A 57,671-nucleotide genomic window follows, 5' to 3' on the forward strand; every position below is an offset into this window, starting at 1 on the left:
TTACTGCTTCAATTTTTTCTTCCCTTGAAAATTTAGCCAAAAGAAAAGCACCTCCAAATTTTAGATTTTGTGTCTAAAATTTGGGGTGCAGTTCACAATCGAATGGTTCTTTATGTATGAAATAATCTAATCTCTTCTTCTTTTAAAAATTAATTCGAAAAATGTTGGCGTCCCATAACCTCTTAAACCAGGTGCAAAGATTTGCACAAGCTCCCATCCTTCCCGCTCATGCTCATAAACAATTTGATGATAGTCTTCTTCTGGTTCAAGTTTAAATGTAGATAAACGTACTTTAATAAATTTATGTTCGTACATAATAAATCCTCCATATACTTTTACTTTACATACGAACTTAGACCTGATGAAGTTTCAATTTTTAAAAATTTGTCTTTTTTTTGACCAAAATGTGAATATTTATTGAACATTTTATGTACATTTTGTGATAGAATATGAATTAATAGATAAGTACTCTTTTAGGAGGAATTTACATGTATAACTTTTTTAATTTTCTAAGTTTATTAATTTTAACGGTAGGTCTAGCATTATTTGGGTTAAGCTTTTTCACACAACTTTCACATTGGGTAGGTATTGAAATTGTGAAAGGCAGTGTCTATTTATTTGTTGTAGGTTTATTTTTCCAAATTATGGAGAACGATATTTCAAAAAAAGAACGTGCATAGTTTTGGGCTGTAGAACTCGATTCTACAGTCTTTTATTTTGATTAAAATAAAAAGCACTCTTTTTATGTAAGTGCCTAGGTTAACTGGTTGGATGGAAAACACTAATTAGAAACTGTACTTGACTTGGTTCAAGTGCCAAAGCGCGAACAAAGTTTACATTTTGAGCTGTTAATGCAAGTTCAGAATGGGCTGGGACAATCTCCTCAACAATTGCATCATGATCATCTTCAATACTTACCAACACATCATTGTCGGATTTATTTCGCGCGATTACTGTCATTAATAACGGAGAACGTAATGGGGTAGCAGGTGCGGCATAAATGAGGGTATAGTCCTGGCGAATCGTTGTATTTTCTGCAATTTCAATTTCAGCTTGAAATACTGATGATTCATCATCCGTAATTAATTCATATTCTTCCTCCTCAACAATCGTGACTTCTTCAATGACTAATTTTTGTTCAGCGCCGACAATCGCATTGACTGAAAAGGTTTGAGAAATAATTAGTGAGTTCCGATCTGAAATCACTTCACTTTCGATTGAAATCCGTTTATTTTTTTCACGATTACTCTTTTTTTGTGGTTCACCCATTTGCGCTAGACCCCCTTTCTTCTAGTTAATGATAACTGTAAACAGGATGTGAGGGCTATTTGTAAATCTAGATAAAAATGCGTGCGTTAGGAATGCAGTATTTTACAAATGGTTTGGAAGCATTTCTTTTTTGAAGATGCACAAAATAAAGTCGGAGGTGAACAACATTGAAAAAGGCGCATCGAACAACTTTTAGAAAAATGAAAACACCGAAGAAAAAGAATAGCCGTGAAGAAATTTCACAAGAGATGAATTTTGAAAAAGCGTTAAAAAAGATTGAATACCAAAATAACAAAATTAACGATTAGTTTGTAACCTTTTCATGACAAATGCTTCAACACCTTCAGATGAAGGCATTGGAGCATTTGTTTTAAACTAATATGTTGTTGTTCTTAATTATTGTTATACACCTGATTGAAGCTTATCCTCAAACATATCAATGATTGCTAAGAATCGCTCTGCTTCACGGAAAGTATGATCAGCAAGTAATGGATGAATATTACTTTTAATTTTACATGCCTCAATTAGTTCTCTCGCCGTTTTTTTAAAGTCCCGTAAAGAAACTACCGATACACGGTTTTGATCAAGGAATTGGTCTAAAATTGGTTTTGTCTCAGATTGTGGTCGCATAGAATCTAAGTCGATTGCTTGGAAAACAAGTTGATCAAAATCATGGCTGAATTCTCTCGCCTGGGCTACTAATTTCCTTTCAGATGGGTCAAGTAAATGACCAATAAATTTTGCATGATCCGCCATAATTTTTAGGAAAAAGACGTTTTCTTTAATAATGGCTTCAGGTAAAGGCTTCAACCGGCCTTCATTTAGCTCTTTTAAACGATTCGCAAAATAAGCTGCTTCTCTACTAATGTGATCAACTAATAATGGATAATTATTCGACCGCACTTCACAACGTAAAACTAATCCCAATACTTTACGTTTGTACGCCCAAATGGAAACAGCTGACTGATAAACCTGACTGTTAAAATTCCGAATCACCTGAGGATCAGTGTTAGAAGAATATCGACTTAATTGTTCTTCAACTTTTTCAAATACATCAATATAATGTTGCGCTTCTTGAATTAGTTTCGAATCATTATAACTGAAACCGAGGCTTAAAAATAAAGCATGCTCCTTCATAATCCTTGACCAAAAACGAATTTCATCAAGCGATTGGCTTACAAATTTATTGACCATCTAGTCACCCCTAATTTGTTCTCAAGCATTCTATTCTATTCACCCATAGAATCCCTTATGAACTATTTCAAATGATGGTGAATTAGATATAATTTTTACTAACACAAAAATTATTTTCTAAGAAAAAGGTCTAATTCATTGCATTCAGGTGACAATAATATATGTATCTTCCCGATTAATCGGAAAATTATAACCAGTTATTGCGGGATAAAGGACGTGACTTAATGGAAACGATTATTTACATATTCCTTACCATTTCCTATATTTGTATTTTCATTTGGGATGTCATGATTTCTAGAAAAGATGGGCTGTTCAAGGTAACTAACTTATTATTACTCGTGATCTTTGGCTTAATTTACGACAACTTCATCATTGCATTAGGGAAATACATTGGTGAAGGTCACCTCCTTGAAACTTTAAGCACTTTACGTTATTGGTTTCATGCGCTCTTTACCCCTACCTTGATTCTTTTTGCATGGGCGATTTGCCTTCATCTCGGTTTACGCTGGGCAAAGAAAACCTATTGGAAAATTTTGTTCTTTACCTTAACGATCGGGTTAATTAGTTATGAACTCCTAGCTTCAATAAGAGGGCTACAACTAGAGCCGAAATGGGAACAGGGTGTGTTAACCTATCAAAATGTTCAATCAAGTAATCCCATCATGGTAATAATCATCACCATTGTTCTTGCCTTGATCGGCTTTTTATTACTGCGAAAATTTCACTTTCCATGGCTATTTGTTGGAGTACTTCTCATGGTGGTTGGTAGCTTATTAAATATGTGGATTAAATTTAGCCCTATGATGAATCTTTTCGAATTGCTATTAATTGTATCCTTATTATTAACAAAACGATTTCAGGTCCAATTTAATAATTGATTAAATCTGACTTAACTGAATGCAGGAAAAATAATTTATTTTCTGAAATTATATTGACTAATGAATGTATTTCCCGTATTTTTTTAATATTGAACATTTTCATAAGGTTATGCAATTGTCGTTTTAAAGTCACACTGCATTTAAGGGGAACGCTCTTTCATTGCTGTGACTTTTTTTATTGACTACGTAAAAGTACATAAGTTTTCTGAAATCAATGGTAATCCACACAAAGAATTTGACATCAAGAGGAGGAGTTAATTTTTGGAACAGAATCAACAATGGTCTTCTAAAATAGGGTTTATTTTAGCATCAGCAGGATCCGCTATAGGACTTGGCGCCATTTGGAAACTACCCTATGTGACAGGAACGAGTGGTGGCGGGGCTTTCATTCTTTTATTTGTTTTATTTTCCCTTTTAATCGGATTTCCCCTGTTGCTAGCGGAGTTTGTAATTGGGAGAAAAACACAAAAGGATGCAATTGCCGCATATAAACATTTAGCACCTAATACGAAATGGTACTACATCGGATACTTAGGGGTGTTTACGTGCTTTGTCTTATTATCCTTTTATAGTGTTATTGGTGGATGGATTGTACAGTATATTTTCTATAGTGTGACGGGACAAGTTGGGACAGGAAATGCCGATTACGAAGCGCTTTTCAATCATGCAGTTTCGAATCCTGCATTAGCAATAGGTGGGCAAGCGCTATTCTTAATTGTGACAGCCTTTGTTGTCGGAAAAGGGATTCAAGCGGGGATTGAAAAAGCAAGTAAGTTTATGATGCCTGCCCTATTTGTATTATTTATTGTATTAATTGTCCGTTCCCTTACGCTTGATAATGCGATGGAAGGTGTTAGCTTTTTCCTAATGCCAGATTTTTCTAAGTTAAATTCAGAAAGTATATTATTTGCATTAGGACAATCTTTCTTCCTATTAAGTGTTGGGGTTTCGGTTATGGTAACCTATAGCTCTTATTTGAAACGCGATGATAATATTATTCAACCCTCGATTTCGATTGTTGGGATGAATTTGTTTATCTCCATATTTGCTGGCCTTGCGATTTTCCCAGCCGTATTTTCACTGGGCTTTGAACCAACAGCTGGCCCAGGCTTACTTTTCATTGTGTTGCCATCTGTTTTTGAACAAATGGTCTTTGGTCAATTCTTTTTATTAATGTTCTTAGTATTATTTTTATTTGCAACGCTCACTTCAGCCTTTTCTTTACTTGAAATTGTCGTTGCAGTCGGCTCAAAAAATAACAATAATCGTAATCGTCAAGCATGGATCATGGGGATCTTCGTGTTTATTCTTGGTGTCCCATCTGCCCTTTCCTTTGGGATTTGGTCAGATGTATCGATTTTTGGAAAAAGCATTTTTGATGCAGCGGATTACTTAGTTAGTAATATTTTATTGCCTTTAGGTGCTTTCCTCATCTCGATTTTTGTCTCTTATAAACTTAAAAAAGATATTCTAAAAAGCGAATTGATACGAGGTACTAAGGTTAATTTCCTATTTGAAGCTTGGTATTTTTTACTGCGCTATATTATTCCGCTTGTGATTATCATTGTCTTTTTAGATGTAACGGATATTATTTAAGAAAAGCGGAAGCGCCCTCGCTCAGCCCCGAAAGAAACTGGAGACTTCTGACAAGCATGCTTGCATGCGTAGGAGGAAGTTGAAGTTTCCGAGGGGCTAGGGCGCTGAAGCTAGACACTGTTCTAAGCCCGAAAATTTATACTTTCTTATACTTTTAAAATAAAACGCCTCCCTACAGTTATTTGTAAGGAGGCGTCTGTCGTTATTTAATTACAATAAGTTTTTCTTGAACTGGCACGATCTCTTTATTATTTAATTCTTGGGCTTGTTTTCCAAAAGGCATTTGGGCAATTAGTTTCCAAGAAGTTGGAATATTCCACTCGTCCTTTAACTCTGCTTTCATATGTTGTAAGGATGCAGCATAACCAACTACCTCTAGACCTGTCCAAATGGCATATTGTAACATCCCTTGATTTTGCTGTGCCCACTCATCTAATTCCTGATGCAATTGAGGGAATTTTTCTTGTAATCCTTTTGTAATAGCAGTGTCTTGGAAATATAATACCGTTCCATGCCCATTTCGGAACCCATTAATGCGGGCTTCTGTTCTAGAGAAATCTCCATTCCCATTTTTTTCTCTCGCTGTTTCCTCTATACGATTCCAAAGTTCTTTATGTTCATCTCCAAATACAACAACTGCACGAGTTTCTTGTCCGTTAAATGCTGTCGGTACATGAGTAAGGGCTGTTTCAACAATTTCAACAACTTGTTCATCGGAAACGACAGCTACATCTTCCAATGCATGGATCGAACGGCGATTTTTAATTGCTTCAAAATAATTCATCATACAATAACTCCCTTTCTACTTTTCGGGAATTATCTTAACATAGTTTCCAACATTTTTCATTTTCTTTAGCTTACTAGATTTATTACTTATTTTTGGAAAAAAACAGTCTCTCTACTTGAATAATGATAAATGGGACAAATGCCAAACCATAAACCAATAATAATTGGAAAGTCGTTAACACTGCCGATTCGAATAAGCCAAAAATTAATACAGCATTCAATAAAATAACGCCGATTAAGAAGGCAATCCAGCTTGCTAAATTGGTAAAGATACCAATTTTAAAAATGGATTGTTTCGAGCGACAGTTGAAGCCATGGAACAATCTTGCTAAACACAATGTAGCAAATGCCATCGTACTTGCAACCATTGGATCATTCGATGATAATCCTACTTGGAATGCAATAATCGTCACTGCAGCTATTAGCAAGCCTTCCAATCCAACATATTTGGCAAATTTCCGATTTAATAACGGTTCTTTAATATTTCTTGGTTTTTCATTCATCACATTTTTATTATGTGGCTCCAAACCGATTGCAATCGCAGGTAAACTATCCGTTAATAAGTTGATGAATAATAAATGTACCGGCGCAAATGGAGCTGGTAATGCTAATAGTGTGGCATAAAGGACCACTAAAATGGCGCCCATATTCCCTGATAATAAAAACTGAATGGCATTTTTAATATTGGTGTAAATACTTCGACCATTTGACACTGATTTCACAATCGTTGAAAAATTATCATCCGTTAACACCATGGAGGATGCATCTTTTGCGACTTCTGTACCTGTAATACCCATAGCTACTCCGATGTCTGCTTGTTTTAAAGCAGGACCGTCATTTACCCCATCCCCAGTCATGGCCACGACATTTCCTTTATCCTGCCAAGCTTTTACAATTCGAATTTTATGTTCAGGTGAAACACGAGCATAAACGCTAATATTTTCTACTAGATCACGTAACTCTTTATCTGTCAGGTTTTCAATGTCTTTCCCTTCAATTGCTTCAGAAGGATCTTTTAAAATGCCAATTTCCTTTGCGATCGCTGTAGCTGTAATTTTGTGATCTCCCGTAATCATGACCGGTTTAATCCCGGCTTTAATACAATCTGCTACCGCTTGCTTGGATTCTTCACGAGGTGGATCCATCATGGCAACTAAACCGAGGAATATAAGGTCTTTCTCATCTTTTTTCGTAATTTTACTAGCATCCACTTCTTTATAGCTAAGTGCGAGAACTCGTAATCCTTCCCTAGAAAATTGTTCATTGATTTGATGAATGGATGCAATTTGATTTTTCGAAATGGGTGCAATGCCTTGACCCGTTTCCACCTTAGCAATTTGTGGAAGTAATACATCGACCGCACCCTTCGTAATCATGATTGTTCGATTATCCATTCGGTTGAGCGTACTCATTAATTTTCGTTCTGAGTCAAACGGTACCTCACCAACTCGTTCAAATTGGGCCCGCATATTCAGTTCATGGACATTGTAAGGTTTTGCAAATTTCACAAGGGCAAGTTCAGTAGGATCTCCAATTTCTTTCCCATCAATGATAACCGAATCATTACATAATAAAGCCATTTGAAGGAATTTCTTTTCGAGTCCCCCAATCTGCATCTGATCATGCGTACTAACCTTCCCATTAATAAAAACTTTTTGAACGGCCATTTTATTTTGAGTTAGCGTTCCTGTTTTATCGGAGCAGATGACTGAAATACTTCCTAAACTTTCAACAGCATGGAGCTTCCGAACAATCGCGTTTTCTTTCGCCATTTTTTGTGTTCCAAAGGCTAGCACAATGGTAACAATCGAACTCAATGCTTCTGGAATCGCAGCAACGGCTAAGGATACAGCAAACATAAACGAATTTACTAACTCACGACCACGTAAAATATCGAGTGCAAAAATAATAAAGCATAGAATGATAATTCCAATGGCGAGGCGTTTGCCGAAATCATCGAGGCTTACTTGAAGAGGTGTACGCTTTTCCTTTGCAGTATTTAATAAATGTGCAATTTTGCCAATCTCAGTCTCCATTCCAGTGGATGTGACAATGACTTTCCCACGTCCATTCGTTACAAAACTACCGGCAAATACCATGTTTTTCTTATCCCCTAAAGCGACATCTTCTCTATAAATCGAATTGGCCGTTTTTTCAATGGCAATGGATTCCCCTGTTAATGAACTTTCATTGATGAGTAAACTATGACTTTCCATAATTCGACCATCTGCACTAATAAAGTCCCCTGCATCTACTAACAGGATATCCCCTACGACAATTTCCTTCGAAGGAATTTCAACTACTTGTCCATCACGCAGTACTTTGGCGACAGGTGCTGCCATGGCCTTTAAACTATTTAACGATTTTTCCGCTTTAATATGTTGGACTGTGCCAAGGATTGAATTTAACATGACCACAACAATAATGACAAAGGAGCTTTCTACTTCTCCAAGAAATGCGGAAATCACCGCAGCAATCATTAAAATGATCACTAAAAAATCTTTAAATTGATCGAGAAAGACTTCTCCAGCAGTTTTTCGCTTTTCTTCCTGTAATTCATTCAACCCATATTTTTTCTGTCTTCTTCTAACTTCATAATCTGTTAATCCCTGAGGTGTGCCATCCAAAGCTTTCATCACTTTTTCTACGGACTCTCGATAAAATTCTGTCATATCCATTGGAATAAACCTCCATTATTTTAGTAGAATCTATCCATCTAAATTCTATTTGGGCTCTTGTAGATTCGATTATGAATTCATGCCTTTCCTAAGAAACTAGATTATTAAATAGATACAACCTAATAACACACTATTATGATGAGCAAATTGAGAATATTACAAAATCTGAATCATCTAATAAAGGGAGTAGAAATGTTTACAAGTATTACTAGTTTTGTTAGTCTTAAAAACAATAAAAAGATTGTTATTATTAGAGAGAAGGCATTAGAAAGGAGTTATGGAATTGATTAATTTAGAAAATATTTTACTCTATCGCAATGGAACAACAATTTTACATGATGTGAATTGGACCGTTGAACAAGGACAGCATTGGGCGATTTTAGGTTTAAACGGATCTGGCAAAACAACGATGTTAAAAGTGATAAATGGCTATCTTTGGCCAAATGAAGGTAATGTAACCGTCATGGGTGAGCGTTTCGGCAATACGAATATTCCAGAATTACGGAAACAAATTGCTTGGGTGAGCAATGCCATGATTGAAAACTTTACTTGGGAAGACCCATGTATTGAAATTGTGTTAAGTGGAAAATTTGGGGCATTACCACTTTTTGAAGATGTAACGGATGAAGAAATACAAGAAGCGATCGATATGATGAATACGTTGAACTGTGGACATTTAATTGAGAAGAAGTTTTCGCTATTGTCACAAGGAGAACGTCAGCGTGTGCAGATTGCGCGGGCATTATTGACAAACCCGAAAATTCTGATTCTAGATGAACCTTGCTCAAATTTAGATTTAATTGAACGAGAAAAGCTGTTAAAAACCATTCAAACTATCGCCGAAAGACCCGATGCCCCGACAGTACTATATGTCACACATCATGTAGAAGAAATTTTACCATGCTTTAGCCATACATTATTAATGCGTGAAGGAACGATTTATGACGCTGGTGAAAGTAAACACTTATTAACGACTGAAACTTTATCTGACTTTTTCCGCCACGACATAACAGTGCACAATGAACAAAATCGGACTTGGGTGGCAGTGAAATAATTAATGCATATAAAAAGAAGGGTCTGTCTACTTTGACCAATCCCTTCTTCCTATTATTAACGATTATATCGATTAATCAAATCCACAAAGGCATTCACAAAGGATTGCAGGAATTGTGTTGTGTCTGGGTTTTTGATTTTGCCGTTTTCGTCGAATAAGTCACCAGAATTTCCAATATAGGCTTCTGGTTGTTGAAGAAGAGGCATGTTTAAGAATACTAATGTTTGACGTAGATGATGGTTTGCACCAAATCCACCTAAGTTCCCCATTGATTGACTAATAATTGCAGCTGGTTTCCCTTCTAAAGAAGCTTGACCATAAGGACGAGAACCTACATCCACCGCATTTTTAATTGCCCCTGAAAACGAACGGTTATATTCAGGTGTCACGAATAAAACGGCATCGGATTCCTTAATTGCATTTCGAAAGGCAATATATTCCGCTGGTGGATTATCCGTTTCAAGATCCTCGTTATACATCGGGAGGCTTCCAATATCTACAAATTGCGCTTCATAACCTTCTGGGAAAAGCTCCCCAACAGCTTTCGCAATTTTTGTAGAAATCGATTCTTTTCTTAAACTCCCACTAATTAATGCCACTTTTACCATTGTGTATCATCCTTTATATTCATGATTAGAAACGTAAGTACGACTATAGAAACGCACTCCTATAATAGTGTTTCCTAAATTTTTAGAAACTTTCATCATTCAATGAAAAAACTACTGACCGAATATGATCAGTAGCTTTCATATGTTATATTCCTTTTATTTCAAAATTTGATTTTCTAAATAACATCCAACCACATAGCGAAAGTACTGAACTGATTATTGTAAGAATTCCGAGTCCAGTAACAAAATTGGACCACGGCAATGTTCCGATCACCATGCCAATTGAACCTAGTAAAGTAAAGCCGAAGTTAATCAACGACGCAGCTGAGCCATTGTCTGATTGTTGTTGGCTTAATAATGTATTAATTGATATTGGTCGAATGATACTAGAAATTAATGAAAATGGGATGAATGATAGTAATAATGCAATCGGGGCTAATTTTCCGAATGATACTACAGCTATACCACTAACTAAACATAAACTAAATCCTGTTGTATAAATTTTAGAAATCGGAAATTTATCTCCTAACTTAATAGATAGAATAGGTCCTACTATTAAAACTGCTGCATTGATCGCAAAATACATGCTATATGCAGTTTCTGAGAGATTAAAATAATCGATATAAATATACGAACTGACTGCGATATACGCCATAAACACTGCGGATTGCAATGCAACGATTAGTAACAAGCTTACAAAAACTTTATTTTTCCCTACTTCCAATAGTCTTCCCAAACTTCCAAGAACCTTCCCTTGGTAACGTTCTTCAGGAGGTAATGCTTCTTTCATAAAGAGGGTTGCAATAAAACAGCAAGCCCCTATTGCAGCTAAGATCCAAAATGAAGCACGCCAAGAGGAATATTGAATCACAAAAGCACCAATGATGGGAGCAAGTATTGGGGCCAACATCGAAAGAGATTGAATTGTTGCTAAGATGACTCGGCGGTTTCTCCCCTCGAAAAGGTCCTTTACCAATGCGGTTGATACGGCCACCATACTTCCCGCACCGAGCGCCTCGAGAATGCGAAAAATGATTAACTGCCAAATGGAAATAGAAAGTGCACATAACCCGCTCGAAACTGCATAAATGAAAAGTCCAGTGAGAAGGATCTTTTTCCGACCATACTTATCACTTAATGGCCCAAACAACAGCATGCCAATTCCAAAGAAAAAGAAAAAGCCTACCAAAGTAAAATTCAGAATACTTGCATTCGTATTAAAAACTTCTGTCATCGTAGGTATAGCCGGTAAATACATATCCGTTGAGAGTGGTGCGGCCATACTTAATATCGTAAGTAACATAATTAGACCCGTTTTTTTTACACTCTCTTTTTCTACTACTATAGATGTTGAAACCAAAGAACATCCCCTTCCTTCACAATCCGACTTCCCACTTCTCATTAACCCAAATTATAATGATAAAAATATGCTAAAAGTTAAAGTAAATTTATTTGAGTTTCTACAAAAATGTGTGAAGTTTTTGCAAATAATTATGTAAACGTAATCATTATGAACGATATGTGAAATCATTCACTAGCTATTTCCTTTTCAGGTAATTGGGTGTACAATGAATTCAAATTGATATATAACACAGGTGAAACAACAAGTGATATTAGCCTTTTGTTATATAACAGAAAGAACGTATGTTAAAGGAGAGAATCGAAATGTGGGTAGTAACAATCTTTGAAAATAACACGTGTCGTATGTTTGAATTTGTAAGCAAAAAAGAGGCAAACAAAATGCTCGAAAGTGTTAAAGGTTCTGCCATTCTTTCCTTTACGAAATAGATAGAAAAGCGGAAGCGGCTCGTTCAGCTCTGAAAGAAACTGGAGACTTCTGACAAGCATGCTTGCATGCGTAGGAGGAAGTTGAAGTTTCGAAAAGAGCTTGCCGCTGAAGCTAGACATTATCTTTAACAATTTAAATATAACTTATGTTTTGATGATAAATAATAAAATTACCGGAGGCGACCAAAATGTTTGTACTAACAATATTTGAAAAAGACACTTACCGTATGTTCCAATTTGAAACAAAAGAAGAAGCTGTAAAAGCACTAGAAGCTACTGATCTACCAGGCATCATTTCTTACACGACTTTAGCACTTGCTGCATAATAGATTTAACTGTACTAAATCTGCTCTGACGTTTGAAGAGCAGATTTTTTATTTTTATATTTATTAAATACTTGATTTCTCAACTTATTTAACAACTATTGGGGCTATGAACTCTCCTTTGACCACTTTCTCCTGTCGTTCGGGCTTTCATCACCGCTATGAACACCTCTTTGAACAACTTTTATCCCGATTTGGGTTTTCATCGACGTTATGAACACTTCTTTGAACAATTTTTACCGCGATTTGGGTTTTCATCGGCGCTATGAACACCTCTTTGAACATTTTTTACCGCGGTTTGGGCTTTCATCAGGGCTATGAACCCTCCTTTGACCACTTTCTCCTGTCGTTCGGGCTTTCATCAGGGCTATGAACACCTTTTTGACCACTTTCTCCTGTTGTTCGGGCTTTCATCGGGGCTATGAACACCTCTTTGAACAATTTTTACCGCGATTTGGGTTTTCATCGAGGCTATGAACACCTACCCCCTTACCAATCTAAAACCCCTATAAAATTATAAGTATTCTTCCCATTCCATTACATTCGCTCAAGTCATTCTGAAACTCTCGCATAGTTTAGTGAGAGATTGAGAGAATGGAGGTGAATGGGATGAAGAAATTAGGACAAATAGTACTCGCATTCTTTAGCGTGATGCTCATTACCTTTGCTTATCAAACTGTCGCAGCAGCTGAAACTCATGAATTTCAAGGGATTGATGTAAGTAGATATCAAGAAGATATTGATTTTGAGGCCGTTTCAAATGCGGGCATTGAAGTCGTCTATATTAAGGCGAGTGAAGGTGTTGGCTATGTCGATCCTTACTTTGAGCAAAACTATGAAGGAGCAAAAGCAGCAAATCTTAAAGTGGGATTCTACCATTTCGTCATTGCTCGAACGGTAGAACAGGCCATTGAGGAAGCAAACTGGTTTGTCTCCATTATTCAAGATAAAGACTATGAAGCAAAACCCGTAGTAGACTTTGAAGACTTCGGAAATCTATCAACTGAACAAATTAATGAAATCACCCGCGCTTTTGCAGAAGAAGTCGTAAAACTAACAAATCAGGACGTTATGATCTACAGTAATGCGAGCAATGCGACAAATGTATTTGATGAATCTTTAACGAAGTATTCTTTATGGGTAGCACAATATGGACCAAGCGAACCGTCTAATGACATCATTTGGGACACATGGGCTGGTTGGCAGTATACCGATACGGGAACGATCGACGGTGTTAACGGAAATGTTGATTTAAATGTTTTCAATGATGGAATATTTTTAAACGATTCATCGATTGAGGCACCTACACCTCAAGAATCAACAAACAAGACTACCACCTACACAATTAAAGCTGGCGATACCTTGACAAGTATTGCACGCAACTATCAAGTAACTGTTGCGCATCTAGTAGAACTCAACAATATCAACAACCCAAACCTTATCTTCCCGGGACAGGAATTGCGTATTACAAGTGACGGCACACAAAATTCTACGCCTTCAACATATGTGGTGAAATCCGGTGACACTCTGTATGCAATCGCTAAAAAATATAATACGACCGTTGCTAAACTCGTCTCTGAAAACAACATTAAAAACCCAGATTTAATTTATCCTGGCGATCGTATTATCATATCAAAATAAATGATAGAAGGTATCCCTTTTAAGAGGATGCCTTCTATTATTTTAATAGCAAGCAATTAGTTTTTAATGGAAAATAATCCTCAATAAAAAGCTTATTAATAAAAAATAGCGCCCCATCTAGTAAATAGAGACGGCACCATCCTTTATGCATTATCTAATTAGCGTGATGCTTTTGGTGGCTGGCAAACATCACATTTTCGTTGATTATTGTTTTTAAATTTCGTAAATGTTTTTTCAAAATTGCTGCCACATGCACATTTAAATAATAACTTTTGTGAGAAACCGTGATATTCCGTTGTTAATAATTTACTATCGGAATTTTTTTCAACAAATTCTTTAATTTTATCAATGGTCCATCGTTTATTCATTATCCTATTCCTCCAAAGGCGATCGCTTCATGTTCTAAGTTTCCTATTATAACACGTGTTCGGACAAACCGAAAGTTCACAAGGAGTAATTACAGGTTTTGTTACCAATATTTAAGGTGTTTTTATCATGTATATTCCGTGATAAAGTGAACTCGTAAACAACAAGACACTCACAACTTAGGAGATGATTACTTGAAAAAACAATTATTCACGGTGGCCGCTTCGGTAGGTATTTTATTCTCTGCTTATACAATGCAAGCATCTGCTCATGAAATAAATTATCAAGTACAATCAGGCGACACACTTTGGAAAATTGCCAATTCAAATAATGTATCTGTTGCGGAATTACAATCGTGGAATAATCTGAACTCAAATACAATACATGTCGGGCAACAATTATCATTAATTGCGCCACATACTCATAACGCTACGTATACTGTAAAATCTGGGGATACGCTTTACTCAATCGCAAGAAACTACAATACAACTGTGGCTGAACTAAAATCTATGAATCAGTTAACTTCAGACAATCTTCACATTGGACAAGTTTTAAACGTACCAAATGCTCCGGTCACTGAAAAAGTAGAACAACCTACTACTGCGAAAACATATGTTGTAAAATCGGGTGATTCCTTATGGGGCATTGCGACAAAAAATGGATTAACAGTCGATCAGTTAAAGGCGTTTAATGGTTTAACGAGCAATGTGATTAATGTTGGACAAGTATTAAAACTGACAAACGAAAGCAGCCCTGCACCAGTTGTTGAAAAATCCCTTAATGTCGATGCTTTAATTGCTGAGGGGAAAAAATATATCGGTGTCCCGTATGTTTGGGGAGGAAGCACACCTAAAGGATTTGACTGCTCCGGATTCTTAAACTATACATTTGGGAAAGTGGGCGTTTCCATCCCGCGCACAGTTGAAACAATTTGGAGCGCAACAACAGCTGTTTCTTCACCACAAAAAGGAGATCTGGTTTTCTACACAACATACAAAGCTGGGCCAAGCCATGCTGGAATTTATATTGGCGATAACAAATTCCTTCATGCCGGTTCATCTTCTGGTGTAACGATTACAGATATGAACAATCCATACTGGAAAGCACGTTATCTTGGTGCAAAGAAAGTAAATCTATAAAGTTCCAATTAAGAAGAATCCATTACGGGTTCTTCTTTTTTTATGGTGATAAATGTTGATAATCTAAAATTTCGATTTTGAACCTATGATTACATTTTTCCTGATTGATCTTTTCACTATCACAGGGTGGGAATACCCTTATTTTAACTAAATCTTCTTTAAAATCTTCCATTTTATCAGCCGGGATTTCAATTTTTACCTGTATATCATACGAGTGATTGTCATTATAAGTAATTCCAACGATCCCCTTCCACTGCCAGTCATAAAAAGAGTCCTGTCCATATTCTTTCATTACCCGTTTATCAATGGTTGGAAATAAAATATCTGAAATGATGTCTTCGGTAGTGACATACAAACCTTCTACTTCTTTTATGGATTGTGCGTTCGCAACTTGTCCAGGACTAAAAATCATAAACAATGCAATGAATACAAAGATTGATTTACTCATGAAATCGCTCCTTTTCAACATCATGGTTATCATTCCCTAAACATTTCATTTTATAGATCCTGAACGAAATAATGTAAATGACATATTATAGTTAAAAAGGATGATTCCTAAATGGCATTGGTCATAGAAAGTTTCGTATATCACTATGGGGGCGGGGAAAGCTGGGGCGAGGAACTGTGGGACATCGATCGTTGGGAAAATGATGGGGGTCGAACAGAGAGCAATTGAATATGAATCCAAAGGGAGAAAAGCTTGTCTCCCTTTTTATGTGCCTAACTGAATGATTAAAAATGAAACAAGCCAAACAAAAATCGCCGTGCGCGTTATGTAATAAAGCAACAATTCTGTTTTAGTCAATGTTCTTTCACGCTTAATTTTTTTCAGTTGCCGCGCATGGAAAATAGAAATTAAAAGCAACACAGCAATGGAGAATACATATAAATTTTCTATAATAGCCATCAAATGAACCAACTCCTTCCTATATACTACGAGCAATTCTGATGCACTATTACGGTAAAAAAGGAACCCTAACTAAAACAAACATTTTAGTTAAGATTCCTTTTATTTTTAATTCAAAAACTTTTTATCTGTATACTGATTGTTATTTTTCTTCGTTGCCGCGTCTGCTTTTTTGAACTCTTTTTGGTACAACACTTCTTGCGTTTTTGTCATTTGATTGTCTTGCACCGTCAAATGTTGATGAGGTTCTTTACTCTTCATTCAAAAAACTCCTTTACTGCGATTTATGATGATTGCTGCCGGTAGCGTTTGTGCCTTACTTATTTGCTTGTTTATTGCCTTGTCCATTCGCAGGCAAAATTTCTTTTGCAATTTCCTCTAACTCGTTTCTTTTATTCTTCATAAACTCTACTGTGTCTTGCTTATTGCCCTGTTCATTCGCAGGCGAAATTTCTTTTGCAATTTCTTCTAGCTCGTTTCTTTTATTCTTCATAAACTCTACTGTGTCTTGCTTATTCCCTTGCTTATTGCCTTGTTCATTCGCTGGCAAAATTTCTTTTGCAATTTCCTCTAACTGTTTTGTTTTATTCTTAATAAACGCTACTGTGTCTTTGCCTTTAAACTTATCAAAAATTGACATAGCTTTCTCAACTCCTTTCATTGTTAATGTGAGATAAGTCGGCAGAAATTATGTAAAAAAGACTTGCTATGAATTGAAATTTCATAACAAGTCTAGTGTAAAGTTATTTAGGTCGTTCCAGTGTAATGATCTCACCAATCGTTGCATAGTCCGAGCCAGCTAATCGGCTAATCGCATTTAATTCTCGTACATCAATTTTACCATTGTCATAAATGGCGTCATCAAAGTGGAATAAAACAATTTCGCCAATAAATAAATCGCCAGTCGGATGGTCACCACCTAAAGGGATGGCTTGAACAAGTTTACATTCCATTCGAATTTTCGCTTCCTTTACTCCGGGTACACTAATGTTCACACTCGGTACTGGTGTAAGTTGCGTTAGTTCGATTTCGCTTTTAGATGGTGGTAACGTTGCTGCTGTTTCATTTACTTGCTTCAAGTTTTGATCATCGACAATATGAATGACGTACTGCTCATTTTGATAAATATTTCGAGCTGTATCTTTCAATTCCCCATTCTTTCGCCCAACAGATAAAGAAACCATTGGCGGATTGGAAGAAACGATATTAAAGTAACTGAACGGAGCGCCATTGACCACGCCTTCTTCTGATTGTGTTGTGACAAATGCAATAGGACGCGGAACAATCGAACCTATTAATAATTTATAATTGTCACGCTCACTATTTTGCTTTGGATCTATCGAAATCAACATTTTTCAACCCTTTCCATCTTTTCCTACCTATTGTAACAAAATGATTAAGAGTTGTAGCTATCCTATAGATATTCTTTTTCGAAATGTTTTGTGCTACGGATTGTATCGATTGGTCGAACGAGTGATTCGATGTGTTCACGTTTATCTTCAAAAAATGGTGGTAATGATAATTTTTCACCTAGCGTCTCGTATGGCTCATCTCCCATGAAGCCTGGGCCATCTGTTGCTAGTTCAAATAAAATCGATGGGGCTACATTAGAATATAATGAACCAAAAAAATAACGCTCAACATAGCCGGAGTTTGGCAGTTTGAATGACTGTAATCGTTGTTGCCAAGCTTCTAAATCATTGCGATCATCTACACGGAAAGCTGTGTGATGGACTGTTCCGAAACCTTGACGTGCTTGTGGTAGGACTGTATTGTACTCAACCACCACTTGTGCACCATGACCACCCTCACCCATTTCAAATAAATGATACGCATCTTCTTGTGCAATTTCACGCATGAAAAATACTTTTTCTAATACTTCTTTAAAATAATCAAAGTAGGACGTACGCACATGAACTGGGCCAAGTCCTGTAATCGCAAACTCTAAAGGAATGGGACCATCTTGCCAAGGTGTTCCCGCTGCTACTCCTTCATCAAATTCATCCGAAACAAGTTGATATTGCTGATCATCAAAGTCAACGAACGGTAAAATCTTTGTTCCGAATTGTTCTTGAATGCCTTTATGCTTCACATCGTATTTATCGAAGCGTTTCACCCAATAGTCTAATGCGGCATCACTTAGCACACGGAAGGAAGTTTTAGAAATTTCATTCGTTCCATGGACCCCTCTTGGAATGCCTGGGAAATCGAAAAATGTCATATCTGTACCAGCACTACCCACATCATCCGCGAAAAATAAATGATACGTTTTAATATCATCTTGATTCACTGTTTTTTTCACTAATCGTAATCCTAAAGTATATGTAAAGAAGTCATAAATTTTTTCTGCACTACTTGTAATAGCCGTTACGTGGTGGATCCCTTTTAATTCGTTCATCGTGTTTCCTCCTAATTTATCTCGAATTCGAGATATATGATAAAAATATATAGATAGCGCTGATTTGCTATCTTAGTTTGCCATCTTACTTTCAATATTATGCAAGTTATATATTATCTTTAATTCGAGATAATAATAACATGAGCTCATTTGGTTCGTCAAGGCTATTGGCTAATAAGTGTGGATGTTTGGCTAATATCTGCGTAAGTTTGACTAATAACCTCACAATTTCGTCTAATAAATCCGAAAATGTGTCCAATAAGTTGGCGCAACGCACAAAAAAAGCACCCCTTAAAAGAGTGCTTTGGAAGACCCTTACCTATTAATAAGGATTCGTTGCAATCAGACTTGCTGTTTTCACATAAATACGTGGATTTAACTTTAATTGGTTGACGATAATTTCAGCGATGTCTTCCGCTTGCATTAGTTTTGAATCATCATTTTCTTTAATTAAGCTTAAATCAAATGCTAAATCTGTTGCGACAGTACTTGGAGTTAAGGCTGTTACACGAATATTATTACGACGAACTTCTTGTGCTAATGATTCTGTAAATCCAATCACAGCAAATTTTGATGCACTATATGCACTTGAAGTAGCTGCCCCATTTAACCCACTTGTGGACGAAATATTAATAATGTCGCCCCCGTTTTTTTCGATTAATTGAGGTAGTACTGCATGTGTCACATAATATGTACCCAATAAGTTCACATCAATGATTTTTTTCCATTCTTCTGGATCCATTTCTAATACTTTACCGAATGATGCAATTCCTGCGTTATTAATTAAAATATCCGCAGTGCCCAATGATTCAGTTAACGATGAAACCGCTACATCTACTTGCTCTTTCGATGAGATATCAGCTACCGCATATGCAACCTTTACACCTAATCCTTCTATTTCTGTCGCTACTTCTTTTAAAGCAGACTCCGTTTTTGCGATTAATCCAACATTTACACCCTCTTTTGCTAAATGAAGTGCTGTTGCTTTCCCTATTCCTCGTGCTGCTCCAGTGATAAATGCAACTTTATCTTGTAATGATTGTGCCATTTTCATATGCTCCTTTCGAACTTCTATCGGTTTAAGTATACTATTTTAAGGATAAATTTGCCTCTCATGCGCTCGCACAAAAAAGGACAGGTGCACAGAACCAATCCCCTTTCACCTGTCACTTATTACTCTTCTTTCTTTGAAACCTTCTTATTAATACCACGAGAAATTTGTGTATTCATCGTGCCTTGAACGACATGCTCTAAGAAAAAATCACCAACTAACTTTAAATAGTTGTCATCGTCAAACATCTTTCTATCTTGTAATTCCATTTCCGCTAAACTTTCATAAGTAGCAAGAAGAGCGTAACAATAATCCTGTCCTGTAATCGGAATTAACACTTCAACCGTGTGATCATATTGTTCGTTGCGAAATTTTTTAATCTCTTGTAAATTTTCGATGGCCTCTTTAAATTTTTCTTGTTTTATTTCGAAGGTTTGATAGACATACACTGTCATAGCCTTTACTCCTTAATTGTATTTAACTTGCAACATTCATTTAGTAGTTGTCCTATTATCCGTACAACATGAATAGGATGGTAAAAACCATTTTTTGTGTTACTAAAGGAGTTTACAAAATGAGTGCATTTTTCGGATATGTTTTTTTAGGGATTTCTCTTGCTGCACCAATTGGACCGGTGAACGCAGCACAATTAACAAAAGGTATTTATGGTGGGTTTGGACATGCCTGGTTAGTTGGACTAGGCGCAATGTTAGCAGATGCAGTTTATATGCTCATTGTGTATTTAGGCGTGTTCCATTTTCTTGAAACCCCATTTATGCAAACGTTACTATGGTCATTTGGTTGTTTTGTTCTGATTTATACTGGTGTTGATAGTATTTTAACGGCTGGGAAAGAAGTGAAAATGAAAAATATTAAAAGCAATTCATTTAAAAGCTCTTTCTTTTACGGTTTTCTTCTATCCATTTCTAACCCATTGTCGATGATGTTTTGGTTAGGTATTTTTGGTTCGGTACTAGCCAAAACGGTTTCCACGTATGATCTCGATCATATTATTTTATATAGCTTAGCAATTTTCGTCGGTCTATTTATTTGGGATGTAACAATGGCATTTACCGCAAGCAGTTTTAGAAAAATCCTTACCTCCAAATTACTTGGTGGCATTTCCATCATCTCTGGACTTTCATTAATTGGATTTGGTGTGTATTTTGGTGTACAAGCCATCCGATTACTATTTTTCTAACTCGTTAAATACCTTTTGGATACGCGTTTTTCTTCTTGGACTTCCGTTTTCGCATAATTAGGACCACAATAATAATGAGCGCTATAAATACGATACTGACGAAAAGTCCCATTCGATTATTTTTATCGAGAACAGTGCCACTAACTGCTAAAAAAATTAAAAGCATTGCAATATAGCGTTTCACATGGTCAAACTTTGTAGCTTTCATCAGTTTTGGGAATGAAATCAGTATGAAAAACCAATTGTAAATGAGCATTAAACCTGCTGCGGTTGTAATATACTCATACACTCGATCTGGCATTAGTCTTGCAATCACAATCGAAATGACTAATACGGAAATTGTTAATACTAAGGCAAATGGCGGTACTTTTAATTTACCTTTCTTTGCAAATAGTTTTGGTGCATCGCCATCTTCAGCCATTGTAACAAGCATACTTGTGACCGCAAAAAGTGACGCCGCCATCGTTGAAAAACCTGCAATAATGATCCCTGCATTAAAAACATGGGGGAAAAAAGCTAAATTATAATCAGCAAGAGCGAGCGCAAATGGACTTTCCTTTGCATTAAACTTATTGTAAGCCACAAAACCGGATGCTAAGAAAATGGAAATTAAGTAAATGGACGTTAAGATGATTAACATGACCGTCGTGGACTTTACGACTTCTTTTTTTTGCTGGAGCCTTACAGATAAAATACCCATTATTTCAATGCCACCAAACGCATAAAAGCCAAAAATAAGCGAGGACCATAAGCCAATGAAGCCCTTTGCAAAAATTTCATCGGTCGTGTTTGGTACATTAAAGTCATTTTTATCGCCACCAAAAAATCCAAATAACACGAGTATTGCTAAAATAATAAACATAAAAATAGCAGCCACTTTAATCACTGCAAATAAGTTTTCTGTTCGTTCAAACCCTTTTGTACCAATTAAAACAACAATGATGCCGAGAATCGCGTAGATCGAAGCTAATATCCAAAGTGGAATATTGGGAAACCAGAATCGGGTAAGAATCGAAAGTGCTGTTAGCTGACTCCCAGAAATCAACATTTCAGAAAACCAATAAACCCACCCACTACTAAACCCTGCCCAACGACCATACGCTTTTTTAGCATACGATCGAAATGAGCCTTTTTGAGGATCTTGTATAAACATTTTTCCGAGTAGTTCGGATACGATCATCGCAGTTAATCCGGCTAGAATAAAGGATATAACAATCGATGGTCCTGTTTTGGAAATCCCGATACCAGATCCGAGAAAGTATCCTGTTCCAATGGTACAACCAACACCGATAAGGGAAAGCTGCCACCATTTTAATTTGCTTTCACCGTTTTTGTCACTTTTCCCTCCTGCACGTGCTGGAAGTTCCATTCAAAACACCCTCCCCTAAATTCCTAATTATTATGAGCGGCGAAAAGAAGTTTATGTATATGAAAAACCCCGGATAAGCTCACTTAGGAAGTGATCCTATTCGGGGCCTTAGCATTTATAAATGTTTAGCAATCTTCACAATCATTATTATTTTGTTGACGATCGCGGTTAAAGTTTAAATCTTCAGCAAACTCTTCACGCGTATTTTGGTTTTGATTGTGATTACGATTAAAGTTTAGATCTTCTGAAAATTCTTCGCGTGTATTTTGGTTTTGATTGCGATTGCGGTTGAAGTTTAAGTCTTCAGCAAATTCTTCTAGGTTGTTTTCATTGCGTCGTCGGTTGTTATTGTTTTCCATTACCGATTCACCTCCACTTTTATTATTGTGGATGATAAATGACTTTCTATACGAACAAAAAAGCACCCCTTAAAAGAGTGCTTGGAAGCTCACTATTTAACACGAACTAGTTTTCATCGTGGTTATGAAAAACAATTTCACCGACTTCTCCCCTACTTGTTTCGTCCTTCATCACCTTACAAATAAAAAAAGCACAATTCAATTTCCACCGAATCGTACATTTTCAAAACCTCTTATTTCATTTGTACTGTACTCACTCGTTTAATAAAGAACGATATAATAAACGCGAGTACGGCTAACACTAAACCGAATATGATGGAGTTTTGTACACCATCGACTAAACCAAGATAGGGATCCGGATTTTTTGCTGCTGTAATTGACATAATCGTTACGGCCACTGCAGTACCGATTGCTCCCGCCACTTGTTGTAGAGTATTCATAATCGCCGTACCATCCATGTATAACTCACGTGGTAACTCGTTTAAACCATTCGTTTGCGCAGGCATCATAATAAATGAAATACCGATCAACAGTAGAATATGCATGATGATAATGAAAATACTTGATGTTTCCGTATCGATAGTAGTTAAGAAAAATAGACTAATGATTGCAAGGCCTAATCCAGTTGGCACCATTGCTCTTGGACCAAACTTATCAAATAAATTCCCTGCCACTACCGACATAAGCGCATTGATTACACCACCAGGCAACATTAGTAACCCCGCAATCATTGGTACCATTAGCAATACCCTTTGCATATAAATCGGTAATAAAACCATGACAGAAAGTAGCATCATCATCGCTGCTAAAACAATAAATAATGCTAATGTAAACATTGGATATTTAAAAACTTTCAAATTAAGCATTGGTGTTTCCATTTTCAATTGGCGGATTGTGAATAAAACTAATGATACAAGTCCCAAACCTACCGCTATGTATACTTCCTTCGCTAAAAATGTACCTAAATCTCCAGAAATACTAAATCCATATACTACGCCACCAAACCCAATTGTTGATAAAATAAATGATACAACATCTAATTTCGTTGGCTGTACTTCACTGACATTTTCAATAAATCGAATGCCGACGAATATTGCAATTAGTAGAAATGGAATCGTCACCCAGAAAATAAAATGCCACGTAAATTCTTGTAAAATGACCCCTGCAAAAGTTGGACCAATTGCAGGTGCGAATACAATAACAAGTCCAATTTTCCCCATAGCTGCACCACGTTTTTCAATTGGGTACACCATTAAAATAACGGTTGTCATTAATGGAATGATAATGGCTGTCCCAAGTGCTTGAACAATTCGTGCAATCAGTAGAACGGAAAAGGTTGGGGCAAGTGCTGCGATCAATGTACCAAGAATCGAAAAACTTAACGCAGCAGTAAAAAGTTGCCTCGTTGTAAACCGCTGCATTAAAAAGGCCGATACAGGAACAAATATCCCCAATACTAATAAATAGCCTGTTGTTAACCATTGAACAGTAGATGGTTCAATGCCAAAATCTCGACCAATCTCAACAAAGGCCATATTTAAAGCCGTCTCGTTGAAAAGACCGATAAACGCCGCAATCAAAAAGGGAATTACGATTTGATTACGCTTTTCATATAAATTACTCATAAATCCTCCATATTCAATTTTAATAATTTGAAAGTCACCTTTTGTATAATAAATGAAATGATTGCAATTTGGAAATTATAAGATTGGTTAATTTAAGGCTTCCAACTAAGGTTACGCTATTTTCAGGGAGGATTTATGACTACTTTCAAATTAATCTTTCATTCCGGTAACATAACCCGCTTAAATTCTTTTAAAAATAAATCATAATGAAGTTTCATAGCTATTCGGGTTTTCCCCTTTTTACTAGTAGGACGATAATCAATATAGGACATTCCTTTTGCTTCTGTCCCCTCAATAACATTTGCATCATAGTGAATGTAATCCACAATGGAGGGATGTTGAATAACCATGATAGTAAGAAGATCATGAATGGGTGCACCGGGTATACCTGGCATTTTTTCTTTGTAAAATTCGTAGTAATATTTAAAAATTGGGTCCATCATGAAGGCAAAGGGATTTTTCATATTTTTAGATATAACATCTACAATATCTTGAGTAATAATTGCATGTTGCGTAACGTTTAATGGGGTAATAGTCAAGTTATGTGCTGTTTCCAATATGAAATTAGAAGCAGTCGGATCACCATAAAAATTTGCTTCCGCCAAGGCTGTAATGTTACCAGGAATAAAAAATGCCCCTCCCATCACATAAAAGGCTTGAACGTTTTTCATTAGTTCTGGATATAAGGTAAATACCATACACAGTGTAGTTGATCTACCTGTATCCACAATAATAAGTTCATTTTTATTTTTTTCTAAGATAAAACGAAGAGTATCAAAAGTATAAATATCGTATTGAACGTTTTTCGGAATCTTAATTGGTCCAATCCCATCTTTCCCATGAATTTCTGGATAAACCGCAATATTCTCCGGTTTAAAAGGCTTGGTAGCACCCGGAATAATAGGTATGTCGTTTCGTCCAGCTAAATGGAGCAAATAAGCAGCATTTGCTGTAGCCTCTTCTTTTGACACATTCCCATAACTCGTTACAATTCCAACTAGTTCAATATCAGGATTCAATAATGAATAGATAATAGCTAAAGAATCATCAATGCCTGGATCACAAAATAAAAGAATTTTTTTCGTAATTGTGGCACCCCTTTCCTTTCTATATATATTCCATTAAATTACCATTTATTTTCCATAATACAAAATTTTAATAAAAATCGGTCTCATCTAATAAAAAAGGAGCCATCCAAAAAGTCATTTTGGATGGCTCCTTTGCGACGAGGATAGTGACAATTTATTGTTACTACCGCAGGAGCACAGCTTTTTAGCGATATTTTATTATTAGAAGCGTAGATGTCCAGAAAGTGTAGTGCTTTCTGGATATCCCCTTTACTTCTATATAAGAGGTAATTGTTCAAAAACTTTAGCATTTCACATAATTGGGAGCAGGTTTCTTCAATTTGCTATATCCGCCCTCAAATGATTGCCAAGTGCCCTCAATTTGCTGCATCCGCCCTCAAATGATCGCTAAGTACCCTCAATTCGATTTATCCGCCCTCAACCGGTAGCTTGTTGCCTACTCATCATCAATCTCGCCATCACCAATTTCATCTTCTTCCTCAATTTCTTCAATATGTTCGCCTTCCTCAAGCGATTCATCGTCTCCACAACCAACTAATGAAAATGTAGAAGCTGTAAGGAATAATGATAACAATAACTTCTTCATAAAAAAACCTCCCTCCTCATGTAAATACCATCAATTACGGTTCCTTCTATAATATCGTTTACATAATCGCGACTAAAAATACGCATATTAGTCGTGAAGGGAGATGGACAACTTGACAAGCACAAATCAATCACATGGAAACATGAATCAGAAAAACAAACTGGATCTCTCAAATGAGGTTCGTTTGAAAAAAAATGAAGAATATGGATTGATTACAGTTTCGCACCCAAACAAAACGAATTCGAAAAAGTTATCGATGAAGGACGTCTTAAAGAAAATGTACGATGAAGGCGGATTCTAACCGATCAAAAACCCCGGATAGTATTTTAGTACCATTCGGGGTTTTCTTATATTAAATTTAGTCAATTAGCGGTTTTGACGATTGTTTTTGTTGTTAAAATCCACTTCTCCAGCGAATTCTTCACGGTTACGGCTTCGTGTAAAGTTGATTTCCTCCCCGAACTCCTCACGATTACGGTTGTGATTATGTTCATGTAGCTGTTCGTTCTCAAGATGTGTATTGTGTTGTTGATTCATTCGCTTTCGTTCCATGTCCATCACCTCCACGCCAATTATTGTGTGTCATGTCCTTTTTTTTATTCCAAACGACATTTACAAGATGGACTTTCCTAAAACAAGTTCTGCCGCTTTCATTCCTGAAATAACAGCACCCTCCATCGTTGCAAAAAAGGGTTGTCGAGTATAATCGCCAGCAAGGACCAAACGTTTAATCGGCGTTTGTTGATCCGGTCGTAAATGATCATGATTCGGTTCTAAACTATGAAATTCTTCAGGATGGCTAACGACACGGTAATTGGTTAACCCCGATTCTAAATCTAACCCTAACTCCCTGCCATCTTGTTGGACTATTTTTAATATTTCTTCTGGTTGCATAGGAAGAAATTTCTCTGGTGGCGTTAGAATAAGTGATAAGCGCCCAGGAACATGTGTAAAGGTAGAGCGAGATTGCTCTGCTAAACTGGCAATCGACGTTAATGGGGTGAAAGTTGTTCGATCATATGGCAAAATTGGTTCAGAAAACTCCATTTGAATCGTTACAGCCGGCATGGTTGGTAACTGAAACATGTCACTAAAGGCTGGATGGGTACTAAAATCATCCTTTAAAATTGCCTTAGCTCCAGCTAAATTCGCAGCGACAACAACATAATCTGCATAAATTTTCGTCTGCTCTTCCAATAAAACGCCCTTCACTTCCCCTTCCTCTACTAATAATCGATTCACTTTTGTATTTACTCGAATGATCCCATCTCTCATTTTGATGGCATTTGCAATGGGAGTGGCTAGTATGTCCGTCATTCCACCTAAATAGCCACCAATACGCATTTTATAAAATCGGGGTATCCCCGGTAAAAACAGACCAAAAAATACTTTTGCCGAATATCTTTCAGGGGGTAAAAAGAAAATGCCTGCACTAAGCGGAATAATGGCATAATGTAACGCATTTTCACTAAGCTCAAATTTTTTTGCATAGTCCCGCACACTTAATTGATCCAATTCATCGGGATTTTTTATATAATGTAAAAAGCCATTCGTAAAAAACGCAATGAGGGATAATTTATCGTTAAGGGAAAGGATGTCATTGTTCCCTAGTGCACCTTTTATCGTTGCAATGGGTCCAAAAATCGGTGAAATTCCAAATACCGCATTTTCGTTTTTTCCTTTAATCCGGATATCTACCTTTTCTTCCCATTGCACAATATCGTCAACATCCACGCCCACTTTTTGTAAAACTTCCGACATCTTTTTATAATACCCAATATGTCGATGAAAGCCCGATTCCACGATCATTCCATCCTCATTCCAGGAAGATGTTCGACCACCGAGTACTTTGTTTTTTTCGATTACTAATACGGATTTTCCCTCTTCACTTATTTCCAAGCCCGCTGTTAATCCAGCTAAACCAGAACCAACGACAATCACATCAAATTTTTCCAATTGCGTTCACCCTTAATCATTTCATTTGAAGTAAAGTTTTCTCATTAAAAATGACTTTTAAGCGCAAACTTGTCCTTGTAATTAAAAAAAGAAGGGGTCACTAAAAATAGCAATCACTTCTTCTTGTTAACAAGTATTCAATTCACCATATTATCGTCCTTATTGTCTATATAAAGACTTCCATCAGGCTGAACCTCTGCAAAAAACACCTCTGATACAGAGTTTACACCTGCATTTTTCAATTGTTGTTCTAGCCACTCATTATCAAGATTTAAGCGAGTTAGATTATTTGTATTAATGACACCATCAGAAACGACTTCTGTTGCTGTTGGATAAATCTTACTTTGCTTGGGTATGTGTAGATCCCCTTTCGTAACAGGTTGTTTATTTTCTTTTTTCATAACAGAAAGATTCCCACTTGTTTCAAAAAAAGCGTAATCTACATCATTTAAGGAGAACACATCCTTTTGGCGTAACATAGAGTTTAGTGAATCCATATCTAATTGGGTCTTACGGAGTGCATCTTCCATAATCTTACCTTCTTTTATAACAATAATTGGTTCACCGGTTGTTACCTTTCTAGCATTTTTCGATTTAATATCAATAAACCCCATAATTAATGTAAAAACTGCCCATCCGACTAAAGCAATAACACCGTTCCGAATGCTTACATTACTACCTATAGCTAAGCTTGCTGCAATAGAACCAATAGCAATGGCAGATACAAAATTAAAAAAGGTCATTTGGCTTATTTCTTTACGCCCCATAATTCGTGTTACCACAAATAAAACGATAAAAGCTATTAAGAGTCTTATGATTAGTTCAGATAACGTCAACCTACTAAACCACCTTTTCTAAACAATGTTGATTATATATTGTCCTTAAAACAAACCATTATTCAATTTCACTTTTCTGGATGATCGAACACTTAATCCCTACTTTGCATACCCTACTCTTACTGACTTAATAGGAGAGTGATACGACCGTGTTTTATCATGTTAAGGAATTACAATATCACGCAAAACCAGAACGACCCGATCCGATTTTTGCGAGGATGCTACAGGAAGTGTTAGGTGGACAAGGGGGTATGTACGAGGAAATGAAAAATATCGTGACCTCTTACTCGATACGGGAACGGAAGAATTGGCACTTATCGAAATGTTGGCAACGATGATTACTCTATTGCTAGAAGATGCCCCCTTCCTACTTTAGAGGAAGCTGCAAAAAATCCACTCATTAATGCCATCTTAGGCGGAATGAACCCTCAACATATTATTGTTTAGGAGGCTATGCTTGCTGATGCAAACGGAAACCGTTAGACAGCTGATTATAAAGATAAACAAAACGACATACAAAAACCCCGAATAGTCACTTTCAAAAAGTGTCACCATTCGGGGTTTTCAGTTCAGAGTTGTTAATAACTCTCAATAACTAAATTGTGAGGTGTTTACCTTAGCGGTTCTCACGGTTGTTGTTATTGTTGTTGTTATTATTATTGTTATTATTGTTGCGGTTTTGTTCAAAGTTTAGCTCTTCAGCAAACTCTGCATTGTTGTTGCGGTTGTTGTTGTCATTGTTTTGACGGTTGTTGCGTTGGTTGTTGTTGTTATTGTTGTTGTTATTGTTAGCCATGTTTCTCACCTCCACGCTCATTATTATGGTCATGGAGGAATTTTTTATACCCCAAAAATTTTTTCACAAAAAGGTAAGTAATAAAAGGACGACTTCTTATTGCTAAGAAATCGCCCTTTTATCAAAATAAATTACACACCATTTTTAATATTTGGTAATGGTTGTGAATTATACACTCTTGAATTTGGTGGAACCGATTGTGTTAACCAAATGTTTCCGCCAATTGTACTGTCATGGCCAATGGTTGTATCGCCACCAAGAATGGTTGCACCTGCATAAATAACCACATTGTCCTCAATATTCGGATGACGCTTGATGCCTTTAATTGGATTTCCATGTTCATCTAGTGGGAAACTTTTTGCTCCTAATGTCACACCTTGATAAATCTTAACATTTTTACCAATTGTACATGTCTCCCCGATTACCACGCCCGTACCATGATCAATAAAGAAATACTCCCCGATCGATGCGCCCGGATGGATATCGATCCCCGTTAATTGATGCGCATATTCTGCCATGATTCTAGGGATAATTGGCACGTTTGAATTATACAGTTCGTGCGCAATTCTATGTATCGTGATTGCTTGAATCGAAGGATAACTAAATAATATTTCGTCCGTTGAAGTAGTAGCTGGGTCTCCATTATAAGCCGCTTGGATATCCGTTTGAATCGTTTTACGTATAGTTGGAAACTTATTGATTAAATCAATAACAATTTGATCTGCTTCTTCAAGAGATTGGTCTTTTGGTAACACCTTCTCAATTAAAAAACGTAAATCTAACGCAGATGTTCTTAATTTATTTCCAATATTTATATTAATTCGATCATCTTCATTTGTGTATTTATCACATAGGCAAGGGAAAAGAGCAGAACGGAAATTTTCCAAAATTTGATAGATCTTTTGTTGCCCTTCAAATCCTATCGTTTTATCAATAGAAAAATAATTTTTATGAACATCCTCGAGTGATTTTGCAATGTTCGGAATCTCATTGTTTAACCAATCGTTTAACTTCATAGTTTTCAAAGCAGTCACCTCAAATTGTATAAATTTTTAAAAAATATGCCTAACATTGATTTAATACCATTTTTCCTTACTGTACAAGAAAAAGTATATAAAATTCGTATAAATTCTTCTACTTGTCTTATTTTAATAGTTAATAATTTTCCGCACAAGCTTGTTGACTTATGAAATAAATTACGAAAAACGTCTTTTGCACTGTCCTTATTGTATTCTTGTGATGAAAAAAATGCGCCAATCGTGATAATCAACGCATTGTAAATAGATTATGCCACACTTTCCCCTTGTGCTGCAGCTTTTCGGTCTTGTCTTTCGTGCTATTTTTTCATAGTAAAACAGGCGATTGGTTGTGCAATGAGTAACTCAATCCAAAAGGCAACACCAAAATTTCTTGGCCATACACGTAGAAAATTTTCGATTGGTTCTAGCGTAATTTGCTTCATTCCTACCCACGTCCCAATGATCGTCAATAAAATAGAAAGGCATGTTACATTTAAAACGATATTAAGAAGTACCCGCGCATTAAAGCCATCTGTTTTCCCCACGAAATTTGGCATCACTTTTCCTACTAGAGGCCCTGCTACAAATCGAACGAGTATCATGACAATAATCCACATGATCGGTAGTATTTTTAACGTATCTACATACACATCTAAACTAAATCCACGCTCTAGAAATATGATTGTTGGTGCAATCATGTTTACTGATATAAGTGAAATAATCAGCATAAACAAAATACCCTCTTTTGCATTTTGAGGCAGTCTTGGTTCCTTATACATCTATCCAACTCTTATTCTATTTAACGTTTAATATGTTGACCACTCAGTATAATTTAAAAATTTATGGGATTGTCATGTTCTTGTCAACTTGAATCTTAGAAAATAGGAAACTAATACGACGGGGGAATGTAGATGGTGGTTGAAACGATTGTAGCCACGATGTAGGAGAATATTGTGGGGAAATTGGTCAAAGAGTTCTTTATAGGCTTAATGAAGGACAAAATCACGTGAAAATTCGATTGAAGTGGGCTTCACCGGCTTGATGAAGGACAAAACCACGAAAAAATTCCATCAAAGGGGGCTTCATCAACTCAATGAACACCCGAATCACGAAAAAATCCCATCAAAGGGGCTTCATCAACTCGATGAACACCCCAATCACCGAAAAATCCCATCAAAGGGGGCTTCATCAACTCGATGAACACCCCAATCACCGAAAAATCCCATCAAAGGGGGCTTCATAACACTGATGAAAACCAAATCTACTTGGAAAATTGATCAAAGTAGACTTCATAAGCTAGATTCTGCGTATGGGAAACTAACAGTAGTGGCAACTACGGGGAGATTCTCAATAAAAGATAAGCCCTCCCCTCTAAGTACCGACTTTTATTCCTTTTCCAAATAGTCTTTCCACGCATTAATACCGCCATCTAACACAATCACATCTAATCCTTTTTCAGCAAGAATAGTTGCACATTTTGAAGCGGAGTTTCCTGTTGTACATGTAACAACAATTTCTTGGTCTGTCGGTAATGCTGGTACAACCGCTTCCCTCTCTTCAGTCAACTTAAAAATTTCAGTTTTCGGTATGTTTACGCTATGAACATTTGTATCTTCTATATGGAAATCCTTATATTTTTCTTCCGCTCTCACGTCTAAAAGCAACACGTTTTCTTCAGCCTGCAATTTCTGAAATAATTGTTCTGGTGTAATTTTTGTTACCATTTTCATGACCCCCATAAAAAAATAGAATAGCTTTTACACTATTCTATCATAAAAAATATCCGATTATTGTTCCTTCACAACTAAGTCTTTGAATGTATATTGCACTTGCTCTTTTGATTGCGTAACGATTGACACATCAATTTGAGAGGTTGTGCTTGCTAATTCATAGGGCACGGAGTACGTCTTCCATTCTTCTGTCAACTGAATCGGTAAACGTTCTTCTCGTATAAACTGACCTCTTGCAGTCGTTTCAGAAATCTTCAACATAACTGTCCCTTGCCCCTTTAAAGAAACTTGTACTTGAATTTTTTCTGTCGTAAATGGTTTAGGCGCAGTGTATACAAATCCTTCTTCATCCTTTGCCCCTTCTGTCTTTACTACATATTCACCATTGCCCAAATCCTGAACCGTTGCACCATTGCCAAAGTATGGGAGTGGCGGTTTATCCTCTGCTGCAAGAGTAAAACTTTGCGTGGTCAACACAAATAGCATCGTTACGAAAAATAGTAATATCTTTTTCATCATAAATATCCTCCTAAAATTTTATTGATTTTCTGGCATCATATAGTCCATTGCTCTTGATAAAAACAAAGCAAAATGGACCCGTTTCACATCACCTTTTGGATTAAAACGATCCACGTTTGAAATTCCTAAAGCATTTAATGCCCGTATCGCATCATGAGACCCCTTCCAAGCTTGATCCAAATCAACTACTGTATTTGGTTTGTTGGCTGCCATGTCTATAAGGGATTTTCCTTTAATCGCTTCGGTTGCGCGGTCAAGAACAAGAGCCATATTTTCTCGTGAAATCGCACTCGAATAATCTAGGGTTCCATCCGGTTTCCCAGCAAATACACCCGATGCCTTTACGACAGCAGCATATTTTAACAACTCTTTGTTATTCGTATCGATTGGAACATCTTTAAAATAAGGGTTCTTATCCCAATCAGCAGGTATCTCTGCTATGTTATTGTTAACTAACAATCGACCAAGCATCATGACCACTTGTCCACGGGTGATGGTATCGTTTGGTGAAAAGGTTGTCGGTGATGTGCCATAAATTATATTTTTGTCAACTAAGTTTAAAATATGCTCTTTTGTTTCATTATCAAATGCATCAATATCTGTAAATGGATTACTCTTTACGATTTGTGGTTGCTGCGGACGAATGATTGGTGGTGCAGAAATTGTATCTGACTTGATCACCTTTAGCGATTGTCCAACTGTAATCATATCGCTTGTTAACCCATTTATTGCCTTCAATTCGTTCACTGACATATTATGAGCCGTTGCAATTTTCCATAACGTATCCCCTGCTTTGACAACATACGTGTCATACCCTTCGTTCGGATATGTGGGGATGGTTGGTTCTTTTGCTACCCCATCATGACTTAACCACGTTCTATATGATTGCCAAATAGAAGGACTTTCTTGACCTAAACTCCAACTTCCTGTGCCTTTAATATTGTATTTATGAACGAGCTCCAATTTTGCTTTTAACGAGGCATGATTTTCATACCAAATATGGTACGTTCCAGCTGGGAGAGTCTTCCCTGCAATCGACGTTGGTGGATCGCCTGCTTTTATGGTAATAGTTGCTTTCGGTGATTTTGATTTTTCGTCAAATACGACTTTTCCACCGTATTTTGCAATCATTTCGTCCACCTTTGTGTTCGAGATTCCGGCTCCCCCTTCACTAACTGGAGCACCTTCTCTCCAATAACGACCGTAAAATGGGACACCTAGTACAATCTTTTCCGCCGGTACACCTTGATTTATCGCATACTGAATAGAACGGTCCACCCACAGATAACTTGCAACAGGACCCTCTGGACCACCGTTATACGATTCGTCATAAGCCATAATCATTAAGTAACTCGCATATTTCCCTAATTCTTTGTAGTCGTACGTCCCATGCCATCCTTTCGTCCATCCATTTGGGTTGGCCGCAACAGCAACGGATACTTCTTTTGTCGAAGGGATTTTTTGTCGCAATAATTTCACGAGATCGGTATACGCCGCCCGATCAATTTCCGTTGTATTTTCGATATCCACTTGCACACCATCTAAATTATTTTTCATAATAAAATCGGCAATTTGAGTTGATAGCTTTTCGCGATTGGCAAGTGCAGCACGGCCAAGTGTTCGATCCCAATGATTACTTAAAAAAGGAACGACTTTAATCCCGCGCTTGTGCATTTCGTTAACAAAAACTGAGTCAAATTGTTTTGAAATGTTTAAAGAGCCATCTGCATTAAGATCGAAATAACTAGGAGACACGAGGTTCAAATTTCCTTGAGTTTTATCAATTTGAGAAATGTAGGATTGTGTATTCCCAAAATACAGGTAGCTCATATTAAAATTCACTTCATGGGCTTCTGCTTGTTGCATCGGGATGCTCGTTAATATCACCGCACCTGCTACGACCACAATGCTCGCAATTTTTAATTTAGGGAAGGTTTTTTTAACAAATTGTTTGGCCGATTTTTTTAACGTATCCGCACGTCCAAAAAAGAATTCTGAACCAAACTCAGTAAGATGCGAATTGTTCGGCATTTTCATATGTAAAATGACTTGCATTTGTCCATTTACTTCTTTTAATTCTGCCCGTTCAAAAGAATACATCACTAGAACACCACCTTTCTTTTAGTATGTTTCGAATAGAAGGAATAATGTATTGTGACGAGTGGACTAATTGAAAGAAAAAAGAAGCAACTAAATCGTTAGTCACTTCTCTAATTATTATTCTGGGATATAAGGTAATTCTTTATTTTTTGGCATATTAATGACATGGGTTTCCGTGTACGATTTTAAGCCTTCTTTTCCGTATTCGCGTCCAACCCCTGATTGCTTTACGCCACCAAATGGGAAACGGATGTCTAACCCTTGTACAGCTGCTGTATTAATCATCGTTGTTCCTGCTTCGATTCGACGAGCCACACGAATGGCATGCTCTTCTTCTCCCCAAACAGAACTTGTTAAACCGTAAATACTTTCATTGTGTAATTCGATTACTTGTTCTTCGTCATCAAAAGGTAAGATTGGCACAGTTGGACCAAATTGCTCTTCCACGACAACAGGATCATGATAATTGGCACCTAATACGAGCGTTGGTTGAAGGAAGTACCCATTATCCATTAACTCTGGATTAAGAATCTGACCGAGTTTCACCACTTTTGCCCCTTTACTTTCGGCATCGGCTACTAAATTTTGTACATGTTTCACTTGATTTTTATTATTGACAGGGCCCACGGTTACATCCGGATTAAACGGATCCCCCACACGAATCCACTTATTCGCCGCTTCAATGTATTTTTCCACAAAGGCATCATAAATCGAGCGATGCACATAAATTCGCTTCGCAATCATACAAATTTGACCCGCAGTTAGGAAGTTCGAAATCACCATTCGACGTAATGCTCGTTCATCGTTTACATCAAAATCTTCTAGAACGATTGCTGCATCATTCCCACCTAATTCAAGTGTCATCTTTTTAATGGTTTCCGATGCAGCTTTCATAATACTTTTTGCTGTTTTCGTTCCACCAGTAAATGCGATTTTCGCGACCTTTTCATTTGATGTTAGTTCGACACCTACATCTGCTTCACCATGTACAAGATTTAATACACCAGGAGGAAATTCATCTGCTATCATTTCACAAACACGACTAACGGCTAATGGGGCAAAAGGACTCGGTTTTAACACCATTGTATTTCCCGTTAGCAATGCTGGGGCAATTTTGATTGTTGATAGAGCAAGTGGATAGTTCCATGGCGTAATGGCTGATACTACCCCGACTGGATCAAAGGTGATAATTGTTCGACCATTTTCATTTTCAATGACTTCCGGTGTAACGATTTCCTTTACATGATTACATGCATATTCCATATACATTAAGGAGAGACCCACTTCTCCTTCTGCATCATAGTATGCTTTCCCGTGTTCTCTCGATAATAATTCTGCAATTTCCTTCGTAGAGTCTTTAATTTTTTGAATCGCACGCTGCATTCTTTCAATGCGTTCGTCCACATCGCTCCACGCCCATTGTTTGAATGAGTTATAGGCTGCGTCGATTGCTTGTATCGTTTCTTCTCTCGTATTGATTGGCGCATACCCAACAATTTGATCGGGATGAGTAGGGTTTTCTCGTGGGAAGGTTTTTTCTGTTTTTATTTTTTCTCCATTAATAATTGAATGAATCATAATGGGTTCTGTTGTCATTTTTCGAACCTCCATATTCTTTTTTTCATCTTCATTAGTATGAAATTAGTCATACCGAAATATACAATCCCCTTTTTACCCCACGAAAAAAGACCTGACTAATCCTGTCAGATCTTTGTAATATACTCCTCTTGGTAGATCGTTGTTTGATTTTTCCCTTTTTCTTTTGATTGATAAAGGGCTTTATCTGCTCGTTCGATAATGGCATTTGGATGCACCTCACTACCTTGATAAGAAGAGATACCCAGTGAAATGGTAATCGGCATGCCTGTTGGACTATCGGTTATTGCAATGTTTTCTCTAATTAATTCAGCAACATGCAATGCATCTGTTTCAGTTTTGCCTTTCATTAAAATGCCAAATTCTTCTCCACCATATCGAAAAACGAGGTCATCCATTGTCGCAAACTTCATAATGCTATTGGCCAAATATTTGATCACTTCATCTCCAACAATATGACCGTATGTATCATTAATTGCCTTGAAATTATCAATATCTAACATCACGAGGGCAAATGCATCATTTCGTTCCATCCATTTTTTTATTTTCACGTCAAAGGATTTACGATTCGCAAGTCCCGTAAGACCATCCAATTGTATTTCCTTATTCATTTGCACAAATTGTCTTCTTATTTGACGAGTTAATTGATTAATCTCATAAATATTCGAGCTAATATTAAATGAGTTTTGATGCTCTTTATTGGCACTTGGGTTTTCTGAAAACTGTGCTAACGTCGTCAATGGCTTTGTCAATCGTTTCACTAGTATGGTAGCTAAGATTAATACAATCATTAATATCGTCGCTGATTGTGCTAATATTTTGATGACTAGGTTAAAAAGTGGCCGATTTAAATTTGATTTCGGCGTTAACGAAACAACTCCCCAACCCAAGTCTTCAATATATGAAAAACCTGCAAAATTTTCGATTCCTTCAGGAGTGGTAATTTCCTTATAGCCACTAATTCCTTTTGATACGATTTTTACAGCTGGTCGATCGCTAAAATCCGTTTGAATTTTTTCTGGATCCGGATGGTAAATAACCTTTCCGTCCTTATCAACTGCATAGACATAAGAACCATCTTGATATTCATGAGTGCTTAACAAATGATTAATAATATTTTTATCTTCCAAATAAATCGTCCCTGCGACTACCCCTTCAAAAACACCATTTTTATTATAAATTGGGGCTGTAACGAGCATGAGCAATTTCCCTACTGCGGATATGTACGGCTCAGAAATAAACGGTTTTTTAGTAGACAAAGCTTTTTTCATTATATCCGTTTCAATGACCGTTCCCGCTTGTACAATTTGTCCATTGTCAAAATGGATAATTTTAGGACTAATCAATTTGATCATGCCATTGATATCCGTTACGAAGATGGAGTTAAAGTGTTCAAGTTCTGATTGATAAAAAATATCTAAATCTTTTTGTTCAAAGTCTGGGAAACTAGCAAGCTTTGCAATCGTTGTAATACTCTGTTGCATATCATCTATAACATACTCGAGTCCTTCTGCTAGTTTATTTGTATAATTATGGTTATTTTCTAAATAATTTGTAGTTAAAGATGTTCTAAGTGCATTCGTGGCATAAACTAGATTGGCAACCGTTGCAACGACTACGACAAAAACTAGTAGTAAACTTATCACGACATTTAATTTTATCCCTTTTTTCATACAATTTCCAACTCAACTTCCGGTCAATAGTCCTATTAAAAATCTACCATAGGAACTAATGTTTTGAAAGTTGATTTTTGAGAAAAATTGAAAAGTTGGAAATCTTATATAATTGAGCTTACAAAAAAACAGAGCAATTATTAACTGCTCTGCCTAATCGCCTATTTACGATTTCGATTTTTGTTCGGATGTTTGCGATTTTTGGGTAATGCGTTCAAACCCACGTTTAATGGCGTTAATGTATTCATTTGTTGCATATTGAGCTATAGGAGAATCCGGATTAAGCCCTTCAAATGCATGGTACGCCCCAGGATATAGGTGGAACTCGACATCCACACCAGCTTGTACCAAATTGGAAACATACGAAATCGTTTCGTCTCTAAATGGATCCAATTGGCCAATGAATGTATACGTTGTTGGTAAATTCGAATAATCGGTTGCTCTAGCAGGTGCTGCATAAGAAGGAATATGATCCGTACCATATAAATCGCCTAAATACATTTTCCAACCTTCTTCGTTTAATTGCTGGTTCCAAATCATGCCTTCTGTAATTTCATTAGCAGACGGTGTATTATTGCGATCATCAATCATTGGATACAATGGCAATTGAAGATGAATTTTCGGGAATTGTCGGTCGCGAGCTAGCAACGTTAACGCAGCCGTTAAACCACCACCCGCGCTCGAACCCGCCACACCAATTTTGTTCACATCAATGGCTAATTGCGCGGCTTCATTGACCATCCAACAAACAGCTGCATAGCAATCTTCAATCGGTGCTGGATATGGATGTTCTGGTGCTAAACGATAATCCACCGCCACCACAATACAATTTGCTTCATTCACGTATTTGCAGCAAAGAGCATCATCTTGCTCCACAGTGCCGAGAACATAGCCCCCACCATGAATCCATAAAAGCCCCGGTAGCATCCCCTTTACGTCTTGTGGTTTATAAACGCGCAAACGTAAATCATTTTGGTCAGGCCCTTTAATCGTTACATCTTCAATAATGACTTCTGTTTGAACAACAGGCGGATTTAAAGTTTTAAGCCCTTCCCGAATTTGATCCAATGCATCCGTATTTAAACTTAAGCCTGGAAAATTATCTAAGGTTGTTAAAAACTCCGGATTTACGCGTTCACGATTTTTCATTTAATAGTTCTCCCTTCAATTTCACAAAAATGTAAAAATAACTATGAATCATAATTATTTCTACACTATATGTGAGAGAGGAGAGAATATTCTTGGATGGGAGAGATTCTAATAGAAATAAAATAGAAGAATCATATTAATGTAATTTTTTGCTACAGCAATATTCCATAGCTTATTAGTAGATTGGTTGGGTTTAAATTTAGGAGCATTTAATTCACTTTTATCAGTTGGATAAAAGACAGAATCACGGGAAAATTCGATCGAAGCGGGCTTCATTCCCTCCATGAACACCCCAATCACGCGAACATTCGATCAAAGCGGGCTTCATACCCTCGATGAACACCCTAATCACGCGAACATTCGATCGAAGCGGGCTTCATTACCCCGATGAACACCCCAATCACGGGAAAATTCGATCGAAGCGGGCTTCATTCAACCGATGAACACCCTAATTACGCGAACATTCAATCAAAGCGGGCTTCATCATATGAATTTCCCTCCCCCATAAACAACAAAAAAGAGATAACACCAAAATAGCTGGCATTATCTCCGCTCTATCCCATTTACTAAACTTCTTATTTCATATTTGCATATTGTTCTAATAGTTTCTTTTGGACTTTCATTGCTTGTTGACGTTCGGCATGTTTGGAGCTTGCTAGTTCTGAGACGCTTTGTTGCAGTGTGTTCGTTATAGCCGTTAACTCAGAAATTTGTTTCTGTGTATAGGTAACCACACTGTTTTGCATATTTTCCAGTTGTTCCGTATAATCGGTTACTTGATCATTATATAAACTGATTTGGTTGATTAACGGTTGGTAGCCTGCTGGAATATCTTCAACTACATTGAGCACGTCATTCGTTTTTGAATTGATACGCTCTTCCACATCTCTTATAGCGTCGAGCAAATCTTGTAAAGGTCGATTTAAATCATTTAAGCCAAATGTTAACGTTTCTGTTTGTTTAGTTAATCCTTCCACGAAACTGTTCGCCAATGCTTGTTGACTTTCGATAAGCTTCGTCCCATTCTCTACTAAAATCTCTTCTTCTCGTTTCGCACTTGCCTCAAAAATCGTTTTTAGTTCATTTGTTTGGGCCTCTTGCTGCACTTTTGCTTGTGCTACAGATTCATGAATCGATGTTTTTATAGCATTGAACGTTTCTTGTAACGTCTTCGATTGGGTTTGTTGGCTTTCCTTCGTTTGAGTAGCTGATTGAATAATTGCTTCTTTCATATCAATCAAAATCGTTTGCAATACTTTCAGTTGGTCCACTACTTCTTGTTGTTTTATTAGTTGATCGGCGTTAACAGTTTCAAGCTTGCCTGTAATAAGGGATACCCCTTCTTGTTGTTGTGTCATTTGTTGTTGACTCACAGTTTGAATCTTAGTTCCAATGTGAGACAGTCCTTCTCTTTGCTCCGCCATCTGTTGTTGACTCACAGTTTGAATCTTAGTCTCAATTTGGGATAGCCATGCTTTTTGCTCTATCATTTGTTGTTGGCTCGTCGCTTGGATTTTAGCTTCAATTTGTGACAATTGTTTTTGTTGTTCTTCTACTGCTTGTCGGAGGAGCCCTTCTTTTTTGATCTCCCCATTCCGTTTAGTTAGTAATCCACCGATCGCTAATACTGTACCGATCCCCATCAATAGATAATCAAGGGACCCTGTACTAAATGGTAGGAAGATGCAGATCCAAGAAGTAATCGCGAGTGGTAATAATATGGCATCTAATTGCTTCATCTAATTGAACTCCTTATTTCTCATTTAACCAATGTTCTAAATTATTTTCAAAAATGGTTAACATGCTCTCTGTAATGTCTTCGTGTTTTTCCTTAAGTATTGATTTTTTCATTTTCATCCAGTCTTGCTCTAACTGAGTGCGTTTTCGTAATTGGAGAATGTGCTCCGAAACCTCTGCAAGTTGGGCAATGCGTTCTTCAATCGGTAGGACAACAATGAGTTGAATATATTCTTTTGCAACATCTAATAACGAAGGGGCATGCTTTGCAATGTATAAAAGAAACTGCTCTTCTAATACAAGCGTATTTCGTTCAAGCTCCATTAACATGTGTCAGTTCCTCCCCCCATGTACGCATCATCGAAATAATGTGCTCCGGACTTTCATGACATGATTTACGAATTGACAACAGTCGCTCAATTGCTTCAAGTAATGTCGGTAGCCAGCTTTCAATGTTCGGATTATTAGCTAGCCAGTACGTATTAATCATGTTCATAGCCGCTTCATCCATTAACGTGATTCGTTTTTGCTCTAAATTATTTTCCTGTAAATACATTTTCGTAATGAAATCTTTTGGAAGCTCAGTTGGAATTCGATTAAACCTCGTCGTTGTAATAGGTGTAGCAATCACATCATCGAGTAAAACATCATATATAAACTCTTTTGAATGAACAACTCGTATAGTTTGATACGCAGCCGGTAAGTTTATTGATTTCGTTCCAACAAGATTTGCAATACGATTGTCGCTAAACAAACTTCGTGACCAAAACGGTAATTTGTCATCAATCAACAGGGTTGCACTTTCAAACTGATTTAGATGTTCCTTTATACAAGCGGGAGGAAGATAGAGTACATCCACCCACTTAATAAATGGATGAGAACTCCATTGTGCTATGGACAAATGAGTTTGCTCATCGGATGTTAGTAAAACCGCCTTGTCCTTTTCCGGAAGTTGATCAAATAAGTCCGTGTTAGCGTACACTATATGTGGTTCACCAATGACGGTAACACGTTTACGGGAATGGTGAACTGGCTTTTTTTCTACTTTCGGCGTCTGTAATTCGACAAGAGCTGACCAGAAGGAAAGGACATCCTCCGTGGTCTTCCCTTTTGCCATTGCTTTTAAGAGCCAAATGATTTCTTCTTTATAGTGTTTCAACTTCATACACTGACTCTAATAAAGATTCACATTTTTCTAAATGTGCTCTCATTTCTTCCATTTTTAATGTCACATCTTGTGATTGGTGTCGTTTCATTTGTTCCACTTCATTTAACTTCTCTTCCCAAGTGGCAAGTTCTCCATAGTAATGTTCAGGTAACATCGTTTCGACGGTTTGATAAATGCGTGCAAATTCAGTTTGAATCCATTCACGGTAGTTTGCTTTTTGTTCTTCAAGAATTTCTGTTACTTGTTGAAGGATTTGCGTTTGATAATGTTTCTTCTGTTGTTGTTGAAGCGTTTCTTCACGTTGCTTTTCTAATTGTTGCAATTGATTTTGTAAATCCGTTTGTAGATTTTCTAGTTTTCTTTCATATTGAACACGGATTGCTTCATTTTCTTTTGCTTGTTGTTCTAGCTGACTTAATGTATTTACCCGTTCTTGATATTGGCGTTCAATTTCATATTTTTTCGTAAAGAATTGATTGCGATGTTCTATATCTTCTGTTTCCATAGGTGCTCGATTTCCATCAATGGACTTTCCGATTTTCACAGCCAATGTTTCAATCGGACTTGTAACCATATCCAATGTTTTGATGGCGGTTTGTAATGGCGATTGCTCACCTTTTTTCATTTTTGATAGTTCGTCGTTTGGTACATTTCCACCACCAGTAGCTAAAATCAACCCTTTTTCAACGACTTCTTGCTTAATCTTCTCTTTTGCTGCTTTTAATGCTGCTTCTTTCGCCGCCTTTTTTGCCGCTTCTTCGGCTGCTTTTTTCGCTGCCTCTTTTCCTGCAATTTTCGCTCCTTCTTTTGCCGCAACCTTTCCGCTTACTTGCGCCCCTGCAGATACACCTGCTGTTGCCATGGCCAAACCTACAGCGAGGGCAATATCACCAACGAAACCAACACCTCGTAAGATTTTTTCTGCTTTTCGAGGATCATGTGTTTCATCTTTAATAATTTTAGGAACGTATTGCTCTGCTGCAAGTTCAGCGAGTTCCTGCAATTCCTCTGTAAGACGCGCCCGTTCCTCTTCCGTTGCATGTTGTGGTAGATTTTTAAGCTGATCTGATTTTGATTCGAATTTGCGTACAAGTTGTTGTTTTTGTCGTTCAAATTGTTGTGATAGTTCGTCATAGCTCATCTCTGAATAGTTTAGAGACAATTCAGCTGTCTCAAGTGGTGCTAGATGAAAAGATAAGTCTTTGCCAAGAACTTTTGCTAAACGCGCGGTCACGACAGACACAATAGATTGACGCGATGAAGCCAATACATTTTCAAGTAATAATTCCAATTGTTCAACGGAGGCATTTTGATGGTTTTGTATTACTTTTTCAACTTCTTTTGTTAACTTAGACATCTCTTCATTTAAAATGCGATCCATATCTAGTTCGTTTTCTTTTAATAGTTGCTGTGTTTGGGAAAGTTCCTTAGCAATTTGGGTTTCCACTTTGGAGTATTCCAGTTGCACTTTTTGCTTTTCATCATCTAATTTCACTTCATCATTGGAAAGCGCTAATTGTAAGAACGTAATTTCGTTTTCGATCGTATCTTTTTGACGTTGTAAAAATTGATCAACACTATGTTTAAAACGTTTTTTCTTGATTTTCTCTACATTGTTTACAATATGTAAAATAAAGTTATTGTACAGGTGGTCGATATTAAAGCCCGTTTTTGCACTTACTGCAAACACAGGATATGCTTTGCCCAATTGTTCTTCAATATCAGACGCTACTTTTTCTTTTAAGTCTTCAATGGAAATCCCTTCTGATTCGTCAATTCGATCCACTTTATTAATAACAAAAGAAATATTCGGTTGGTATACTAAAATCTTTTTAATATACACGATGTCTTCCATTGTAAGTCCTTGCCATGGCATCACGTATAACACGGCATCCGCATGTAGCATGGCTGACTCGGAGGACTCGATATGGGATTTAAATTTCGTATTCCGTCCTGGCGTGTCGATAAACTGGACACTATTCAGCCAAGTTGGACGGGGTAAAGAAATCTCGATTCGATCAATAATATCAGCAGTTGATCCCACCACATAAGAATGAAGTTGCTCCTTGTCAATCATTTGACGTTCTCCTGATTTTGAAACTAATACAACATTCTCTTCTCGACCCGCAGAAATATGTGTTGGAATCGCGGTTGTTTCATTCACATGGGTTGGGAGTAAATTGTCGTGATGAATGAGTTTGTTAATAAGTTCAGATTTCCCAACGCTAAATGAACCAAATAAGCCAATTACCACTTCTTTTTTGGCTAATTGCTGGCTAATCGATGTAATAATGTTTCGATCGGCATCGTTTAATGGTAGCTGCAAAATTTGCTCGATGTTCATATAGTCCTCTCCTTTTAAATGATTTCGATTTGTATTCGTGCGTTTTCGGCTGAAATTACTTTTTCGATATTACTTACGATTTCGGATATGCGAGCTTGTTCATTCGTATTTTGCTCGATTAATTGTTTACGTTCTTCTAGATGCTTTTGTGATTCTGCAAGGGATTGATCCTGCTCTTCTGTATATTGGGTGATGCGTTCTTGTGCAATCTTTAACGCATCCAAATCGCGAAGGAATGAACGGTAATCACGTTTCTTTGTTAACAACGCACTTTCTAAATCGCGCAAAATTCGACGTTTCTCTTTTTCAAGAGCACGATCCATTGCTTGTACGTGTTCAGATACTTGTTGTAAGTAAGTCGCTTCCTTTTGATGGCGAAGTTCACGTTTCGCCTCACGGAAATCTTCCATATCTTCAAAGTTAGAAGAGATGGCACTGGAACTAAACATCGCTTCCATTTGTTCACGACGCGCGGTACTTAGTTTCTCTTCATTTTCTTTCATAATTCGTCGGCGTTGCTCAATGAGTAAATCATATTCTTCATTTTTTACATCACGGAACCCTTTTTTATCAAACCAAAGTGTTCGTTCTTTAATGACGCCATATTCTTTTTTCGTTGCACTCGTGCGATTGATTAGCATATTACGGAAGGCAATCTCTTCATCGTGACGTTTTTTCATTTCGTCAATTTCCATTTGTTTAAATTTCAAGTTGGCTTCTGCTTCAATTTTTTGTTTCAATAATTCTTTATCTTCTTCGATATCTTGTTGCTGTGCTTTAAATTTTGCTTCCACTTCTTCGCGAATTTGCATAATATCTAATTTTTTTGTATTTTTTATTGCTAGATTTGCTTTGACGGATGTATCAATTTGAATCGTTGACGTATCCACATTGACTTCAAAACCATCTAGTCTTTGGCGCATCACATCATTTAATCGACCTGCCAAATCATCTACACTTTGGGTAAATAATAGCTCATAACGGTTGTTGAAGCTTAAAATTTCATGTTGAATCATCTCTTCAAGCTCTTCGTTTGAAATCACTTGGTTTACCGATTCTTTAATATCGTCAACTAACTTATCAAATCGAGAATTAAAATCTTGTTCACTTGCACGTATTTCATCTTGGAACAGATTTTTTAATTGCATAATGTCGTTTTTTAACTGGATTTTTCGAAGTTCGATTTCGTCCATAAGTCGTTGTTGTTGTGCTTCTAACTGCTCGATATCGATTTGACCCGCAACAAGCTCTTTTACTTCGGCCAGTTTTCTACCTAACTCACTATAAAAATTTAAAATCGAAAGGTATGGCGCACGAAGTAAATCTTGTGCTTTTTCTCCATCGAATAAATAGCTTTCTAATTGCTGTTCAAAGTTTCCAAAGCGCGATTGAGAAAACAGTTCTTCAACCGGTGTATTTTCCCAATGTTTCGTTTTAACATTCGTATCGCGGGATTTTAATGCTTGCAGTGCACTTAAAGGATATAATTTAGCGCGATCTACAGGCACAGATTGGTAGTCATTCTGTTTTAATGCACCTTCTAAAATGTCGATTACTTCTTGAATTTGATCTTCTGGCACACCATCTAAACGATTGCCCACAAAGAAAATGCGGTCGATGCTATCCGCTAATTCCCGTAAAAACTTAAATTCCGTTTGTTTTCCCGGTTGTTCTAAGTTAAATAGAAGAATACTCGCATTTGATTTTTTTATTTGTTCCTTTGTAATGCGTTCATGTTCTGGATGCAACGCCTGAAGTCCTGGTGTATCTACTAGTACGACCCCATCCTTTAAGTACGGAGAGTCGATAAAAATATCGACATATTTCACTTGGGAGGAGACTTCTAGTTTTTTACTCATCTCCGTTACATATTCGTCTAATTCATCAAAAGATACGTCCACTGTCTTCCCATCTTGAAAATGAACAACCGCAAGTTCACGTCCTGGCCCATCATCTAAATGGCGAATAAAGTTGACAGTGGCCGTCGTCGGAGTCACTTTTGATGGCAACACCTCTTTTCGTAGTAAGGCGTTAATAAATGTGGATTTCCCTGTCGAAAATTCCCCAACAATCACAATTTCGAAACGATTTTGTTGCCAATTTTTCTGTTGAGATTTTAAAATGTCGATTTCCTTTTCAATCGTGACATATTGCCCTAATTCATCTTTGACATTTTCAGCGAGTGTAAATGCTTGTTCAAAGGCTTGTTGAACAAGCTCTGTTTTTTCATTCCATTTCGTACGTAATTCCATTAATTTCACCTCTATTAATTAATTGACATAAAGTTTTGAGACATGATCTTTTTCAGCTAATAATACAAAATCTTGGAAAACTTGACTTACTTCATCTAAATGCTGTTCACAACGTTCTAAATGATGCTGCTTATGCAAGTTCCACTCACTGTCTACATCTTCTTCAAAATGTCGATACGTTTGTAAAACTTGAGCAGAGTTATTATTGATTGTCTCTGCAATACTTCTCATTAATTGATCGCGGATTTCATCTTCTTCTTCTCCAATTTGATCATAAGCTTTTGATAATTTTTCGATATTTTGACGGATTTCTTGAAGGGCGGAAACTTTCATCTCTTCATTTCCATCACGAATTCGCTTATATTTTTCTTTAATAAATTCGACTTCTTCCTTCCATTGTCGTTGCCGTGAATCATCATAATGCGCAACGGTTTTCTTAAAGAATAAAAGCTTTCGTTGCGTCTCGATATAATGCTCAACTTCTGGCATGTCCCCGAGTTGATGGAGTTCACTTTGCTCGTTTAAGCTCGTATTTTGCAATTCCTTTTCAAAATAAGAACTTAGCTCGTTCTCTTGTTGTTTTAGTTGCTTATTACTTCGTTTAACCCCTGCATATTTTCGTTGTACTCCATCTAGTGCTTCTTTATAGCTCCCTAGTGAACCTTGGTCTAAATACAAGTCCACGGGTTTAATTTTTAATGGGATAAGCTTTTGTTTAAAATCGTTCCAATTAATGTCAACATTCGTGTTCATCGATTCTAACATATCAACAAATGCATCATCTTCCTCACTCATCGTTTGGATGATGTTCGATTGGTAGTCAAGGGACATTTCTTGCACCTTTTCTTCCCATAAGCTATAAGATTTTGAAGCTTGCTTTTCATAGTTCATAAAGGCTTGTTCAATCGGTGAAACATCTAAAAGAAATGCACTCATTTGTTGATGAACCTGTTGTCGAAATGCTTTAAATTCTTCTTGTATTCGTGTTTTCATTTCGTTTTTCAACTTTTTGAGAGGCTCATCAAAACAGTTTAGTTGGCTTTCTATACAGCGGTAGCGTTCTTTTATTAATTTTTCTCCTTGGATTAGTACTTCTTGATATTGCGATTTCGTAATAGCAATCAAGCGTTCCAATCGTTGCTGACGTTCATTCTCTACTTCCAAATTGTGGGCTTGTTGCTCTGCTTCCACATTCGAAATTTCATGGAGTAATAGATCTAAATCATAGGAAATGGATTTTAATGTTGCTTCTTCGTATTCGCGTTTTTCCATATAAGCAAACAAATCAGCTTCTAATTCACCTATATTGGATTCAACTAGTAACGCAGTATCCTTTTGTTGTTTTCCTTGTAATGCTTTTATCGATGAAACAGGATAAATTTTCGTGTCGTGAATATGTTGAACATGCTCTTGTAATTCTTGTTGAACGTTTTGTTGCACTAGTAACCAATCATCGTTTGTAAGGTCATCCACATGTGTAGCCACAAGGAAAATCCGTTTTTGTTTTTGGATTAAGGAGCTTAATAGGTCATAGTCTGTTTGATCAATCCCTTTTTGCCCGTTAAAGAGATACATCACGGCAGATGCTTCTACTAAAGCATGTTCCGTTACTTGAAATGCCGTGGAAGTAAGCGAGTTCGCACCTGGTGTATCAATGAGGATTAACTGTTCATCCAAAATTGAAAGTGGCCAAAATACATCTACAAAGCGAAGTTCGTCCGTAATATCGGTCCCTTGGAAGGTTGTATAGGTTTCTAAATCGGCAATATCTTCAACCGGAACTTCTTTTGATTGCCCATTTTGGTACTGTAAAACAAGTCTTGGCGCCTGATCAGTAGGACAATAGCGAATACGGGTTAACACCTTGGTCGATTCAATTCGGCGAGCAGATAATAGAGACTCTCCTAAAATGGCATTTAATAAGGCGGATTTCCCTACACTAAACTGCCCCACTACAACGATGCTACTATATAAATTATTTAGTCGATTATGTATACTTTGTAACTCTTCACCAAAGAAAAGGTCATCACCATATTTAGACATTTGATCAAATAGAATGATTTGGAGCTCTTTTTTTGTTTTCGCCACAAAAATCCTCCTTTAAAAATAGAAAAATATGTAAGCTATTTGTCAGACTAATATAACATATTTATATAAATCATTATATCTATAAATAGATAGTTTAGTTAACTTACTTTTGGTTGATAGTCTTGGATTTATTTGGATTCCCTCTAAAGAATTTATAAAAATTTTTGATTTCCCCTCAATTCTAATATTATTTCCACATAATACTTTTAAGTAAATTTAGATAAAAAAATGCCAGCACAACAATTACAGTTATACTGGCATAAGGTTATTTAATTTACTCGTTATAAAATAATCAAAGTAAACCTCATAACCTCAATGAACACCCCAATCACGGGAAAATTCGATCAAAGGGGGCTTCATCACACCGATGAACACCCTAATCACGGGAAAATTCGATCAAAGGGGGCTTCATCACACCGATGAACACCCCAATCACGGGAAAATTCGATCAAAGGGGGCTTCATCACCTCGATGAACACCCCAATCACGGGAAAATTCGATCAAAGAAGGCTTCATTACACCGATGAACACCCCAATCACGGAAAAATTTGATCAAAGGGGGCTTCATCACACCGATGAACACCCCAATCACGGAAAAATTCGATCAAAGGGGGCTTCATCACACCGATGAACACCCCAATCACGGAAAAATTCGATCAAAGGGGGTTTCATCACACCGATGAACACCCTAATCATACAAAAATTCAATCAAAGCGGGCTTCATCACACCGATGAACAACCCAATCACGGGAAAATTCGATCAAAGGGGGCTTCATCACACCGATGAACACCCCAATCACGAAAAAATTTAATCGAAGGGGGCTTCATAAGCCGAATGAAGTACAAAACCACTAAAAAAATTAAATGTTTTTAATATCCCACTAGTTTCCCCCGTACTCCCACCACATCCGTAACAAATTCCATCACGCCTATGTATGTTGCTAGTATCAATTCTATTTGGAGGAATTCATATGAAACAATCGAATGTAATCGACTTCTTTTCTAAAAAGACTTATTCCGAAATCGCCTCAAAGGACTGGCAAAAAAACGATGAACTGACAAATCAATTCGGTATTTATTTAGGCTGTTTTGGAGGAAATGATACAAAAATCATTCGTAACTTATCCGATGAACTCAACATGAAACGTATACAAATTGAGCAACTCACAGCAGAATGGGAACAACTTCATGAGCAGTACAATGAAGCCCTCCACCGTTGCTTAGCATATTTAAACATACCTAAACAAATTCACATTAACTTTGAAAATGATTCCATAATGGTTAGTGTTAATGGAGATGTTTGGGTGATCCATGATTATGAGGAAAAAGTAAGAGCGCATCAGGAATAATAACGTTACTGGAGTAGGCTGTACTAAACGATATAAAAAAATGGTCCAACATGAATTGTGCTGGACCATTTTCTCGACATATTACCAAAAAGATTTAAATCAAATTCTTCTCCTTCACCACTTCAATCGCTTGTACGCGGGATGTCACATCCAGTAAAGTGAATAACTGCGTCAGGTAGCGCTCCACTGTACGTTGGGTTACATTGAGTTTTTCGGCGATCATTTTGTTTGTATAGCCATCCATTAACATTGTCATCAATTGCGTTTCTTTTTTCGTTAACTTGAGCGCCTCGCAATTATTTTGCATTTTCTTGTTGATAAAATTAATAAAATCAACCGGTAACACTAAGTCTCCTTGTACAATTGATCGAATGGTTTGGATTACCTTATCACGAGAAACTGTCTTTGAAAGGACTCCATCAATCTTCTTTTCTAGAATTAATGGATAATACGAACGAATGTCATCTCCTGTGTATAAAATCACGAAGGCGTCTTCTTGGAATGCCTTAATTTCTGCAGCAAGTACGATTCCGTTTTTCGCATTCATATTTACATCTACTAAAAATACATCAAAACGTGTAGTTTGCATTTGAGAAAGTACATTTGTCGGGTCGCTTTCTGTTTCAATATGAATATCTTCTACACCTTGAAACAGAAGCTTTGAACCATCTAACACGATTGGATGGTCATCTATTATTAATACTGAAATCATCTGCATCACGTCCATCCATAATATCAATTTTAATATACATACCTTTTTCAGGCTCTGTCTCGATTAATAAATTTCCATAAAAGGCTTCTACTCTTTCACGAATTCCTTGTAAACCTAACGAATTCGAATTCCAAATACCATCCAAATTACATCCGACTCCATTATCTTGATACATTATGCCAAATCCATTATCTAATTCATAAAGTTCTAGATCTACAATGGAGGCTTGTGAATGTTTTACGGCATTATTCAATAACTCTTGCACAATACGATAGATGATTAAGGTCAATTGTTCATCTTCAAGATATAATCGATCAAATGATGTATTTAACACAAAGTTTGCTCGCTCGGTTGTTCGCTCGGCAAGCCGTTCTAATGCAGCATTTAATCCCAAACTCGTTAATAATGGCGGTTTTAACGTTTCACAGTAAGCCCTTAAATTATCGATTGAGTGAATCATTTGCTCATGTAAAATAGTTAGTTTTGCTTGCGTAACTTCTTGATTTTCCTCCGTCATCAGCAAGTTTATCTGTCTTGCTGTATGTAAGTACTCTTGCAAAAACGTATCATGTATTTCTTGAGCAAACTTAAACTTTTCGTCATCTACTCTTAGCCATAGTAATTTTTTTAGCCATATCGGTTCTTTTAGTCCTGATTGCTGAAGTGTTTGCAGTTCATCCATTAATTCCTCAATTACTTTTGTACTTTCAATAAACGTATTTGTATAGGTAAGTAAAAGTTCCAACCATAATAATTCCTCTGCTTTTAAGCGAATCATATGATAATGCCCAATCGCGAGCCATCTTTTCGTGTTTAAATCTTGATGAATGAAAGCAATATAGAAATCACCTTTTTTTATAATTTCACCCGGATTTAAGGATAAAATTGACTTAATATCAATTGAAGACCCTACTAAATCACCGGTTGATTTTACTTCCTTTGTTTCAAACTCATAGGTGATGACACTAACTGCCTTAACCTCTAAATGATTGGCCACTTCATTTACGAGATGCGATAAAATTTGCTCTACACGGTGAACATCCCCTAGCTTATCAATCGTTTGATAAAGCTTATGAATATGATTTCCTTTAGAAGAAAATAATACTTTTCGCTCGCGATAATCCAACTTTTCTTTAATATATAATACTAGAAAAATTGAAACGAAGATAAATAACGTAGAAACAAATAATTCAAAAGAAGATAAGTGCAATAGTAAAAATAGACCAATCGCCAACCAACAAGTCGAAAAGAACGAAATGGTAAAGTAATATTGCAATCTAGTAATATGATAAACAATATCAAAAAGACGTTCTGTTAACTGATGTAACATTAAATTGAACGGAATGAGCAGCAAAAATAACGCACCAATGTCTGCATTTAGAAAAGGTTGACCAATTAACACTTTCGGTAAGACAAATAAAAAAAGAAATGGCAAAAACGGAACGACCAAACCGATAAATAATAGTTTTATTTGTGGTAGCTTGTAAAGGAAGTAGCTGCGAAGTACTACCCATAGAATCGTGATCAGTAATAAGAAAAATATACTAAGGATTAGTAAAGAATCAATGGAGGTAAATTTCGGTTGTATGAATCGAATTAGTCTTAAAACAATGCCTACAACAGGCAATACATATAAAAATTTTATATTCTCTACAAAAACCCACTTTACACCCAAATATCTAAAATAATTCTTTAAAAAATGTAGAAGTAAAACAAGCGATAAAATCAAGCACGCACTATTAACTAAAAACCCAAGATGATTTCCTCTAGCTGAGGCACCACTACTAATATAAGCAAGGGATACAGAAAAGATAAAGGCAATCATTAGATTTACAAGTGGGATCGTCTTTTTTCGACGCGATAGATACAATGTAACACAAAGCGTTAATACAAAATAAATACTTGGTATAACAAGTTGCATATATAATTGTCGTGGTATGTCTACATGGCTTACATGAACCTCAAAAACTTGTCCATTATTCTTTTGAATGACGAGCTGTTTTCCCCCCCGAATACTCGGATCATACTCGAGTCGTTTCACTTCTTGAACAGGGACCCCATCGATTTCCAAAATGACGTCCCCTACTGAAATATTTCGTTGACTAGCCCACTCTACATACGTAAGTTCGGCAATTTCCCAAGAGCCTTTATGTTCCTTAAGATGAATGTCTATGAAAGGAGTTAAATAGCTAATCGATAGCACGTATAACCCTAAAATAATATATGTACAAAGAATGAGCCAAAAGGACTTTCGTTTAGAATTTGTTAGCTCCAAAACGTACTCTGTTGTTTTAAATCTTCTTCAAAAGCATCTAATATTGCTTGGGTTTCGAGTTCGTTCACACCAATTAATGATATGTTTCCTGCTTTTAATAAGTCTAAAATATTTTTATTCTCTACTAAAAACTGAATGATTTTGTTCATGTTTAATCCCTCATTTCATTAAAATTTGTAAAGACTCTTTTCCTTCTAAACTCATTCCTATCTTTTCTATCGTATTGAGTGCTCTTTTTTTATATAGATTTTTTACAGCGATCGCGTATCGAATAGCTCCACTTTCTTGTAATTCTTTTTTAATAATCGATTCATCTAATTCGATCGATTCATTACCATGATAATACTTTTCTAAATCCTTCGAAAAGCCGCTTCCCATTGATAATAAAAAAATAATCGGTAATGAATATCTTTTATTTACTATATCATTTTTCTGATTCCACTCTTCTAAATCTTGAATATCGTTTTTTATTTGGCCTATAATCCCAATGGCCTTTGCATAATCTTCAACTTCTAAGGACTTTTTTCCTCGGGCCAGTACCTCACCAACTAAGCAACTCATTGAAGTGAGCGATCCAGACTTTTGCTCAATCATTTTTAAATAGGATCTCTCATCCTTGTAAACATTTAATAAATCTAGCTGTTGACCACTAATGCTAAGCAATGTATGTTTTTCGATGATTTGCATGGCTTGCTCTTTATGGACAAAATGACTTTGGCGAAGAACCTTGAACGCAATCACTAACATGGCTAGAACGGAATTTAAAGAAAATTTTGGTGTCTCTACCCATACATAATCAGTATCATTATCTTGTAAATCATCTATTATATCAAAAGATAAAACAAGTAATTCAATCGCAGCAGCTACTTTGTAGATCTCAGCATCGAACTCGTCTGCATATTCTTTATAATGAAGAACGCACAATGCACCAAAAGGGTAACCTATGGAGTCTTTTTCCTTCTTGAAGGTTTTTAACATATCTCTTAACGAGTCTTCAATGAAAAATTCATGGGAAATCATTTCATCTAATGTGGTACTAATATCGTTTAGTGTATAATTCAAAATCCCCACCTCCTAAGTATATATAATATATCAAATTTTTAACAATTGTAACCGACATCTTTCTGTCGGGATACGACAGAAAAATGTCGGTTGAAAAGATATGAGTAGGAATGATAAATTAAGAGATTTAGAATGATAAAATTATAGTTGAATAATACTATACAGAGCCTTTTTAGAAATCCAAGAATAATGGATTTAGGAGAGGTTTTTAATTTTTATCGATAATATTTATTGATAATGATGGGAATAACAAAATGGAATAGCAGTAATTTATTTTTTACAAACTTGAAACGTATCATAAAAATCAAGTTTTTTCTAACAACTATCACCTTTGGAGGCTTATCATTGGATTTATCAATATTATTTGAGTATGGATGGGTGTTGTTACTATTAGTTGCGCTTGAAGGTTTACTTGCAGCTGATAATGCTCTAGTTTTAGCAATTATGGTGAAACATCTTCCTGATAAAGAACGAAAAAGAGCATTATTTTATGGATTAGCTGGAGCTTTTATTTTCCGATTTGCCTCATTATTTATTATTTCCTTCCTCGTAGATGTATGGCAAATTCAAGCTCTTGGCGCGTTATATTTATTGTTTATTTCAATCAATCATATTGTTAGAAAATTATTCTTCAAAAAGGGAGAAGAACACGAGGATCAAGAAAAGAAAAAATCAGGTTTTTGGGGTACTGTCATTAAAGTGGAACTAGCAGATATCGCGTTTGCAATCGACTCAATTTTAGCTGCTGTGGCACTGGCCATGACGCTCCCAAACACAAATCTCCCTCAAATTGGTGGGATGGATGGAGGGAAATTTCTCGTGATCTTTATGGGTGGATTAATTGGACTCATTATTATGCGTTTTGCTGCCAACCTGTTTGTAAGATTGTTACAAACAAGACCTGGACTTGAAATTGCAGCTTTTGCCATTGTCGGCTGGGTAGGTGTAAAGCTTGCCGTGTTAACTTTAGGCCATCCTGATATCGGTGTTTTATCCTATGAATTTGCGCATTCCACTGCATGGAAACTCTTCTTCTATACTGTGTTAATTCTCATTGCATTAGCGGGTTGGTTCTTTTCAAAGAATAAAAAGGAAGTAAATACGTAACTTCTATAGAAAATGTTAAACAGATTATTGTTCGTTAATATAAATTAAAGTTTGGTATATATTAGTTGAAAAACAAGGATTGAATGTTGCTATTCGATCTTTGTTTTTTTGCATGCAAGTTTGTCATCTGGATACAAGTTGCTGACGATGAATTTTTTCTCAATTAATGGATAAGCTAATAATTAGTTCGAGCTATTATGGGAGATTGGAGAATATTAAATGTCTTCACAGGAAATGCTTCGGTGGATTAACGAACAGTTTAAAGGGACAAATCAATTAACAGAAAAAACGTTAGACTATGAAAATAAATATATCGTGTTATTCTATGTCAAATCAATGATTGATAAGGCATTGCTTCAAAAGATTATCATTAAACCATTTTTTGAAATGGCCAATGAGCATCAATTAAGGTCCTACCTACTTGCATTGCCACAGTTTCAAAAAGTTGAGTCGAAAGAACAGCTTCTATTTGAAATAACAAATGGGTATACATTAGTCGTTATTCAAGACGACTTATTTTTATTTGATTTAAAATTATCGAAAAATGATCAGGTGAACACTACAACCGTAGAAACGACAATACACGGTTCTCAATTAGCTCTAAGCGATAACCTGTTGACCAATATTAATGTTATTCGTTCCACTTACCATGAACCCTCTTTAGTAACGGAATTTTTTACAAAAGGGGGAGCTAATAAACAAAAAGTAGCCATGATTTATGATAAAGAAAAAGTGAATAAAGATGTATTAAACATCATCAGAAAAAGGCTTCAGTCTGTCGATAAACAGGTAATATCAGCGACTACCCAATTAAATAATTTTTTAAATAACAAGCGTTTTTCCCTGTTCCCCCAAATGATTATGACCGAACGCCCTGATCGCATCATCTATAACATTGCTGGTGGGAAAGTAATACTTTTAGAAGATGGAAATCCCCAGTCACTTGCTGCACCTGTTGTCTTTTTTGATTTCATGACGACTATGGAAGATAATTATCATACTTTATTGGTCTCAATATTTTTAAAAACCCTTAGATATGTTGGTCTATTTATCAGTCTTCTTCTACCAGGTTTATATGTAGGTGTAACCTCCTATTCTCCTGAGGTGTTTCGAACCGAACTCGCTTTAACTGTAGCTGGAAGCCGGATTGGGGTCCCGTTCTCCTCTTTTGTTGAAGTGCTTTTTATGCTTTTCTTCATGGAGCTTTTATTAGAAGCGAGTATTCGACTTCCAAAGGTGGTGAGTGCTACTGCTACGACTGTAGGAGGGCTTATTTTAGGAACAGCAGTAACAGAGGCTTCCCTTTCATCAAATATCATGGTGATTATTGTTTCCGCAGTGGCTATTTCCACTTTTGTTATTCCTGTCAATGAAATGGCCTTTTCTATTCGTATTGTCCGTTTTTTACTATTAGTAATCGCTAGTTTATTCGGTCTAGCTGGTTTGGCATTAGGATTGTTTGTTTTAATTATGTATCTGGTAAGTATAAGCAGCTTTGGTGAGCCTTATTTGAGATTTTATAATTTCCAGAAACAAAAGGAGAGAACGGAGGAACATATTTGAGTCGTTTTTATTACTATTTAATTTTAGTGAATATGGTCTCGAATATTATTGCTTCTGTTCCAGTCATCCTCCTGTATTTTCACAAGGAGGGTGCCATTTCTTCTATGATTCTCTCCGTGGTGGTAGGGACGATCATCATCACAGTGTACACCCGCTTTTTTAATAACTTCCCTGGGATGACACTACCAGAACTATTACAAAAAACTACAGCCAAATGGTTTTACAATCCATTCATATTCTTGTTGGGTATTCTCTGGTTTATTGCAGGAATGATTACACTAATTACTTTTTCATTCCTACTTATTCGTTACCTAACACCAGAAACACCGATCACCCAAATTAGCTTAGTGCTAACTATTTCGGTCATTTTCGGTTGTCTGATGAAAACAAATCGTGTGTTATATACGATTGAAATTATCTTAATCCTTACTTTTCCTTTGATTTTTTACATTTATTTGGCAGCCTATAGTAGTAAAAATTTAAGATGGGACTTTGTAAAAGATGCGGTTTTATATTTCAATCAATTACCTAGCTTTTATGCATTCTCCGCAAGCTTCTTTTTATTTTTAGGAGTTGCCAATATGTTTATCTTTAATCGCTTCTTTACCATTAAACAAAAGTTCGGATTGAAGCAGATTGTTTTTATTATGGTAACATCAACATTCGCTTTGTCGACCACATATTTTATTCCTATTGGTTTTAATGGTTTTGAACATATTAAAGATTTTATTTATCC

58 protein-coding genes and 1 pseudogene (1 of these 59 running past the window's edge) are annotated in these 57,671 nt (G+C 36.5%); 16 read left to right on the plus strand and 43 right to left on the minus strand.

Annotated elements, in window-relative coordinates:
• Positions 1 to 126 precede the first annotated feature (126 nt).
• Entirely contained in the window at positions 127 to 315 is a 189-nt protein-coding gene (locus tag EK386_RS12325; protein WP_126659479.1) for a DUF4177 domain-containing protein, read from the minus strand.
• Between the two features lie 173 nt (positions 316 to 488).
• On the opposite strand from EK386_RS12325, the gene EK386_RS12330 reads away from it, so the two are divergent.
• On the plus strand, positions 489 to 680 hold the full coding sequence (locus EK386_RS12330) for a hypothetical protein (protein WP_126659480.1): 192 nt from the start codon (positions 489 to 491) through the stop codon (positions 678 to 680).
• Positions 681 to 759: 79 nt separating this feature from the next.
• Here EK386_RS12330 and EK386_RS12335 read toward each other — a convergent pair whose 3' ends face one another.
• Positions 760 to 1,269, minus strand: coding sequence for a hypothetical protein (locus EK386_RS12335; protein WP_126659481.1), 510 nt, complete (start codon positions 1,267 to 1,269; stop codon positions 760 to 762).
• A gap of 167 nt (positions 1,270 to 1,436) precedes the next feature.
• On the opposite strand from EK386_RS12335, the gene EK386_RS20240 reads away from it, so the two are divergent.
• Positions 1,437 to 1,577: a hypothetical protein gene (locus EK386_RS20240; protein WP_158674420.1), complete on the plus strand. Its 141-nt coding sequence runs from the start codon at positions 1,437 to 1,439 to the stop codon at positions 1,575 to 1,577.
• A 94-nt stretch (positions 1,578 to 1,671) separates the two neighbouring features.
• Here EK386_RS20240 and EK386_RS12340 read toward each other — a convergent pair whose 3' ends face one another.
• Positions 1,672 to 2,463: a DUF2935 domain-containing protein gene (locus EK386_RS12340; RefSeq protein ID WP_126659482.1), complete on the minus strand. Its 792-nt coding sequence runs from the start codon at positions 2,461 to 2,463 to the stop codon at positions 1,672 to 1,674.
• 224 nt (positions 2,464 to 2,687) lie between these two features.
• Here EK386_RS12340 and EK386_RS12345 point away from each other — a divergent pair, with 224 nt between their 5' ends.
• A complete protein-coding gene (locus tag EK386_RS12345) occupies positions 2,688 to 3,341 on the plus strand; it encodes a hypothetical protein (RefSeq protein WP_126659483.1) in 654 nt (217 codons plus the stop codon).
• A gap of 261 nt (positions 3,342 to 3,602) precedes the next feature.
• Positions 3,603 to 4,937 carry a sodium-dependent transporter gene (locus EK386_RS12350; protein WP_126659484.1) on the plus strand — a complete coding sequence of 445 codons (1,335 nt, stop codon included), beginning with the start codon at positions 3,603 to 3,605 and terminating at the stop codon, positions 4,935 to 4,937.
• 202 nt (positions 4,938 to 5,139) lie between these two features.
• Here the strand turns inward: EK386_RS12350 and EK386_RS12355 are convergent, their stop codons facing one another.
• Both EK386_RS12355 and EK386_RS12360 read right to left on the minus strand, forming a co-directional pair.
• Positions 5,140 to 5,724 (minus strand): nitroreductase family protein, encoded by a 585-nt coding sequence (locus EK386_RS12355; protein ID WP_246027661.1) that lies wholly within the window; start codon positions 5,722 to 5,724, stop codon positions 5,140 to 5,142.
• Positions 5,725 to 5,806: 82 nt separating this feature from the next.
• Positions 5,807 to 8,395, minus strand: coding sequence for a cation-translocating P-type ATPase (locus EK386_RS12360; protein ID WP_126659546.1), 2,589 nt, complete (start codon positions 8,393 to 8,395; stop codon positions 5,807 to 5,809).
• A 283-nt stretch (positions 8,396 to 8,678) separates the two neighbouring features.
• On the opposite strand from EK386_RS12360, the gene EK386_RS12365 reads away from it, so the two are divergent.
• Positions 8,679 to 9,455, plus strand: a complete 777-nt coding sequence (locus tag EK386_RS12365; RefSeq protein ID WP_246027662.1) for an ABC transporter ATP-binding protein — start codon at positions 8,679 to 8,681, stop codon at positions 9,453 to 9,455.
• Positions 9,456 to 9,511: 56 nt separating this feature from the next.
• Here EK386_RS12365 and EK386_RS12370 read toward each other — a convergent pair whose 3' ends face one another.
• Positions 9,512 to 10,063 (minus strand): NADPH-dependent FMN reductase, encoded by a 552-nt coding sequence (locus EK386_RS12370; protein WP_126659486.1) that lies wholly within the window; start codon positions 10,061 to 10,063, stop codon positions 9,512 to 9,514.
• A 145-nt stretch (positions 10,064 to 10,208) separates the two neighbouring features.
• Positions 10,209 to 11,423, minus strand: a complete 1,215-nt coding sequence (locus EK386_RS12375; protein ID WP_218939073.1) for a multidrug effflux MFS transporter — start codon at positions 11,421 to 11,423, stop codon at positions 10,209 to 10,211.
• Between the two features lie 305 nt (positions 11,424 to 11,728).
• Here EK386_RS12375 and EK386_RS20580 point away from each other — a divergent pair, with 305 nt between their 5' ends.
• The 3 genes from EK386_RS20580 (at position 11,729) to EK386_RS12380 (ending at position 13,815) form a co-directional block, all read left to right on the plus strand.
• Positions 11,729 to 11,851 carry a hypothetical protein gene (locus EK386_RS20580; RefSeq protein ID WP_255507969.1) on the plus strand — a complete coding sequence of 41 codons (123 nt, stop codon included), beginning with the start codon at positions 11,729 to 11,731 and terminating at the stop codon, positions 11,849 to 11,851.
• A gap of 188 nt (positions 11,852 to 12,039) precedes the next feature.
• Positions 12,040 to 12,177: a hypothetical protein gene (locus EK386_RS20325; protein WP_179966036.1), complete on the plus strand. Its 138-nt coding sequence runs from the start codon at positions 12,040 to 12,042 to the stop codon at positions 12,175 to 12,177.
• 606 nt (positions 12,178 to 12,783) lie between these two features.
• Positions 12,784 to 13,815: a GH25 family lysozyme gene (locus tag EK386_RS12380; RefSeq protein WP_158674421.1), complete on the plus strand. Its 1,032-nt coding sequence runs from the start codon at positions 12,784 to 12,786 to the stop codon at positions 13,813 to 13,815.
• A gap of 158 nt (positions 13,816 to 13,973) precedes the next feature.
• Here EK386_RS12380 and EK386_RS12385 read toward each other — a convergent pair whose 3' ends face one another.
• Positions 13,974 to 14,183, minus strand: a complete 210-nt coding sequence (locus tag EK386_RS12385) for a hypothetical protein (RefSeq protein ID WP_126659489.1) — start codon at positions 14,181 to 14,183, stop codon at positions 13,974 to 13,976.
• A gap of 192 nt (positions 14,184 to 14,375) precedes the next feature.
• On the opposite strand from EK386_RS12385, the gene EK386_RS12390 reads away from it, so the two are divergent.
• Positions 14,376 to 15,320: a C40 family peptidase gene (locus EK386_RS12390; RefSeq protein WP_126659490.1), complete on the plus strand. Its 945-nt coding sequence runs from the start codon at positions 14,376 to 14,378 to the stop codon at positions 15,318 to 15,320.
• A 40-nt stretch (positions 15,321 to 15,360) separates the two neighbouring features.
• Here EK386_RS12390 and EK386_RS12395 read toward each other — a convergent pair whose 3' ends face one another.
• From EK386_RS12395 to EK386_RS12430, 8 genes are all read right to left on the minus strand, one after another.
• The gene (locus tag EK386_RS12395; protein WP_126659491.1) at positions 15,361 to 15,768 is read right to left on the minus strand and encodes a DUF3888 domain-containing protein; all 408 of its coding nucleotides are present in this window, start codon (positions 15,766 to 15,768) and stop codon (positions 15,361 to 15,363) included.
• A 264-nt stretch (positions 15,769 to 16,032) separates the two neighbouring features.
• Positions 16,033 to 16,227 carry a hypothetical protein gene (locus tag EK386_RS12400; RefSeq protein ID WP_126659492.1) on the minus strand — a complete coding sequence of 65 codons (195 nt, stop codon included), beginning with the start codon at positions 16,225 to 16,227 and terminating at the stop codon, positions 16,033 to 16,035.
• Between the two features lie 108 nt (positions 16,228 to 16,335).
• Complete coding sequence (locus tag EK386_RS12405) at positions 16,336 to 16,488, minus strand: YfhE family protein (protein WP_126659493.1); 153 nt, start codon at positions 16,486 to 16,488, stop codon at positions 16,336 to 16,338.
• Between the two features lie 55 nt (positions 16,489 to 16,543).
• Positions 16,544 to 16,867: a hypothetical protein gene (locus EK386_RS12410; RefSeq protein ID WP_126659494.1), complete on the minus strand. Its 324-nt coding sequence runs from the start codon at positions 16,865 to 16,867 to the stop codon at positions 16,544 to 16,546.
• Positions 16,868 to 16,970: 103 nt separating this feature from the next.
• A complete protein-coding gene (locus EK386_RS12415; RefSeq protein WP_126659547.1) occupies positions 16,971 to 17,576 on the minus strand; it encodes a flavin reductase family protein in 606 nt (201 codons plus the stop codon).
• Positions 17,577 to 17,641: 65 nt separating this feature from the next.
• Positions 17,642 to 18,625 (minus strand): ring-cleaving dioxygenase, encoded by a 984-nt coding sequence (locus EK386_RS12420; RefSeq protein WP_126659495.1) that lies wholly within the window; start codon positions 18,623 to 18,625, stop codon positions 17,642 to 17,644.
• Positions 18,626 to 18,947: 322 nt separating this feature from the next.
• Complete coding sequence (locus EK386_RS12425) at positions 18,948 to 19,673, minus strand: 3-ketoacyl-ACP reductase (protein WP_126659496.1); 726 nt, start codon at positions 19,671 to 19,673, stop codon at positions 18,948 to 18,950.
• 125 nt (positions 19,674 to 19,798) lie between these two features.
• Positions 19,799 to 20,131: a hypothetical protein gene (locus EK386_RS12430; RefSeq protein ID WP_126659497.1), complete on the minus strand. Its 333-nt coding sequence runs from the start codon at positions 20,129 to 20,131 to the stop codon at positions 19,799 to 19,801.
• 119 nt (positions 20,132 to 20,250) lie between these two features.
• On the opposite strand from EK386_RS12430, the gene EK386_RS12435 reads away from it, so the two are divergent.
• Complete coding sequence (locus tag EK386_RS12435; RefSeq protein ID WP_126659498.1) at positions 20,251 to 20,877, plus strand: LysE family transporter; 627 nt, start codon at positions 20,251 to 20,253, stop codon at positions 20,875 to 20,877.
• 4 nt (positions 20,878 to 20,881) lie between these two features.
• Here EK386_RS12435 and EK386_RS12440 read toward each other — a convergent pair whose 3' ends face one another.
• From EK386_RS12440 to EK386_RS20330, 5 genes are all read right to left on the minus strand, one after another.
• Positions 20,882 to 22,246, minus strand: a complete 1,365-nt coding sequence (locus EK386_RS12440; RefSeq protein WP_126659499.1) for an amino acid permease — start codon at positions 22,244 to 22,246, stop codon at positions 20,882 to 20,884.
• Between the two features lie 125 nt (positions 22,247 to 22,371).
• Positions 22,372 to 22,605, minus strand: a complete 234-nt coding sequence (locus tag EK386_RS12445; protein ID WP_126659500.1) for a hypothetical protein — start codon at positions 22,603 to 22,605, stop codon at positions 22,372 to 22,374.
• A 233-nt stretch (positions 22,606 to 22,838) separates the two neighbouring features.
• On the minus strand, positions 22,839 to 24,230 hold the full coding sequence (locus EK386_RS12450) for an MDR family MFS transporter (RefSeq protein WP_126659501.1): 1,392 nt from the start codon (positions 24,228 to 24,230) through the stop codon (positions 22,839 to 22,841).
• Positions 24,231 to 24,388: 158 nt separating this feature from the next.
• The gene (locus EK386_RS12455) at positions 24,389 to 25,318 is read right to left on the minus strand and encodes a nucleoside hydrolase (protein WP_126659502.1); all 930 of its coding nucleotides are present in this window, start codon (positions 25,316 to 25,318) and stop codon (positions 24,389 to 24,391) included.
• Positions 25,319 to 25,754: 436 nt separating this feature from the next.
• The gene (locus EK386_RS20330; RefSeq protein ID WP_179966037.1) at positions 25,755 to 25,904 is read right to left on the minus strand and encodes a hypothetical protein; all 150 of its coding nucleotides are present in this window, start codon (positions 25,902 to 25,904) and stop codon (positions 25,755 to 25,757) included.
• A 112-nt stretch (positions 25,905 to 26,016) separates the two neighbouring features.
• Between EK386_RS20330 and EK386_RS12460 the strand changes: the two genes are divergently transcribed.
• Positions 26,017 to 26,205: a hypothetical protein gene (locus EK386_RS12460; protein ID WP_126659503.1), complete on the plus strand. Its 189-nt coding sequence runs from the start codon at positions 26,017 to 26,019 to the stop codon at positions 26,203 to 26,205.
• A 65-nt stretch (positions 26,206 to 26,270) separates the two neighbouring features.
• On the opposite strand, the gene EK386_RS12465 is transcribed toward EK386_RS12460, so the two are convergent.
• From EK386_RS12465 to EK386_RS12475, 3 genes are all read right to left on the minus strand, one after another.
• Positions 26,271 to 26,456, minus strand: a complete 186-nt coding sequence (locus EK386_RS12465; RefSeq protein ID WP_126659504.1) for a hypothetical protein — start codon at positions 26,454 to 26,456, stop codon at positions 26,271 to 26,273.
• 60 nt (positions 26,457 to 26,516) lie between these two features.
• Positions 26,517 to 27,860: a hydroxysqualene dehydroxylase gene (locus EK386_RS12470; protein WP_126659505.1), complete on the minus strand. Its 1,344-nt coding sequence runs from the start codon at positions 27,858 to 27,860 to the stop codon at positions 26,517 to 26,519.
• Positions 27,861 to 27,997: 137 nt separating this feature from the next.
• Positions 27,998 to 28,696, minus strand: a complete 699-nt coding sequence (locus EK386_RS12475; RefSeq protein ID WP_126659506.1) for a YetF domain-containing protein — start codon at positions 28,694 to 28,696, stop codon at positions 27,998 to 28,000.
• A gap of 149 nt (positions 28,697 to 28,845) precedes the next feature.
• Between EK386_RS12475 and EK386_RS12480 the strand changes: the two are divergent.
• Positions 28,846 to 29,140, plus strand: a pseudogene (locus EK386_RS12480) (manganese catalase family protein); the annotation flags it as partial.
• Positions 29,141 to 29,312: 172 nt separating this feature from the next.
• Here the strand turns inward: EK386_RS12480 and EK386_RS12485 are convergent.
• The 15 genes from EK386_RS12485 to EK386_RS12555 form a co-directional block, all read right to left on the minus strand.
• Positions 29,313 to 29,492, minus strand: coding sequence for a hypothetical protein (locus EK386_RS12485; protein WP_126659507.1), 180 nt, complete (start codon positions 29,490 to 29,492; stop codon positions 29,313 to 29,315).
• Positions 29,493 to 29,623: 131 nt separating this feature from the next.
• On the minus strand, positions 29,624 to 30,508 hold the full coding sequence (gene epsC / locus EK386_RS12490; RefSeq protein WP_126659548.1) for a serine O-acetyltransferase EpsC: 885 nt from the start codon (positions 30,506 to 30,508) through the stop codon (positions 29,624 to 29,626).
• Positions 30,509 to 30,828: 320 nt separating this feature from the next.
• The gene (locus EK386_RS12495; protein WP_126659508.1) at positions 30,829 to 31,290 is read right to left on the minus strand and encodes a hypothetical protein; all 462 of its coding nucleotides are present in this window, start codon (positions 31,288 to 31,290) and stop codon (positions 30,829 to 30,831) included.
• 606 nt (positions 31,291 to 31,896) lie between these two features.
• On the minus strand, positions 31,897 to 32,235 hold the full coding sequence (locus EK386_RS12500) for a rhodanese-like domain-containing protein (RefSeq protein ID WP_126659509.1): 339 nt from the start codon (positions 32,233 to 32,235) through the stop codon (positions 31,897 to 31,899).
• Between the two features lie 63 nt (positions 32,236 to 32,298).
• The gene (locus EK386_RS12505; protein WP_126659510.1) at positions 32,299 to 32,760 is read right to left on the minus strand and encodes a hypothetical protein; all 462 of its coding nucleotides are present in this window, start codon (positions 32,758 to 32,760) and stop codon (positions 32,299 to 32,301) included.
• A gap of 18 nt (positions 32,761 to 32,778) precedes the next feature.
• Complete coding sequence (locus tag EK386_RS20585; RefSeq protein ID WP_281274263.1) at positions 32,779 to 34,860, minus strand: glycosyl hydrolase family 18 protein; 2,082 nt, start codon at positions 34,858 to 34,860, stop codon at positions 32,779 to 32,781.
• A gap of 117 nt (positions 34,861 to 34,977) precedes the next feature.
• Positions 34,978 to 36,456: an aldehyde dehydrogenase family protein gene (locus tag EK386_RS12515; RefSeq protein WP_126659512.1), complete on the minus strand. Its 1,479-nt coding sequence runs from the start codon at positions 36,454 to 36,456 to the stop codon at positions 34,978 to 34,980.
• 107 nt (positions 36,457 to 36,563) lie between these two features.
• Positions 36,564 to 38,129 carry a sensor domain-containing diguanylate cyclase gene (locus EK386_RS12520; RefSeq protein WP_126659513.1) on the minus strand — a complete coding sequence of 522 codons (1,566 nt, stop codon included), beginning with the start codon at positions 38,127 to 38,129 and terminating at the stop codon, positions 36,564 to 36,566.
• A 165-nt stretch (positions 38,130 to 38,294) separates the two neighbouring features.
• Positions 38,295 to 39,278: an alpha/beta hydrolase gene (locus EK386_RS12525; RefSeq protein ID WP_126659514.1), complete on the minus strand. Its 984-nt coding sequence runs from the start codon at positions 39,276 to 39,278 to the stop codon at positions 38,295 to 38,297.
• A 575-nt stretch (positions 39,279 to 39,853) separates the two neighbouring features.
• Complete coding sequence (locus EK386_RS12530; protein WP_126659515.1) at positions 39,854 to 41,017, minus strand: hypothetical protein; 1,164 nt, start codon at positions 41,015 to 41,017, stop codon at positions 39,854 to 39,856.
• A gap of 13 nt (positions 41,018 to 41,030) precedes the next feature.
• On the minus strand, positions 41,031 to 41,345 hold the full coding sequence (locus tag EK386_RS12535; RefSeq protein ID WP_126659516.1) for a hypothetical protein: 315 nt from the start codon (positions 41,343 to 41,345) through the stop codon (positions 41,031 to 41,033).
• Entirely contained in the window at positions 41,329 to 42,180 is an 852-nt protein-coding gene (locus EK386_RS12540; RefSeq protein WP_126659517.1) for a hypothetical protein, read from the minus strand. The genes EK386_RS12535 and EK386_RS12540 overlap by 17 nt, the downstream gene beginning before the upstream one ends.
• On the minus strand, positions 42,161 to 44,527 hold the full coding sequence (locus tag EK386_RS12545; RefSeq protein WP_126659518.1) for a dynamin family protein: 2,367 nt from the start codon (positions 44,525 to 44,527) through the stop codon (positions 42,161 to 42,163). Before EK386_RS12545 ends, EK386_RS12540 begins: the two co-directional genes overlap by 20 nt.
• A gap of 14 nt (positions 44,528 to 44,541) precedes the next feature.
• On the minus strand, positions 44,542 to 46,779 hold the full coding sequence (locus EK386_RS12550; protein ID WP_126659519.1) for a dynamin family protein: 2,238 nt from the start codon (positions 46,777 to 46,779) through the stop codon (positions 44,542 to 44,544).
• 18 nt (positions 46,780 to 46,797) lie between these two features.
• A complete protein-coding gene (locus EK386_RS12555) occupies positions 46,798 to 48,867 on the minus strand; it encodes a dynamin family protein (protein WP_126659520.1) in 2,070 nt (689 codons plus the stop codon).
• Positions 48,868 to 49,838: 971 nt separating this feature from the next.
• Here EK386_RS12555 and EK386_RS12560 point away from each other — a divergent pair.
• Positions 49,839 to 50,216 (plus strand): hypothetical protein, encoded by a 378-nt coding sequence (locus tag EK386_RS12560; protein ID WP_126659521.1) that lies wholly within the window; start codon positions 49,839 to 49,841, stop codon positions 50,214 to 50,216.
• A gap of 94 nt (positions 50,217 to 50,310) precedes the next feature.
• On the opposite strand, the gene EK386_RS12565 is transcribed toward EK386_RS12560, so the two are convergent.
• Genes EK386_RS12565 through EK386_RS12580 form a run of 4 tightly spaced genes read right to left on the minus strand, consistent with a single transcriptional unit; the run spans position 50,311 to position 54,265 of the window.
• Positions 50,311 to 50,928, minus strand: coding sequence for a response regulator transcription factor (locus EK386_RS12565; protein ID WP_126659522.1), 618 nt, complete (start codon positions 50,926 to 50,928; stop codon positions 50,311 to 50,313).
• Positions 50,903 to 53,203, minus strand: a complete 2,301-nt coding sequence (locus tag EK386_RS12570) for an ATP-binding protein (protein WP_126659523.1) — start codon at positions 53,201 to 53,203, stop codon at positions 50,903 to 50,905. The genes EK386_RS12565 and EK386_RS12570 overlap by 26 nt, the downstream gene beginning before the upstream one ends.
• The gene (gene comX / locus EK386_RS12575; RefSeq protein ID WP_126659524.1) at positions 53,194 to 53,352 is read right to left on the minus strand and encodes a competence pheromone ComX; all 159 of its coding nucleotides are present in this window, start codon (positions 53,350 to 53,352) and stop codon (positions 53,194 to 53,196) included. Before comX ends, EK386_RS12570 begins: the two co-directional genes overlap by 10 nt.
• Positions 53,353 to 53,362: 10 nt before the next feature.
• A complete protein-coding gene (locus EK386_RS12580; protein WP_246027663.1) occupies positions 53,363 to 54,265 on the minus strand; it encodes a polyprenyl synthetase family protein in 903 nt (300 codons plus the stop codon).
• Positions 54,266 to 54,610: 345 nt separating this feature from the next.
• Between EK386_RS12580 and EK386_RS12585 the strand changes: the two genes are divergently transcribed.
• The 3 genes from EK386_RS12585 to EK386_RS12595 all read left to right on the plus strand — a co-directional run.
• Entirely contained in the window at positions 54,611 to 55,372 is a 762-nt protein-coding gene (locus EK386_RS12585) for a TerC family protein (protein WP_126659525.1), read from the plus strand.
• A gap of 219 nt (positions 55,373 to 55,591) precedes the next feature.
• Entirely contained in the window at positions 55,592 to 56,935 is a 1,344-nt protein-coding gene (locus tag EK386_RS12590; protein ID WP_126659526.1) for a spore germination protein, read from the plus strand.
• Positions 56,932 to 57,671, plus strand: partial view of a GerAB/ArcD/ProY family transporter gene (locus EK386_RS12595; protein WP_126659527.1) — the 5' portion only. Its footprint extends 376 nt past the window's final position; the window shows 740 of its 1,116 coding nt (coding positions 1-740); its start codon is at positions 56,932 to 56,934; the stop codon falls past the right edge of the window. The genes EK386_RS12590 and EK386_RS12595 overlap by 4 nt, the downstream gene beginning before the upstream one ends.

Origin of the sequence: Lysinibacillus antri, assembly GCF_003977595.1 — a bacterium.
In the GTDB taxonomy this organism is placed as follows: Bacteria; Bacillota; Bacilli; order Bacillales_A; family Planococcaceae; genus Ureibacillus; species Ureibacillus antri.

Excerpts from the sequence above, each read along its gene's own strand:
- EK386_RS12525 (WP_126659514.1), bottom strand. The coding sequence starts at position 39,278 with ATGAAAAATCGTGAACGCGTAAATCCGGAGTTTTTAACAACCTTAGAT.
- EK386_RS12370 (WP_126659486.1), bottom strand. The coding sequence starts at position 10,063 with ATGGTAAAAGTGGCATTAATTAGTGGGAGTTTAAGAAAAGAATCGATT.
- EK386_RS12345 (WP_126659483.1), top strand. The coding sequence starts at position 2,688 with ATGGAAACGATTATTTACATATTCCTTACCATTTCCTATATTTGTATT.
- EK386_RS12500 (WP_126659509.1), bottom strand. The coding sequence starts at position 32,235 with ATGGTAACAAAAATTACACCAGAACAATTATTTCAGAAATTGCAGGCT.
- EK386_RS12355 (WP_246027661.1), bottom strand. The coding sequence starts at position 5,724 with ATGATGAATTATTTTGAAGCAATTAAAAATCGCCGTTCGATCCATGCA.
- EK386_RS20580 (WP_255507969.1), top strand. The coding sequence starts at position 11,729 with ATGTGGGTAGTAACAATCTTTGAAAATAACACGTGTCGTATGTTTGAA.
- EK386_RS12495 (WP_126659508.1), bottom strand. The coding sequence starts at position 31,290 with ATGTATAAGGAACCAAGACTGCCTCAAAATGCAAAAGAGGGTATTTTG.
- EK386_RS12450 (WP_126659501.1), bottom strand. The coding sequence starts at position 24,230 with ATGAGTAATTTATATGAAAAGCGTAATCAAATCGTAATTCCCTTTTTG.
- EK386_RS12565 (WP_126659522.1), bottom strand. The coding sequence starts at position 50,928 with ATGATTTCAGTATTAATAATAGATGACCATCCAATCGTGTTAGATGGT.
- EK386_RS12405 (WP_126659493.1), bottom strand. The coding sequence starts at position 16,488 with ATGAAGAGTAAAGAACCTCATCAACATTTGACGGTGCAAGACAATCAA.
- epsC (WP_126659548.1), bottom strand. The coding sequence starts at position 30,508 with ATGAAGTTAAACGATTGGTTAAACAATGAGATTCCGAACATTGCAAAA.
- EK386_RS12425 (WP_126659496.1), bottom strand. The coding sequence starts at position 19,673 with ATGGCACAATCATTACAAGATAAAGTTGCATTTATCACTGGAGCAGCA.
- EK386_RS12380 (WP_158674421.1), top strand. The coding sequence starts at position 12,784 with ATGAAGAAATTAGGACAAATAGTACTCGCATTCTTTAGCGTGATGCTC.
- EK386_RS12535 (WP_126659516.1), bottom strand. The coding sequence starts at position 41,345 with ATGTTAATGGAGCTTGAACGAAATACGCTTGTATTAGAAGAGCAGTTT.
- EK386_RS20585 (WP_281274263.1), bottom strand. The coding sequence starts at position 34,860 with ATGTATTCTTTTGAACGGGCAGAATTAAAAGAAGTAAATGGACAAATG.
- EK386_RS12360 (WP_126659546.1), bottom strand. The coding sequence starts at position 8,395 with ATGACAGAATTTTATCGAGAGTCCGTAGAAAAAGTGATGAAAGCTTTG.
- EK386_RS12410 (WP_126659494.1), bottom strand. The coding sequence starts at position 16,867 with ATGTCAATTTTTGATAAGTTTAAAGGCAAAGACACAGTAGCGTTTATT.
- EK386_RS12420 (WP_126659495.1), bottom strand. The coding sequence starts at position 18,625 with ATGAACGAATTAAAAGGGATCCACCACGTAACGGCTATTACAAGTAGT.
- EK386_RS20330 (WP_179966037.1), bottom strand. The coding sequence starts at position 25,904 with ATGAAGAAGTTATTGTTATCATTATTCCTTACAGCTTCTACATTTTCA.
- EK386_RS12330 (WP_126659480.1), top strand. The coding sequence starts at position 489 with ATGTATAACTTTTTTAATTTTCTAAGTTTATTAATTTTAACGGTAGGT.
- EK386_RS12485 (WP_126659507.1), bottom strand. The coding sequence starts at position 29,492 with ATGGCTAACAATAACAACAACAATAACAACAACAACCAACGCAACAAC.
- EK386_RS12385 (WP_126659489.1), bottom strand. The coding sequence starts at position 14,183 with ATGAATAAACGATGGACCATTGATAAAATTAAAGAATTTGTTGAAAAA.
- EK386_RS12515 (WP_126659512.1), bottom strand. The coding sequence starts at position 36,456 with ATGACAACAGAACCCATTATGATTCATTCAATTATTAATGGAGAAAAA.
- EK386_RS12445 (WP_126659500.1), bottom strand. The coding sequence starts at position 22,605 with ATGGAAAACAATAACAACCGACGACGCAATGAAAACAACCTAGAAGAA.
- EK386_RS12465 (WP_126659504.1), bottom strand. The coding sequence starts at position 26,456 with ATGGAACGAAAGCGAATGAATCAACAACACAATACACATCTTGAGAAC.
- EK386_RS12560 (WP_126659521.1), top strand. The coding sequence starts at position 49,839 with ATGAAACAATCGAATGTAATCGACTTCTTTTCTAAAAAGACTTATTCC.
- EK386_RS12400 (WP_126659492.1), bottom strand. The coding sequence starts at position 16,227 with ATGGCTATTATAGAAAATTTATATGTATTCTCCATTGCTGTGTTGCTT.
- EK386_RS12545 (WP_126659518.1), bottom strand. The coding sequence starts at position 44,527 with ATGAACATCGAGCAAATTTTGCAGCTACCATTAAACGATGCCGATCGA.
- EK386_RS12395 (WP_126659491.1), bottom strand. The coding sequence starts at position 15,768 with ATGAGTAAATCAATCTTTGTATTCATTGCATTGTTTATGATTTTTAGT.
- comX (WP_126659524.1), bottom strand. The coding sequence starts at position 53,352 with ATGAACAAAATCATTCAGTTTTTAGTAGAGAATAAAAATATTTTAGAC.
- EK386_RS12540 (WP_126659517.1), bottom strand. The coding sequence starts at position 42,180 with ATGAAGTTGAAACACTATAAAGAAGAAATCATTTGGCTCTTAAAAGCA.
- EK386_RS12435 (WP_126659498.1), top strand. The coding sequence starts at position 20,251 with ATGAGTGCATTTTTCGGATATGTTTTTTTAGGGATTTCTCTTGCTGCA.
- EK386_RS12325 (WP_126659479.1), bottom strand. The coding sequence starts at position 315 with ATGTACGAACATAAATTTATTAAAGTACGTTTATCTACATTTAAACTT.
- EK386_RS12520 (WP_126659513.1), bottom strand. The coding sequence starts at position 38,129 with ATGAAAAAAGGGATAAAATTAAATGTCGTGATAAGTTTACTACTAGTT.
- EK386_RS20325 (WP_179966036.1), top strand. The coding sequence starts at position 12,040 with ATGTTTGTACTAACAATATTTGAAAAAGACACTTACCGTATGTTCCAA.
- EK386_RS12440 (WP_126659499.1), bottom strand. The coding sequence starts at position 22,246 with ATGGAACTTCCAGCACGTGCAGGAGGGAAAAGTGACAAAAACGGTGAA.
- EK386_RS12530 (WP_126659515.1), bottom strand. The coding sequence starts at position 41,017 with ATGAAGCAATTAGATGCCATATTATTACCACTCGCGATTACTTCTTGG.
- EK386_RS12430 (WP_126659497.1), bottom strand. The coding sequence starts at position 20,131 with ATGACAGTGTATGTCTATCAAACCTTCGAAATAAAACAAGAAAAATTT.
- EK386_RS12335 (WP_126659481.1), bottom strand. The coding sequence starts at position 1,269 with ATGGGTGAACCACAAAAAAAGAGTAATCGTGAAAAAAATAAACGGATT.
- EK386_RS12550 (WP_126659519.1), bottom strand. The coding sequence starts at position 46,779 with ATGGAATTACGTACGAAATGGAATGAAAAAACAGAGCTTGTTCAACAA.
- EK386_RS12590 (WP_126659526.1), top strand. The coding sequence starts at position 55,592 with ATGTCTTCACAGGAAATGCTTCGGTGGATTAACGAACAGTTTAAAGGG.
- EK386_RS12365 (WP_246027662.1), top strand. The coding sequence starts at position 8,679 with ATGGAATTGATTAATTTAGAAAATATTTTACTCTATCGCAATGGAACA.
- EK386_RS12505 (WP_126659510.1), bottom strand. The coding sequence starts at position 32,760 with ATGATGAAAAAGATATTACTATTTTTCGTAACGATGCTATTTGTGTTG.
- EK386_RS12340 (WP_126659482.1), bottom strand. The coding sequence starts at position 2,463 with ATGGTCAATAAATTTGTAAGCCAATCGCTTGATGAAATTCGTTTTTGG.